Annotated in this window: 52 protein-coding genes and 1 pseudogene (2 of these 53 running past the window's edge); 30 read left to right on the top strand and 23 right to left on the bottom strand. The window is 61.9% G+C overall.

The genetic code is table 11. From position 1 onward, the window contains the following. From Thiowin_RS07250 to Thiowin_RS07235, 4 genes are all read right to left on the bottom strand, one after another. Positions 1-335, bottom strand: the 5' end (the start) of a protein-coding gene (locus tag Thiowin_RS07250) for an N-6 DNA methylase (RefSeq protein ID WP_328987078.1). Its footprint begins 373 nt before the window's first position; the window shows 335 of its 708 coding nt (coding positions 1-335); it begins with the start codon at positions 333-335; its stop codon lies off the left edge, out of view. 9 nt (positions 336-344) lie between these two features. After that, entirely contained in the window at positions 345-1,763 is a 1,419-nt protein-coding gene (locus Thiowin_RS07245) for an HsdM family class I SAM-dependent methyltransferase (protein WP_328987077.1), read from the bottom strand. Positions 1,764-1,797: 34 nt separating this feature from the next. After that, positions 1,798-2,205 (bottom strand): hypothetical protein, encoded by a 408-nt coding sequence (locus Thiowin_RS07240; RefSeq protein WP_328987076.1) that lies wholly within the window; start codon positions 2,203-2,205, stop codon positions 1,798-1,800. 640 nt (positions 2,206-2,845) lie between these two features. Further along, positions 2,846-4,048, bottom strand: coding sequence for a glucose-1-phosphate adenylyltransferase family protein (locus tag Thiowin_RS07235; RefSeq protein ID WP_328987075.1), 1,203 nt, complete (start codon positions 4,046-4,048; stop codon positions 2,846-2,848). 271 nt (positions 4,049-4,319) lie between these two features. On the opposite strand from Thiowin_RS07235, the gene folD reads away from it, so the two are divergent. Together folD and Thiowin_RS07225 are read left to right on the top strand one after the other, a co-directional pair. Then, a complete protein-coding gene (gene folD / locus Thiowin_RS07230; RefSeq protein ID WP_328987074.1) occupies positions 4,320-5,207 on the top strand; it encodes a bifunctional methylenetetrahydrofolate dehydrogenase/methenyltetrahydrofolate cyclohydrolase FolD in 888 nt (295 codons plus the stop codon). Between the two features lie 207 nt (positions 5,208-5,414). After that, entirely contained in the window at positions 5,415-6,293 is an 879-nt protein-coding gene (locus tag Thiowin_RS07225) for a GNAT family N-acetyltransferase (RefSeq protein WP_328987073.1), read from the top strand. A 356-nt stretch (positions 6,294-6,649) separates the two neighbouring features. Here the strand turns inward: Thiowin_RS07225 and Thiowin_RS07220 are convergent, their stop codons facing one another. From Thiowin_RS07220 to leuS, 6 genes are all read right to left on the bottom strand, one after another. After that, complete coding sequence (locus Thiowin_RS07220; RefSeq protein WP_328987072.1) at positions 6,650-7,576, bottom strand: proline iminopeptidase-family hydrolase; 927 nt, start codon at positions 7,574-7,576, stop codon at positions 6,650-6,652. Between the two features lie 257 nt (positions 7,577-7,833). Continuing rightward, positions 7,834-8,496, bottom strand: coding sequence for a nicotinate-nucleotide adenylyltransferase (nadD, locus tag Thiowin_RS07215; RefSeq protein WP_328988023.1), 663 nt, complete (start codon positions 8,494-8,496; stop codon positions 7,834-7,836). Between the two features lie 20 nt (positions 8,497-8,516). After that, positions 8,517-9,791, bottom strand: a complete 1,275-nt coding sequence (locus Thiowin_RS07210; protein ID WP_328987071.1) for a glutamate-5-semialdehyde dehydrogenase — start codon at positions 9,789-9,791, stop codon at positions 8,517-8,519. Between the two features lie 120 nt (positions 9,792-9,911). After that, on the bottom strand, positions 9,912-10,928 hold the full coding sequence (gene holA, locus Thiowin_RS07205; RefSeq protein ID WP_328987070.1) for a DNA polymerase III subunit delta: 1,017 nt from the start codon (positions 10,926-10,928) through the stop codon (positions 9,912-9,914). After that, positions 10,925-11,479 (bottom strand): LPS-assembly lipoprotein LptE, encoded by a 555-nt coding sequence (locus tag Thiowin_RS07200; protein ID WP_328987069.1) that lies wholly within the window; start codon positions 11,477-11,479, stop codon positions 10,925-10,927. The genes holA and Thiowin_RS07200 overlap by 4 nt, the downstream gene beginning before the upstream one ends. A gap of 21 nt (positions 11,480-11,500) precedes the next feature. Continuing rightward, entirely contained in the window at positions 11,501-14,089 is a 2,589-nt protein-coding gene (leuS, locus tag Thiowin_RS07195; protein ID WP_328987068.1) for a leucine--tRNA ligase, read from the bottom strand. A 115-nt stretch (positions 14,090-14,204) separates the two neighbouring features. Here leuS and Thiowin_RS07190 point away from each other — a divergent pair, with 115 nt between their 5' ends. From Thiowin_RS07190 to Thiowin_RS07170, 5 genes are all read left to right on the top strand, one after another. After that, positions 14,205-14,765 carry a zinc ribbon-containing protein gene (locus Thiowin_RS07190; protein ID WP_328987067.1) on the top strand — a complete coding sequence of 187 codons (561 nt, stop codon included), beginning with the start codon at positions 14,205-14,207 and terminating at the stop codon, positions 14,763-14,765. 211 nt (positions 14,766-14,976) lie between these two features. After that, positions 14,977-15,447 carry an STAS domain-containing protein gene (locus tag Thiowin_RS07185; protein ID WP_328987066.1) on the top strand — a complete coding sequence of 157 codons (471 nt, stop codon included), beginning with the start codon at positions 14,977-14,979 and terminating at the stop codon, positions 15,445-15,447. Positions 15,448-15,467: 20 nt separating this feature from the next. Continuing rightward, positions 15,468-16,778 (top strand): ABC transporter substrate-binding protein, encoded by a 1,311-nt coding sequence (locus Thiowin_RS07180; protein WP_328987065.1) that lies wholly within the window; start codon positions 15,468-15,470, stop codon positions 16,776-16,778. A 15-nt stretch (positions 16,779-16,793) separates the two neighbouring features. Then, a complete protein-coding gene (locus Thiowin_RS07175) occupies positions 16,794-19,184 on the top strand; it encodes a SpoIIE family protein phosphatase (protein ID WP_328987063.1) in 2,391 nt (796 codons plus the stop codon). A gap of 222 nt (positions 19,185-19,406) precedes the next feature. After that, positions 19,407-20,984: an ATP-binding protein gene (locus Thiowin_RS07170; RefSeq protein ID WP_328987062.1), complete on the top strand. Its 1,578-nt coding sequence runs from the start codon at positions 19,407-19,409 to the stop codon at positions 20,982-20,984. A gap of 104 nt (positions 20,985-21,088) precedes the next feature. Here the strand turns inward: Thiowin_RS07170 and Thiowin_RS07165 are convergent, their stop codons facing one another. Continuing rightward, positions 21,089-21,361, bottom strand: coding sequence for a DUF3782 domain-containing protein (locus Thiowin_RS07165; RefSeq protein WP_328987061.1), 273 nt, complete (start codon positions 21,359-21,361; stop codon positions 21,089-21,091). Between the two features lie 21 nt (positions 21,362-21,382). Beyond that, positions 21,383-21,664 (bottom strand): hypothetical protein, encoded by a 282-nt coding sequence (locus Thiowin_RS07160; protein WP_328987060.1) that lies wholly within the window; start codon positions 21,662-21,664, stop codon positions 21,383-21,385. Between the two features lie 427 nt (positions 21,665-22,091). On the opposite strand from Thiowin_RS07160, the gene Thiowin_RS07155 reads away from it, so the two are divergent. Further along, positions 22,092-23,117, top strand: a complete 1,026-nt coding sequence (locus Thiowin_RS07155; RefSeq protein ID WP_328987059.1) for a helix-turn-helix domain-containing protein — start codon at positions 22,092-22,094, stop codon at positions 23,115-23,117. A gap of 269 nt (positions 23,118-23,386) precedes the next feature. On the opposite strand, the gene Thiowin_RS07150 is transcribed toward Thiowin_RS07155, so the two are convergent. The 6 genes from Thiowin_RS07150 to Thiowin_RS07125 form a co-directional block, all read right to left on the bottom strand. Beyond that, on the bottom strand, positions 23,387-23,800 hold the full coding sequence (locus Thiowin_RS07150) for an NHLP leader peptide family RiPP precursor (RefSeq protein WP_328987057.1): 414 nt from the start codon (positions 23,798-23,800) through the stop codon (positions 23,387-23,389). A gap of 253 nt (positions 23,801-24,053) precedes the next feature. Continuing rightward, positions 24,054-24,416, bottom strand: coding sequence for an NHLP leader peptide family RiPP precursor (locus Thiowin_RS07145; protein WP_328987055.1), 363 nt, complete (start codon positions 24,414-24,416; stop codon positions 24,054-24,056). A 37-nt stretch (positions 24,417-24,453) separates the two neighbouring features. Further along, a complete protein-coding gene (locus tag Thiowin_RS07140; RefSeq protein ID WP_328987054.1) occupies positions 24,454-24,873 on the bottom strand; it encodes an NHLP leader peptide family RiPP precursor in 420 nt (139 codons plus the stop codon). Between the two features lie 40 nt (positions 24,874-24,913). Next, positions 24,914-25,321 carry an NHLP leader peptide family RiPP precursor gene (locus Thiowin_RS07135; RefSeq protein WP_328987053.1) on the bottom strand — a complete coding sequence of 136 codons (408 nt, stop codon included), beginning with the start codon at positions 25,319-25,321 and terminating at the stop codon, positions 24,914-24,916. Between the two features lie 37 nt (positions 25,322-25,358). Then, a complete protein-coding gene (locus tag Thiowin_RS07130; protein WP_328987052.1) occupies positions 25,359-25,835 on the bottom strand; it encodes an NHLP leader peptide family RiPP precursor in 477 nt (158 codons plus the stop codon). A gap of 93 nt (positions 25,836-25,928) precedes the next feature. After that, positions 25,929-28,967, bottom strand: coding sequence for a DUF4135 domain-containing protein (locus Thiowin_RS07125; protein ID WP_328987051.1), 3,039 nt, complete (start codon positions 28,965-28,967; stop codon positions 25,929-25,931). A gap of 99 nt (positions 28,968-29,066) precedes the next feature. Here Thiowin_RS07125 and Thiowin_RS07120 point away from each other — a divergent pair, with 99 nt between their 5' ends. After that, complete coding sequence (locus Thiowin_RS07120) at positions 29,067-30,185, top strand: quinone oxidoreductase family protein (protein ID WP_328987050.1); 1,119 nt, start codon at positions 29,067-29,069, stop codon at positions 30,183-30,185. Positions 30,186-30,215: 30 nt separating this feature from the next. On the opposite strand, the gene Thiowin_RS07115 is transcribed toward Thiowin_RS07120, so the two are convergent. Genes Thiowin_RS07115 through Thiowin_RS07100 form a run of 4 tightly spaced genes read right to left on the bottom strand, consistent with a single transcriptional unit; the run spans position 30,216 to position 35,228 of the window. Next, on the bottom strand, positions 30,216-31,397 hold the full coding sequence (locus Thiowin_RS07115; protein ID WP_328987049.1) for a YcaO-like family protein: 1,182 nt from the start codon (positions 31,395-31,397) through the stop codon (positions 30,216-30,218). Beyond that, the gene (locus Thiowin_RS07110; protein ID WP_328987048.1) at positions 31,394-32,392 is read right to left on the bottom strand and encodes a TfuA-like protein; all 999 of its coding nucleotides are present in this window, start codon (positions 32,390-32,392) and stop codon (positions 31,394-31,396) included. The genes Thiowin_RS07115 and Thiowin_RS07110 overlap by 4 nt, the downstream gene beginning before the upstream one ends. A gap of 2 nt (positions 32,393-32,394) precedes the next feature. Further along, positions 32,395-33,495, bottom strand: a complete 1,101-nt coding sequence (locus Thiowin_RS07105) for a hypothetical protein (RefSeq protein ID WP_328987047.1) — start codon at positions 33,493-33,495, stop codon at positions 32,395-32,397. Then, complete coding sequence (locus Thiowin_RS07100) at positions 33,492-35,228, bottom strand: hypothetical protein (RefSeq protein ID WP_328987046.1); 1,737 nt, start codon at positions 35,226-35,228, stop codon at positions 33,492-33,494. Before Thiowin_RS07100 ends, Thiowin_RS07105 begins: the two co-directional genes overlap by 4 nt. A 775-nt stretch (positions 35,229-36,003) precedes the next feature. Here Thiowin_RS07100 and Thiowin_RS07095 point away from each other — a divergent pair. From Thiowin_RS07095 to Thiowin_RS07000, 20 genes and pseudogenes are all read left to right on the top strand, one after another. Continuing rightward, on the top strand, positions 36,004-36,156 hold the full coding sequence (locus Thiowin_RS07095) for a type IIL restriction-modification enzyme MmeI (protein ID WP_328988204.1): 153 nt from the start codon (positions 36,004-36,006) through the stop codon (positions 36,154-36,156). Next, a pseudogene (locus Thiowin_RS07090) lies at positions 36,143-36,886 on the top strand (DNA methyltransferase); the annotation flags it as partial. The gene Thiowin_RS07095 and the pseudogene Thiowin_RS07090, both read left to right, overlap by 14 nt. Then, positions 36,875-37,594 (top strand): type IIL restriction-modification enzyme MmeI, encoded by a 720-nt coding sequence (locus Thiowin_RS07085; protein WP_408034203.1) that lies wholly within the window; start codon positions 36,875-36,877, stop codon positions 37,592-37,594. The pseudogene Thiowin_RS07090 and the gene Thiowin_RS07085, both read left to right, overlap by 12 nt. Further along, positions 37,591-37,797, top strand: a complete 207-nt coding sequence (locus tag Thiowin_RS07080) for a hypothetical protein (RefSeq protein ID WP_328987045.1) — start codon at positions 37,591-37,593, stop codon at positions 37,795-37,797. Before Thiowin_RS07085 ends, Thiowin_RS07080 begins: the two co-directional genes overlap by 4 nt. Before the next feature lie 93 nt (positions 37,798-37,890). Further along, complete coding sequence (locus Thiowin_RS07075) at positions 37,891-38,106, top strand: DUF2281 domain-containing protein (RefSeq protein ID WP_328987044.1); 216 nt, start codon at positions 37,891-37,893, stop codon at positions 38,104-38,106. Next, positions 38,096-38,515: a PIN domain-containing protein gene (locus Thiowin_RS07070; RefSeq protein ID WP_328987043.1), complete on the top strand. Its 420-nt coding sequence runs from the start codon at positions 38,096-38,098 to the stop codon at positions 38,513-38,515. Before Thiowin_RS07075 ends, Thiowin_RS07070 begins: the two co-directional genes overlap by 11 nt. A gap of 113 nt (positions 38,516-38,628) precedes the next feature. Beyond that, positions 38,629-39,198 (top strand): Uma2 family endonuclease, encoded by a 570-nt coding sequence (locus tag Thiowin_RS07065; RefSeq protein WP_328987042.1) that lies wholly within the window; start codon positions 38,629-38,631, stop codon positions 39,196-39,198. Between the two features lie 89 nt (positions 39,199-39,287). Then, positions 39,288-41,189, top strand: a complete 1,902-nt coding sequence (locus Thiowin_RS07060) for a DEAD/DEAH box helicase (RefSeq protein WP_328987041.1) — start codon at positions 39,288-39,290, stop codon at positions 41,187-41,189. Continuing rightward, positions 41,077-41,385 carry a GIY-YIG nuclease family protein gene (locus Thiowin_RS07055; protein WP_328987040.1) on the top strand — a complete coding sequence of 103 codons (309 nt, stop codon included), beginning with the start codon at positions 41,077-41,079 and terminating at the stop codon, positions 41,383-41,385. Before Thiowin_RS07060 ends, Thiowin_RS07055 begins: the two co-directional genes overlap by 113 nt. Positions 41,386-41,664: 279 nt before the next feature. After that, the gene (locus tag Thiowin_RS07050) at positions 41,665-42,024 is read left to right on the top strand and encodes a Nif11-like leader peptide family RiPP precursor (protein WP_328987039.1); all 360 of its coding nucleotides are present in this window, start codon (positions 41,665-41,667) and stop codon (positions 42,022-42,024) included. A 111-nt stretch (positions 42,025-42,135) separates the two neighbouring features. After that, entirely contained in the window at positions 42,136-42,498 is a 363-nt protein-coding gene (locus tag Thiowin_RS07045; RefSeq protein ID WP_328987038.1) for a hypothetical protein, read from the top strand. Between the two features lie 38 nt (positions 42,499-42,536). After that, a complete protein-coding gene (locus tag Thiowin_RS07040) occupies positions 42,537-43,991 on the top strand; it encodes a radical SAM/SPASM domain-containing protein (RefSeq protein ID WP_328987037.1) in 1,455 nt (484 codons plus the stop codon). A 45-nt stretch (positions 43,992-44,036) separates the two neighbouring features. Beyond that, a complete protein-coding gene (locus tag Thiowin_RS07035) occupies positions 44,037-45,293 on the top strand; it encodes an NHLP bacteriocin system secretion protein (RefSeq protein WP_328987036.1) in 1,257 nt (418 codons plus the stop codon). A 12-nt stretch (positions 45,294-45,305) separates the two neighbouring features. After that, positions 45,306-47,531: an NHLP family bacteriocin export ABC transporter peptidase/permease/ATPase subunit gene (locus Thiowin_RS07030; RefSeq protein ID WP_328987035.1), complete on the top strand. Its 2,226-nt coding sequence runs from the start codon at positions 45,306-45,308 to the stop codon at positions 47,529-47,531. Next, positions 47,531-50,581 carry an NHLP bacteriocin export ABC transporter permease/ATPase subunit gene (locus tag Thiowin_RS07025; protein WP_328987034.1) on the top strand — a complete coding sequence of 1,017 codons (3,051 nt, stop codon included), beginning with the start codon at positions 47,531-47,533 and terminating at the stop codon, positions 50,579-50,581. The genes Thiowin_RS07030 and Thiowin_RS07025 overlap by 1 nt, the downstream gene beginning before the upstream one ends. Further along, entirely contained in the window at positions 50,578-51,099 is a 522-nt protein-coding gene (locus Thiowin_RS07020; protein ID WP_328987033.1) for a hypothetical protein, read from the top strand. The genes Thiowin_RS07025 and Thiowin_RS07020 overlap by 4 nt, the downstream gene beginning before the upstream one ends. Positions 51,100-51,250: 151 nt before the next feature. Then, the gene (locus Thiowin_RS07015; RefSeq protein WP_328987032.1) at positions 51,251-52,843 is read left to right on the top strand and encodes a radical SAM/SPASM domain-containing protein; all 1,593 of its coding nucleotides are present in this window, start codon (positions 51,251-51,253) and stop codon (positions 52,841-52,843) included. Then, positions 52,840-53,790 (top strand): DUF7005 family protein, encoded by a 951-nt coding sequence (locus tag Thiowin_RS07010; protein WP_408034175.1) that lies wholly within the window; start codon positions 52,840-52,842, stop codon positions 53,788-53,790. Before Thiowin_RS07015 ends, Thiowin_RS07010 begins: the two co-directional genes overlap by 4 nt. A 452-nt stretch (positions 53,791-54,242) precedes the next feature. Further along, a complete protein-coding gene (locus Thiowin_RS07005) occupies positions 54,243-54,479 on the top strand; it encodes a hypothetical protein (RefSeq protein WP_328987030.1) in 237 nt (78 codons plus the stop codon). An 11-nt stretch (positions 54,480-54,490) separates the two neighbouring features. Then, complete coding sequence (locus Thiowin_RS07000; protein ID WP_328987029.1) at positions 54,491-55,816, top strand: MgtC/SapB family protein; 1,326 nt, start codon at positions 54,491-54,493, stop codon at positions 55,814-55,816. 347 nt (positions 55,817-56,163) lie between these two features. Here Thiowin_RS07000 and Thiowin_RS06995 read toward each other — a convergent pair whose 3' ends face one another. After that, positions 56,164-56,490 carry a host attachment protein gene (locus tag Thiowin_RS06995; RefSeq protein WP_408034174.1) on the bottom strand — a complete coding sequence of 109 codons (327 nt, stop codon included), beginning with the start codon at positions 56,488-56,490 and terminating at the stop codon, positions 56,164-56,166. A gap of 289 nt (positions 56,491-56,779) precedes the next feature. Between Thiowin_RS06995 and Thiowin_RS06990 the strand changes: the two genes are divergently transcribed. Further along, on the top strand, positions 56,780-57,671 hold the 5' portion of the coding sequence (locus Thiowin_RS06990) for a metallophosphoesterase (RefSeq protein WP_328987028.1). 53 nt of this gene lie beyond the right edge of the window; 892 of the gene's 945 nt are visible here — the first part of the coding sequence; its start codon is at positions 56,780-56,782; the stop codon falls past the right edge of the window.

Below are 57,671 nucleotides of genomic sequence, written 5' to 3'. Positions count from 1 at the left end.
AAGCGACCGCCGGGTTTCAGCAACTGCAGGCAGCGGTCGATGAACAACACGGCCGGGTCGATGGAGCCGCCCTTTACCTGCTTCCAGTTGCCCTTGTTGCCTGGCTTGCTGCCCATGGCCAAGCCGCTGGTCGTGGGAAACAGCTCATATCTTGGCTTCTTGCCGGTGGAGACATTACGCAGGTCGGTGCGGAAGCCGGCCCAGATGGGATTACCGTCCTCGTCCAATTCCAGATCGCCGGTATCCACCCAGGTCATGCGCACATGATCATAGTAGGCATTGTAGGACTCCATCACCTGCTTGGCGGGACGAAAGCCGCCCAAGACCTGCTCCATGTTGGCCTCCTAATGCTTCTTGGACTCCGAGCCTTTCTTGTCTGATTTGAATTTCGGGGTTCCGAAGGGCGGATTGGTGCAGATCAGGCTGAAGCTGTTGGGCTTGAGGGCGCGCGTGGTCAGGGAGTTGTCGGTGTAAAAGATCTTGGCCTTGTTGGCGCCCTGCAAGGCCATGTTGACCCGTGCGAGGGTGACCATGCGCGGCGCGGAGTCAGCGCCGACGAAACTGTGCTCCAACAGCTGCTCTTTTAGCTTTTCTCTCTCCGAATCAGGCATGTTGCCCAAGTTGTCCAACATCGAATTCAGCCGACTAAGCGCAACCGATCCGAAGCCGTAGGTTCCGCAGGCAGGATCACAAAAGCGGAATTGCCCGGCGGCCAACTCTTCCACGGCCTTGAAATCCTTGGCTATGTCATAGCATGCGATTTCCAGCATCGCCTGCTTGACGGGGTTGGGCGTCAGGTAAACCCCAAGTCCGCCCTTGCTCTCGAAGTTGGCGCGGAGGAAGACATCAAACACGCGCCCCAGCAGATCGGCCTGCACGTCGGACAGCTTGCCCTGATCCTTGACGCGCTTGCCTTCGTTGGTGGTGACCGGCCCCAGGTCCTGAATCGCCTCCAGCAAGGTTGCATAGTTCTTCGGCTGCATCAGCCGCAGGTGGGTCTTGTCGTCAAAGATGGCGTTCCTGCTGCCATCGTCGGTGATGACCACATAGTCTTGGTGCGCCTTGAGCTGATCGAAGGCGGTCTGAATCTGCTTGACCGCGAGATCGCCGTGTTGGCGCACGTAGCGGTAGTCGAAGACTTCCGGGAAGTTGAGCTGCTTGCCTTCGTACTCGAAGGTCAGATCCTCATCCTGATGGCAGCGGAAGGACTCCAGGAACAGGATTTTGGCGACCTCTTCGATGATGTCGTTCTTGTCCGACACCCGGTCCTTGACCGTCTGGTACACCTGCTCGTGAAACGCATCGAGCTGGTGCATCAAGCGGGTGTAGATCTGCATCGACCACTTCAAGGTGGTGTATTTGTTGAGCCGCTCGTATTCGCGGATCAGCTCGATGCCCGGGATCTCATCGACCGAGTGGGTACCTTCGGTGCCGTCCAGACCGAACAGCGCATAGCAGCGGCTGTTGGTATCGTCTTTCAGATGCGCAAAGACCGGCCAGTCGTCTTCCAGCGAAGCCAGCAACTCGTACGCCAACTCATCGAGCTTGGCCTCCTGCGAGTATTCCCAGTGGCCAGGGTCGAGCGCGATCAGCAGGATGCGGGGCGTTTCGTTACCCTGGACTTCGCCCCAGACGACTCCGGCATGGACGAAGTCGTGGGCCTTCTCCAACGGCAATTCCGCGCCAAAGGCGGCATAGTGATGTCGCAATGCCTGGTAGCGCTCAGCCAATGTTCGATCACGCATGTCTTGTTGTCCTGCCACGGGTTACTCCGTCTTGTCGCGTCTTGATCTGTGCCTAAGCGTTGGCTAACCGAACCATCGGCCCGGTGATCATCAATACCGGATGGCTTTCAATCGCCGCCCGCAACATGGGGTCCGTTACCACCGTTCCCGGCGGCAACTTGGAGCGGAGCTGCGCGATCGGCACCGGACGCCCCAGTTCCGCCACCACTTTGGCAATGGCGTCGCCAAGATCCACTGGCGCATTTGCCTTGGTGCCGAGACAATAGCTGGGGTTGTCCGGCTCTTGTTCTTGCTCTTGAATCTGCATATCCGGCAGGTTGCGTAGCCACAGACGCGTCTGGGCTGGAGTCCAGGCCAGTTCCTGCCACAACAACGGGTTTCCCTGGCGCATCTGTTCCAGCGACTGCGGCGCGCTTGCGAGCGCCTTCTCAAGCGCCCGAAGCTCATTCAAAACATCCATCACCACCCCCCTTCCGGTTCTGCTTCGCGGCCCTTATCGTCAAATCTCGGATGAATGCTTCGGTAGCAGTCGAACATTGTCTCATTGGCGGTTAGTGTGCGTGAGCATCCAGATCACAGATCCTGAGCACCCTGCAACCCCATTCCTGTTCGACGGTCGGGTGACGCGAATTCACAGTCGCCAGCTTTGTCAACGGCACAGCCGTCCCCTCCTGTTGCAGGCGGCGCGCCAGATGCCGTTGCTCCATCACCGAGATCCGCAGCCTCACCGAGAGGTTTTCGGGCTCGAAAAGACGCCAACGGCACGCATCCAAAGCGAGCGATATGAAGTCCTGGTAGCGTCAAACTTCAAGCGAGCATCAAGATTTTCACGCGGGCGATCAGCCAAACTAGCGCTGAAAGATTTCTCGAGGTGTGCTGGAAAAGAAAATATGCGGGATCGCGGCGGCACATGGCTTGTTGAGGCCGATTTAGGTTGGAAAACAGACAGGCGGGCGGGGTAAGGTACTGAACGATTGAACTCCCTGATCCTTTCATCGGACTTTTAATCCGTGGGTCGCTAGTTCGAGCCTTGCTCGGGGAGAAAATAATAAAAGTGTTAACGTGAAAGCGTAATCCCTTCAGAGCACGACTCAAGAGCATCACACGCGCGCGCCCTTGGGCACCACCACCACCCCCTGGGGTGAGACTGAAAAGCGCGCGCGATCCTCCTTGCGATCAACGCCAATGCGCGCGCCCGGTGAGACCACCACGTCTTTATCGAGAATGCAGCGGTTGAGTTCGGCGCCAGCTCCAACCTGGACTCGATCAAACAGAATGGAGCCATCCACTATGGCGCCGTCATCGATAGTGACACAGGGGAAAAACACCGAACGGTTCACCGCACCGCCACGAATCAGGGTTCCAGCAGCCAGCATGGAATTCACGAAAACCCCCTCGTTTCCCGAGCCTGGTCCCGGCACGGTGCGCGCCGGTGGATGCTGCCCCTGATAAGTCAGTATGTTCCAGCACGGCTGATACAGATCGATCGCCGGGCGCGATTCAAGCAGTGACATATGCGCTTGGTAATAGGCGTCGATCGAGCCGAGGTCGCTCCAGTAGCGATCCTGCGACACCCGCCCGCGTTCGCCCCCAAATCGATATGCGCTCACGCGCGCCCCGGCCGATGATGTGAGCAATGACGCCACAAAATCGGTATCACAGTGACCATTACTGGCCCGCACCAGTTGGTCGAGTTGCTCGAGCAGGTAGTCTTTGTCAATGACCACGACACCCATGGGGGCGAGCCCTGTTGGCGGATGGTCGGTTGCGGGGCCATGGACAGCAAGGACTTGGTCATCCTCGCTGCATTCAACTCGGTAAAGGCTAGGGGCAGACTCGTCGGTCACCGGTCGCAGCGCGGCGGTGATCTGGGCCTGCTGCTCATCGTGCCAGCGCAGCATGGCCGCGTAATCCATCCGATAGACAGCCCCCCCGTCGAGCAACAGCAGACGCCGCGCGGGATTGCGCTCAATCAGATAGCGGTTTTGGCGCAAGGCATCCACAAGGCCAAGATACCAACCTCCATCGACGCGCATTTGCGGCGGCAGGGGCGTGATGAACTCGCCAAGCTCCGGGTTGAATAGTGACCAGCCGTCACGCAGATGCTTGTGCAACGAGTGGGACTTGTACTGCGTCAGCACCAAAATCTGCCGCAGCCCGGAGTGCAGGCAGTTGGCGAGACTGAAATCAATCACCCGGTATTTCCCGCCAAAGGGCACGGCGGCTTTGGTACGTTCTTCGGTCAGTTCCGCCGGCGTGCCACGCTCGGTGGCGATGAGGAAGGTCAGTGTCTGGGTTGGCATGGCAATCTCTCCTTGGGATGGTCTCCCTTGAGGACCTTGCGCGCACCCTATCATGGGGACACGCGCCGGCCGGACTCTCGCGACCCGGCATTCAAGGCGCGCAAGGATAGCATGCCCGCCTTGCCCCGGAGGGTGCCGCCAAAACAGGCGAAGCGCTATCATGCCGGGATGCCCTCGGCACAGCACGCACTTTCGACTCAGGATGCGCGTCCATCACCGAACTTATCGCAGACTTTTTCGCAGACCGCATTATCAACAGGAAATTTTCCGCATGAGCGCACAGCTTCTCGATGGCAAGCGAATCGCCGCAAAGATTCGCTCCCAGCTTCAGTCCAAGGTTGAGGAATTGCTTCAGCACGGCAGCCCACGGCCGGGCCTGGCCGTGGTGCTGGTCGGCAACAATGCCGCCTCCCAGGTCTATGTGCGCAACAAACGCAAGGCCTGCACCGAGGTCGGATTTTACTCCGAACTGCATGAGCTACCAGAACACAGCAGCCAGTCCGAGCTCCTGGCGCTCATTGACCGGCTTAACCATGATGAGCGCATTCACGGGATTCTGGTGCAATTGCCGCTACCAGAGCAGATCGATGACGAAGCGGTGATCGAGCGGATCGACCCAATCAAGGATGTCGATGGCTTCCATCCCTACAATGTTGGGCGCTTGTCACTGCGGATGCCGCTGCTGCGTCCCTGCACCCCCAAGGGTGTGATGACCCTGTTGTACCAAACCGACCAACCACTTGAGGGGCTGGACGCGGTTGTGATTGGCCAGTCCAATATCGTCGGGAGACCGATGGCGTTGGAGTTGCTTGCCGCGCGTTGCACCATCAGCGTCTGCCACAGCCGCACCCGCGATCTGGCCGCGAAGGCCCGCGCCGCCGATGTGCTGGTGGTTGCCATTGGCCACCCGCGCTTCGTTGCCGGGGATTGGATCAAGCCAGGTGCAATGGTCATTGACGTGGGCATGAACCGCGACCAGGACGGACGACTATGCGGCGATGTCGACTTCGACAGCGCTCGCGAGCGCGCCGGCTGGATCACCCCTGTACCCGGCGGGGTGGGCCCCATGACCATCGCCAGCCTGCTCGAAAACACACTCCAGGCCGCGCAACTGGCCTCCAAGGACCCATTGTCCAGTCCCATGAGAAAACTGCTCTAATACCCCCTTCAAGCGGACGCTCCGCGCCTTGTCGCAAATGTTGCCATGGTCGCGAATGGAGCCAGCGCGAATAGAATCCCCGCCCGCCTGCTCGCGCTCAACCTGGGGCGAGCGGCACCCATGACCAGCAAGTCCGTTGTCTTGCATATCCGAGCGCGACATTGCTCGTTCTTGGCACCGCTTACATTGATAGTCTGACTTTTCACCATGTCTGAAACTCCCATCATCCGCGCCATGACTCGCACCGAAGTCGATCAACTGGTCGACTGGGCGGCACTTGAGGGCTGGAATCCCGGCCTGCGGGATGCCGACATCTTCTGGCTGACCGACCCGGACGCCTTCATCGCCGCCGAGTTTGAGGGTGAACTCATCGGTGGTGGCGCCATCGCGGCCTATGGCGATGGCTTTGGCTTCCTTGGCTTTTTCATCGTCCGGCCGGAATATCGAGGTCGCGGCTTCGGGCGAAAGCTATGGCGGGAGCTGCGCGAGCGTCTCGCGGCGCGCCTGCGACCGGACGCGACCAGCGGACTTGATGGCGTCTTTGCCATGCAGCCGCATTACGCCCGCGACGGCTTCGTCTTCTCGCATCGCGATATCCGCTTTCGCGTCGAGCTTTCGCGGGCTCCCGAACAGCAGGACGAAGACGCCCAGCCGGACTTGCTGGTCCCGCTTGAGCAAATCCCTGTCGATGAGATTCTGGACTATGACCGCCGCTGTTTCCCGGCTCCGCGTGAACGCTTTCTGCGTGCCTGGATTCGGCAGCCCGGGGGATATGCCTTCGGGTATCACCAGAACGGAGACCTGCGCGGCTTTGGCGTCGCGCGCCGCTGTCGCGAGGGGTATAAGATTGGGCCCTTGTTCGCCGACAATGGCAAGATCGCCGACGCCCTGTTGCGGAAGTTGATCCAGTCCGTTGCGGTGGGGCCTATTTTTCTCGATGTTCCGGAGAACAATCCGGCTGCCGTGGAACTCGCCCATGCGCACCAAATGGTCGAAGTTTTCGGCTGCGCACGCATGCATGAAGGTCCCACGCCGCAAGTGGATCATTCGCGCATCTTCGGCGTCACCACCTTCGAGTTCGGCTGATATCGGCATCCACTACCAACTGCCCACCATCGACCGCCCACTGTCCACTGGCACAAGATAAACCACAGAATCAATCTCAACAGCACGGATACTGAGCCATGGCCGCACCTTCCCCCAAGATCGAAATCTAGCGTATCGCGTCTTGGCTCCATCGTGCTGGCGCTAGCCCCATTGGCAGCCACAATGCCGGCATGCACCGGACCGGCGGCCAATCAGGCAGCGAAGCAGGCTCCCGCCACCGAGCAGGTTAAGGCTGGTCTCGCGGAGCTTGACCTTATCAAGCACAAGCCCGACGATGATCTTGCCATCAGGATCTGGGGCATCCAATCCAAGCCGGTTGTGCTCTCGTCTTGGCCTCAGGCGAGCTGATCGAGAAAGGTAATGACTGCCTGTTGAAAGGCAGTGGGCGCCTCGATGTGCGCGAGGTGGGAACAGCCCTTGAGCAATTGCCACTCGGCATGGGGTAATTTATCGAGCATGGCCTGGTTGATGCGCGGTGTCGACTCGTCGAATTCCCCGGAGATGAGCAAGGTAGGGCACTGAATCTCCTGGAGCATCGGCGTGCGATCCCAGTCCTTGAGATTGCCGGTGATGTAAAATTCGTTGGCGCCCCACATGACCGTATAGGGTTGACCGATTTCCATGAGTGCGCGCTGGATCACCGCGGGCCAGGGCTCCAGTCGCAGCAAATGGCGGCGGTAGAAGGCCAACACGGCCTTTTGGTAGTCAGGGTGATGGGTACTGCCCGCGGCCTCGTGCTGATCGAGCACGGCGCACACATCGGCATCGAGCTGCGTACGCAGACGATGCGTCTCCTCGCCCCACAATGGCGCGCTCGCCGTGCTGTTGGCCAGTACCAGCCCATCCAGCCCCGCCGGGCGCGTCAATGCATATTCAATTGCCAGCATGCCGCCCCAGGATTGGCCAAGGATCACGACCCGCTCCAGCCCCAGGGCGGCACGCACCAGGTCGATCTCGGCGACAAAGCGCGGGAGTTGCCAGCGCTCGGGCTCATCAGGCTGGTCGGAGCGACCACAGCCGAGTTGATCATAAAAAATGACCCGTTGCCGTTCGGATGCCAGGGCATCCAGATTCCGCAGGTAGTCGTGGGGCAATCCCGGGCCACCGTGAAGAATCAGCAGCGGGGTGCGCTCGCGCTCCGCGCCGCCGCCAATGCAACAGGTCCAAACATGATTCCCGTGCTCGACAGCGACCCGACGCTCCTCAAGCAGTCGCTCAGTGATCGCTCTAGCTGTCTGGCCAGTGGTTGCGTTTGTGGTCATTCTCTTGACTTCCTCATGACGGTGATTTTGCACCTGGCCTTCGCCTTAGATCATCAACCGAGCCACTGGCGACCGCACCAAAGGTAGTCAGGTCTGCCATCCCTGATGTTGAAGACCAGGATGACCTGTCCACGCAAGCGGTGATTCCAGGAGGGTGGCTCGGATTATGGTCAAAACCAATCTAGCTGGTGGCGACATTGCGCACGCCCCCCCCCGCACGGTCAGTCCACGGCCGAGTGGTGCGATATTTCAGTTGGTTAGCCAATTTTGGCAGGCGAGCGTCTGCTCTTTCCAGGGTAAACGCCTGATGCGTGTATCATGGCCAGCACCGAATCCGGCAGCAGGTAACGCGGACTTCTTCCCTGCGACAGGGCGGCGCGGATGGCGCTGGCGGAAATGGCCATCTGGGTCACCTCTTGAAACCAAATAGCGCCGGCCGGAGCTTGGCGCAGGCACTCCGGATCACTGCCGCGATGCCTTGCAAGCAGGTCGCGCAAGCGCGGATCGGTGGATGTGCGCGCTTGCGGACGCCGCATCACAATCAAATGCGCGAGTTGCAAAATTTCCTCCGGCCGATACCAATCGGCAAAGCTCTCGAAGGCATCACCGCCAACCAGCAGGCACAGGGACAAATCCGACCCAAGCTCGCCGCGCAAGGAGATGAGTGTATCCAAGGTCCGCGATAGCCCCGCGCGGTCGAGTTCTCGCCGGTCGGCAATCAACCCCGGCTGGCCAGCGATGGCGGCCTCGAGCATGCGCAGCCGCTGCTCGCCGGAGGCCACCGGCTGGGGACGATGCACGGCCTGATTCAGTGGAATCAGCCGTAACTGCTCAAGCCCCAGACGCTGATAGACCTCGAACGCCGGTCGCAGATGACCGAAGTGAATCGGATCGAAGGTCCCGCCAAATACGCCGATCATGCCGGTGCCCGCGCGCAGTCTCACCCCCGTACCTGGCCATCCCCAAGCACGATGAATTTCTGGCTGGTCAAACCTTCGAGCCCGACCGGACCGCGGGCGTGGAATTTGTCGGTACTAATGCCAATCTCCGCACCCAATCCGTACTCAAAGCCATCGGCGAAACGCGTGGAAGCATTGACCATCACCGAACTGGAATCCACCTCGCGCAGAAAACGCCGGGCGCGACTGTAGTCCTCGGTCACAATGCTGTCGGTATGGCGCGAACTGTGGCGCTCGATGTGGTCGATGGCCGCGTCCAGGCCGGAGACCACGCGGATGGACAGGATGGGCGCCAGGTATTCGGTATCCCAGTCGTCCTCCGTGGCGGGTGTTGCCTTTGGTACCAGCCGGCAGGTCTCGGCACAACCCCGCAACTCGACGCCCTTTTCCGTCAGTGCCGTGGCGAGTCGCGGCAAGACGTTTGCGGCGACCCCTTCAGCGACCAGCAGAGTCTCCAGGGTGTTGCAGGTCCCAAAGCGCTGGGTCTTGGCATTCATGGCAATGGCAAAGGCCTTGTCCAGATCGGCCTGGTCGTCGATGTAGACATGGCAGATGCCATCGAGATGCTTGATCACCGGCATGCGCGCCTCGCGGCTGATACGCTCGATCAGCCCCTTGCCGCCACGTGGGATGATGACATCGACGTATTCGGGGCAACTCAGCATGGCGCCCACGGCGGCACGGTCGGTGGTGGCGATCACCTGCACCGCCTCCAGCGGCAAGCCGGCCTGCTCCAGCCCCAAGCGAATACACTCGGCAATGGCCTGGTTGGAGTGAAAAGCCTCGGAGCCGCCGCGCAGCAGACTGGCATTGCCGGACTTAAGACACAAGGCGGCGGCATCGGCGGTCACATTGGGGCGCGATTCATAAATGATTCCGACCACGCCGAGCGGCACCCGCATGCGCCCGACCTGAATGCCAGAGGGTCGATAATTGAGATCGGTGATGGCGCCAATTGGATCGGGCAGCGCGGCGATTTGGGTCAAGCCCTCGATCATGGCATCGATGCGCGCCGGGGTGAGTTCCAGGCGATCAAGCAGCGCGGCGTCCAGACCCTTGGCCTCGCCGGCCTCGAGATCGGCACGGTTGGCCGCCGCGAGTTGGACGCGCGCCTGATCGAGCGCGCCAGCCATGGCGAGCAGCGCCTGGTTCTTTTGCGCCGCGCTCGCGCGCGCCAGCGCCCGCGCGGCGGTGCGCGCGGCGGCCCCGGTTTGATCCATGTAGTCTTGAATGTCGGTGATGGTTGATTGCTGCATTGGCTTCAGACTGGCTCCCGTCAATTGATAGAGGATTCACGACCCGAGGGCTGTTGATTCCCTGCTTGCGTAATCACTGATCTCGTCGTCCCCTGATCTCGTCATTCGGGCTCGCGTGATTCAGGGCTGGCGTTTCACACCCCGCGCCAACCCGTCGGCGATGCGCGCGAGCATGGTCCAGGGATCGCCCTCGCCGCGACCTTTGATGGCGAGATCCACCGCCGCGCATTCCAGCAACAAACGCCACAGATAGGGCAGCGAATAGCGCTCCAGCGCCTGTATCACCCCCGCGCGGCGGGACTCCCATACCTGATGGGTTTGAAAGACGGCGTTTAGGTCAGCCCGCGCGCGGCGCGCAAAAGCAACCGCGGCCAGCATGCGCACTTCGCGCGCCAATACCCAGAGCACCAAGGGCTCGGCCGTGCCCTCCCCCGCCAAGCCATGGATGATGCGCTGCGTGCGCGCGCGATCCCCGGCCAGGGCGGCACCACTTAGGTCGAAGAGATCATAGCGCGCACTGTCGGCCACGGCGGCGCGCAGGGCCTCGGGATCAATGGGACCGGGCTCCAGCAACAACGCCAGCTTGCTGACTTCCTGATCAGCGGCGAGCAGATTGCCCTCCACCCGTTCGGCCAACAGCGCGGCGACCTCGGGCGTTGGCGTGAAGCCCTTGGCGCGCAAGCGCTGATCCAGCCATTGCACCAGCGCACCACCTTGCAGGCGACGAACTTCGAGAATCACGCCCACCCGGTCAAGCGTCCGCGCCCACTTGGTTTTCAGCTCCTTCCAGCCCAATGCGGGGGCCTGGATCAGCAGCAGCACGTCTTGCGCGGGCTTCTCGCAATAGGCGCGGATGGCGTCGGCGCCCTCGCGGCCGAGCTTGTCGCCGAGGCGCAACTCGATCAGGCGCCGGTCGGCAAACAGGGACAGATTGCCAGCCTCGGCGGCCAGCGAGGACCAATTGAAATCTTTGGTGTGCTCCAACACTTGTCGTTCGCTAAAGCCCTGTTCGCGCGCACGTGCGCGGATAGCATCCACGGCTTCCTTGAATTGCAGCGGCTCCTCGCCGCACACCAGGTAAACCGGCGCCAGCGCTTTGCGCAGTTGACCCTGCAACTGTTCCGGGCGCAGCTTCATGGGACCTGTGGAGTTAAAGCGGCCCGCAGGCTGAGCAGAATACGGTCGGCGACATCAGCAACCAGATCCTGGTAAATGATATTGGATTCGAGTTGCTTGCCGAGCACCGCCACATCAGGGTTGTCGTCGAAGGTGCGCACCGCGCTTAGAGTTTGCGGCGGCTGCACAACCTGGCCCCGAGCATCCAGGGCATCGAAGGTGACGGTGTAGGTCAACCCATAGGCCAACGCCAAACCGCTGCGATCCACCGCGACAACACGCGAGCTGCGCTGCTGTCCGAGCACACGCAGGATCAAGCCGGCCTCGGACGCGACCTGGGTGATACTGAGACCACCGCTCTGGAGCCGTTCTTCCATCGCCACACCAACTGCACCGCCGGACTGGATAAAGATCGGGCTATACTCGCTGGGAATATCCAGGGCGCCGCGCAATTGAAAACCGCAGCTGCTCGCGAGCAACGCCAGCGCCATGATCAGCCCCCAGGTAGAGAAACCGCGCCGGACCCATTTCCTAGCGGTCGCTCTGGGTCGCGGACCTTTGATGCGCATCATCCGCCACCCCTCCAGATCGCTTTAACCCACCACCAGATTGACCAGCTTGCCCGGCACCAGTATGACCTTGCGCGGAGTCTTACCCTCCAGGTGGCGGCTGACGTTCTCGTTGCGCAGTGCGCTGGCCTCGATCTCCTCGCGCCTGGCCGCCGCCGGCACCTGAATCTTGCCGCGCACCTTGCCGTTGACCTGCACCACGTATTCGATGCTGTCCTGCTCCAGCGCCGCCTCATCCACCTCGGGCCAGCCGGCGCCAAGCACATCCTCGCCAAAGTCCAGTTCCCGCCACAAATAATGGCTGACATGGGGAGCAATGGGCGCGAGCAGCCGCAGCACCAGGGTGAGTCCCTCACGGAAGACCGCTCGTGCCCGCGATCCGTCCAGCGACAGCTTGTGCAGCACATTGACCATGGTCATGCAGCCGGAGACCACGGTATTGAACTGCTGGCGTTCGTAGTCGAAGAGCGCCTTTTTCAGCGCCAGGTGCAATTCGCGCCGGGCGTCGGCGAGTGGCTTATCAAGATCGGCCAGGATGATTGCATCGGGCGACTGCGCGCGGACCATCTCGGCCTGGGTCGCGGCGAGATGCCAGAGTCGCTTGAGAAAACGCGCGGCACCCTCCACGCCCTCGTCGTTCCACTCCAGCGACTGATCCGGCGGTGCGGTGAACATGGTGTAAAGCCGCACGGTATCGGCGCCATAGCGGGCGATGAGCTGCTCGGGATCGACGCCGTTGTTCTTGGATTTGGACATCTTTTCGATGCCACCGAAGAACACGGGCTCGCCATCAGCCTCCAGCACCGCACCCACCACCTGGCCCTTATCATCGCGACTGACCTTGATCTCGGTGGGATTGAACCACTGCTTGCGCCCCTCGGCATCTTCCCGATACCAGGTCTCGGCCACCACCATGCCCTGGGTGAGCAAGCGCGCGAAGGGCTCGTCGCAGTCAACCAGGCCCTCGTCGCGCATCAGCTTATGAAAAAAGCGCGCGTAGAGCAGATGCAGCACCGCGTGCTCAATGCCGCCGACGTACTGATCGACCGGCAGCCAGTAATTGGCCCGCTGATCCAGCATGGCGCTGTCGCAATCGGCCGAGCAGTAGCGGGCGTAGTACCAGCTCGACTCGACAAAGGTGTCGAAGGTGTCGGTCTCGCGGCTCTCGCCATTGGGCAGCTGATAAAACTCGGGCATTTTTTTCAGCGGCGAGCCCGAGCCATCCACCACCACGTCCTCGGGCAGGCGCACCGGCAGCTCGGTCTCGACGCGAATGCCGCCGTCGGCCGCGCGCACGATGGGTAGCGGACAGCCCCAGTAGCGCTGGCGTGACACGCCCCAGTCGCGCAGACGATAATTCACCCGCTTCTCGCCGCGTCCGCGCTCGGCGAGCCAGTCGGCGATGGCCTCGATGGCATCGTCCGAGGCCAGGCCATCGAAGGGGCCGGAGTCGGTCAGGATGCCTTTCTCGACATAAGCGCCCTGTTCAATGCCCGCGTTCTCTCCATTGGAGGGCGCGCCATCGGCCGGGATAATGACCTGTTTCTTGGGGATGCCATGGCGCTCGGCGAATTCCCAGTCGCGCTGATCATGCCCCGGCACCGCCATGACCGCGCCGGTGCCATAGCCCATGAGGACGAAGTTGGCGGCGTAGATGGGCACGGCTTCTCCGCTGACCGGATGCAGGGCATTCAACCCCAGCGGATGCCCCTTCTTCTCCATGGTCTCGATCTCGGCCTCGGAAATACCGCCCTGGCGACAGTCCTCGATAAAGGCCGCCAGCCCAGCATCTTGAGCGGCCATGCGCCGCGCCAGCGGATGCTCGGCGGCCACGGCGACATAGGTCACGCCCATCAGGGTATCGGCGCGAGTGGTGTAAATACCCAAAGTCTCTTCGGAGCCCTCGATGCCAAAGGTCATGGCAACGCCCTCGGAGCGCCCGATCCAGTTGCGCTGCATGGTGCGCACCTGCTCCGGCCAGCCGTCCAGGCCATCCAGGGCATCGAGCAGTTCCTGGGCATAATCGGTGATGCGCACCGACCATTGCTCGATCTCGCGCTTCTCCACCGGAGCGCCCGAGCGCCAGCCGCGCCCGTCGATGACCTGCTCGTTGGCCAGCACGGTTTGATCAACGGGATCCCAGTTGACCATGGCGGTGGCGCGATAGGCCAGGCCCTTCTCGACCAGTCGGGTGAACAGCCACTGCTCCCAGCGGTAGTAATCAGGATCGCAGGTCGCCAACTCGCGCGTCCAGTCGTAGCCAAAGCCGAGCTGCTTGAGCTGGGCTTTCATATACTCAAGATTCGAGCGCGTCCATTGCGATGGCGGTATGCCATGTTTGATGGCGGCGTTTTCAGCCGGCAGACCGAAGGCATCCCACCCCATGGGTTGGAGCACATTCTTGCCCAGCATGCGCTGATAGCGCGAAATCACATCGCCAATGGTGTAATTTCGCACATGGCCCATGTGCAGCCGTCCGCTTGGGTAAGGGAACATGGACAGGCAGTAGAACTTCTCGCGCGCCGGGTCCTCAATCGCGCGAAACGACTGGTTGGCATCCCAAAACGCCTGGGCCTCGGCCTCGATGGCCTGGGGATCATAATCGCTGTGCATAAATTGGCCGATGCTGGAACATCGCGAGCAAAACTCGCCTAAGATTGAAGTGACCGCAAAGGATAACGCAAAACCTTCACCAACCGCGCGAGCGCGCGCTTTGAGGAGACCTCTTATGTCCGATCATCCCTCTGATCACTCCACGAGCCACTCCGATCAGTCCAAGCCAGAAAGCGTCGATCGCCTGGTCGATGCCTATGAGCGCATGCTCGAGCGCACCCGCGAGCGCCTTGATGCCGCCGAGGATGCGACGCCCAAGCTGCGCGACTGGCTGGAAAAAGCCCGTGACCACATGGTTGAACTTGGCGAACTCACGCGCGAGGAGGCCAATCGCGTCGCCGAGTACATCGAGCGCGACATCGAGGATGCCGCCCACTATTTGGTCGACACCGGCGAGGAGCTGAAAACCTGGTGGCGTTTCGATTTGGAACTGATCGAGGAACGGCTGCTCGAGGTCTTTACCAGCGTGGCGGATCAAACCAGCCTGCAACTGCAAGCCTGGGCCGAACGCGCCGAGCAGGCCCGAACCCAGCGACGCTACCACAGCGGCGAGATCACCGGCCCCGGCACACTGGTTTGCAACCACTGCGGCGCTCGGGTGCATTTTCAGCGTGCGACGCGCATATCCGACTGTGCGGAATGTCAGGGCAAGGAATTTCGCCGCGAGCCATCTTGAACATCCGCTCGGCGCTGTCACCCGCAGCCTAGCGCCAGCGCCATCCTTGACGCCAACTCTGACATCCACTCTGACAAAATGACGCACCCGTGCCGCGCCAGCCATCCGAACTCGCGGACCAACGCCGGCGGGCCATCATCCAGGACCAGTTTCCCTGGCCCGTTGGGGAAACAGGCTTCAGCGAAGCGGCCTTCCAGCAAGAAAAACCCTGGTGCGCCAGGGCACGCGGTGCCAAAATACCGGCAGTTCCAAAATACCGGCCACCCCGAAGGATGAGCCCCATGCAAGAATCCCCGTGATGCCGAGTAACCGTCATCACCTCGACCGGAACACGAATTCGATGGATATTTTAATTGAAAAACAGTCTGATGCACTTGTCTTTGTCATCAAGGGGCGGCTCGATGGCAGCACCGCTCCAACGTTGCAAGAGCAGCTGATCAGCGAGCTTGCCGCCGCGCCCCTGGTTCTCCTGGATTGTGCCGCGCTCGATTACATCTCCAGTGCCGGACTGCGGGTGCTGTTGCTGGCCACCAAAGAGTGCAAAAAAGCCAAACGGCCATTCGGCATCTGCAACCTTCAAAACGAGGTACGGGAAGTCTTCAAGATGAGTGGCTTCAGTTCGATCATCGACATCTTTGACTCGCGCGAACAGGCACTCGAAAAACTCGCCTCGCCTGCCTGAGCCGAGCCGTCAAACCCGTGATGCTGGATCCGCGATCTTTTGTCCTATGCGCGGCACTGCTCGCCTCCTCAACGGGGCTCGCCGAGGCGCCCGTGCCCTTGCCGATACCAGAGTCGATACCAGAGTCGATACCAGAGTCGATACCAGAGTCGATAACAGAGTCGATAACAGAGTCGATACCAGAGTCGATACCAGAGTCGATACCAGAGTCGATACCAAGAGCGGAGGACGGGGCCAATCCACTGACGCCAGTGCGCATCGCCTTGCAATGGAGTCCGCAGAGCCAGTTCGCTGGTTTTTATCTGGCCCGAGAGCAGGGCCTTTACGCGGCGGCCGGGGCGGATGTGCGCTTCGTGCATGCCAATGCCAACCGCTCATCGCTTGATTGGCTGCAAAAGGGCGATGCCGAGCTTGCCACCGCCTTTCTCGCCGATGCCATGGTGGCTGCCGCCAACGCCGATGCCGCTAGCAACAGCGCTGGCGAAGCCACTAGCGATGCAAGTGGCGACGCAAGTGACGATGACGGGAGCGATAACAGGACAGGGGCCAGGCGCCCGGTGCTGATCGGCCAATTGGTTCAACGCTCCAACCTGATGCTATTGGCATGGAAGGATCGCGGCATTGAGCATCTTGAGGATCTGAATGGCCAGCGCGTCAGCCTATGGCCTGGACCTTTCACGGCGTCCGTTCACGCATTGCTTTCGGCCCGCCGGATCGCACCAGAGCTCATCCCACAATACGGCACGGTGAACTTGTTTCTGCACGGCGGTGTCTCCGCCTGCGCCGCCATGGAATACAACGAATACCATCGCATTTGGCAGGCGGGCGTCGATGCGGACCGCCTGACGGCCTTTCTGCTGCGCGATTTTGGATTCGATTTCCCCGAGGATGGGCTTTACGCCCGCGCCGACTGGCTTGAACAGCACGGCGCCCTGGCGCGGCGCCTGTGGCAAGCGACCCTTAAGGGCTGGGAATACGCGCGCGCCCATCCGCCGCAGGCCATCGACCTGGTGATGGCCGAAGCCGAACGCGCCCAAGTCCCAACCAACCGCCCGCATGAACACTGGATGCTCAAGCATCTGCTCGCATCCATCTTCCTTGATGACATCGAGGAACCGCGCACCTCGGCACGCCTTTCGGCCGCTGCCCATGCCGCCACTGCCAAGGCATTGGTCGCGGCTGAGCGAATCGACAAAGCACTGCCCCTCGCGGTCTTTTGTCCTGGATGTGGCGAGAAGGATCAACAGGGCCCCAACAGCACCCATGCCCGAGCGCGGCCGAGCGGGGTACCGAACGACAACACCGATGCCAAGCTCGATGAAAACCCCTAGGTCCGCGCCTGGAACATGAACCAGGCCAATCTCGACATAGGCCCCGTGCCGCCACTGGCGCGGTTGCGCAACCGCCTGCTGTTGTCGACCGTGGGCGTCGCGGGCCTGATTCTGTGCGGCCTGTTACTGTGGAATTACCTGAGCTTCCGCGACCGCCTGACCGAAGACGCGCAAGTCCGCGCGCGCTTTCTGGCCAATGGCGCCGCTGATCGCATCGACACCACCCTGGGCCGCCTGCAAAGCCTGGTCGACGGCATGGCGATCAGCCTGAATGCCGCCGGGCTCGATCTGACGCTAAAGCAAGTGCGTGCGCTGCAGGAACAGGCATTGCGCAACCAGCCAGCGCTATACGGCATATCGTTGTCCTGGTTACCGGAGCACAAACCATCAAAGTGGGCCGCCTGGGCGCCTTTCAGCTATCGCGTGAACGGCAACCTGGCCTACAAGGACCTGGGCGCGGAGAACCAGGATTACATCGCACAGGACTGGTTCGCCCTGCCACGTTTTCTTGACCGCCCGGTGTGGACAGAACCCTATATCGCCACCACCGGTGTGCGCATGGTGACCTACTCAGCGCCTCTGCGCCTGCCCTCCCCAGAGGGGCCGGTTTTCGTCGGCGTGGTGACCTGCGATATCGAGCTGGCCTGGCTCGACCGGCTTCTGGCCAATCTCCCGTTGGATGACAATGGCTACGGCTTTTTGCTCAGTCGCAATGGCGTGCACATCAGTCACCCTGTCGCCGATTTCACCATGGACGAGTCGGTTTTCAGCGTCGCCGAGGCCCGCGAGGATCCCGAGCTGCGCCAGGCCGGCCAGACGATGCTCTTCGGCAAGCCTGGCATGCGACCCTGGATCGGCTGGGCCACGGAGGAGAAAAGCTGGCTGGCCTGGGATCGGCTGTCGACCACCGGCTGGATATCCGGCGTGATGATTTCCCAAACCCAGCTCAATCGCGAGATTGCCCAGCTCACCCAATTTCAGGCGCTCGCCGGCGGCGGCGGATTGTTGGTGCTGGTGCTGGCGGTCGGCTGGATTGCCCGCTCCATTACCCGCCCCATCACCGCACTCAGCGAGGCCGCGCCCAGTATCGCCGCTGGTCGCCTTGATGATCCACTCCCACTGCCGAGGGGCCGCGACGAAATCGCGCGCCTCACGGCCATCTTCCGCACCATGCGTGATCATCTCAAAGGCTACCTGGCCGACCTGGAAGCCACGACCGCGGCGCGCGAGCGCATCCAAGGCGAACTGCGCATCGCTCGCGACATTCAGATGGACCTGGTGCCCAAAACCTTCCCCGCCTTTCCCGAGCGCGAGGACATGGATCTCTTCGCCATCATCGAGCCGGCGCGCGAGGTGGGCGGTGATTTCTATGATTTTCTGCTGCTTGACGAAGATCAGGTCTTTCTCGCCATTGCCGATGTCTCCGGCAAGGGCGTGCCGGCGGCCCTGTTCATGGCCGTCACCCGCAGTCTGTTGCGCGCCGAGGTCAAGGCCAACCCGGACCCAGGGCAGATGCTCGCGCGCCTGAACGACGCCCTGGCCGAGCACAATGACTCCTGCATGTTCGTCACGCTGTTCTGCGCCCTGGTCTCCTTGTCTGACGGCAGCATGCGCTACGCCAATGCCGGACATAATCCGCCACTGTGGCTACGCGCGGATGGCCGCATCGACTGGCTCGACTCCCCGGCCGGCATCGCCGCTGGCCCCGTCGCCGATCTCGACTACACCACCGGCCACATCCAGCTGGCCCCCGGCGAGAGCCTGCTGCTCTACACCGATGGCGTCAACGAGGCCATCGACATTAACAACCAAGCCTTTGGCAACCAACGCATGCTTGAGCGCCTGCATGCCAGCCGGTCGTTGAATTGCCGCGAGACGCTCACCGCCCTGCTGGCGGACATTCGCGAGCACACCGGCGAAGCCGAGCAATTCGATGACATCACCATGATGCTGTTTCGCCGCGAGGGGACAAGGATGAGCCAAGCAAGCACACTCACCCTCACCAATGACCTGTCCGAGCTGACCCGGCTGGCATCCTGGCTGGAGCGCTTTGGTAACGAGCAAGGCATTGATGAAAAAACACTTTACCAGCTGAACCTGGCCCTCGACGAGTTGGTCACCAACATCATCCACCATGCCTATCCCGACGGCCAGGCGCACAGCTTCAACCTGCTGCTGCAACGGCTAGAGGATCGAATCGAGGCGGAACTCAGCGACGATGGCATCCCCTTCAATCCGCTGGAGATGCCGGAACCTGACACCCAAGCCGCGATTGACTCACGCCAAATCGGCGGACTGGGAATCCATTTTGTGCGTCAAACCATGGACGAAGTCCATTACCGCTTTGAACAAGGCCATAACCATCTGCGCTTGATCAAATACCTGACCACTTTGCAAACCAGCTAAACCGGGACCCTTGTCCACGGCCCGGACAGGCTCATTCAAGGCGACAGGGATGGGAAAAAAGATGTCTAATCTCATTCTGGGATGATCGATACCATGGGCTATCGGGTACCCATGATTGCCTTCGCGTCAGACCCTGCGGTGTTTACCGATGCTGGACGAAAGTGAGCGCCAAGGGCTGCCATGCTTGGCCACTGACTCTTGTTTCGCCGGAGCACTGTCAAGATGCGCTATTACAATACCGAAGGGCCAGTCCACTGCACCCAGCATTACTGCCTGCCGCCACTCACGCGCTGGGATCTGGACGAGATTCTCGGGCTGATCGGGCGCCAGAAGTATTTCCTGCTCCACGCCCCGCGCCAGACCGGCAAGACCAGTTGCATGATCGCGCTGATGGAGCATCTCAATCGTGTCGGGCCGTATCAGGCGCTCTATGTCAACATCGAAACGGCGCAGACCGCGCGTGAGGATGTGCCCCGCGCCATGCGTGCCATTTGTGGCGCCATCGGAGCCTCGGCACGGGGCATTCTCGGCGAGGAGCGCCTGTTTACCTGGATTAACGAGGCCCTGGCTGAACAGGGCGCCGACGGTGCGCTGAGCGGCATGCTCACCCGCTGGAGCGCGGTGGCCGAGCGCCCCATCGTGCTGCTGCTCGACGAGGTCGATGCCCTGATCGGCGATACCCTGGTGTCCCTGCTGCGGCAACTGCGCACCGGCTACACCCAGCGCCCGGGGCTGCCCTTTCCCCAAAGCGTGATGCTGTGCGGTGTGCGCGATCTGCGCGACTACCGCATCCACGCGCGCTCCGAGCCGGCGCCCATCACTGGCGGCAGTGCTTTCAACATCAAGGCCAAATCGCTGCGGCTGGGCGACTTCTCGGCGTGGGAAACCCATCGGCTGCTGCAAGAGCACACCCAGGAGACCGGTCAGGCCTTCACCCCCGAGGCGCTCGCGCGCGTGTGGGAGCTGACCCAAGGCCAGCCCTGGCTGGTCAATGCGCTCGCCGATCACACCTGTTTTGAACAACCCGAGGGGCGGGATCGCCGCCGAGCCATCAGTGTCGCGATGATCGATGCGGCCAAGGAATCCATGATTGTCGAGCGTGTCACCCATCTTGATCAGCTTGCCGACAAGCTGTGCGAGGAGCGGGTGCGGCGCGTCATCGAGCCGATGCTGGCCGGTGAGACGCTGGACAGCGTGCCGCTGGATGATCGCGACTACCTGGTCGACCTTGGTCTGCTGCGCCGTGCCCAGGGTGGCGGGCTGGAGGTGGCCAATCCCATCTATCGCGAAGTGCTGCCGCGCATGCTGGCATCGGGGCCGCAAGATTCGCTGCCGCGGAGTGCTCCCATCTGGCTCGATGCCCAAGGCCGGCTCGACCCCGAGCGGTTGCTGAAGGCCTTTCTCGACTTTTGGCGCCAGCACGGGGAGCCACTGCTGCGCAGCGCACCCTATGCTGAAATCGCCCCGCACCTGGTGCTCATGGCCTTTTTGCATCGGGTCGTGAATGGCGGCGGCAGCCTTGAGCGCGAGTATGCCATCGGCGCCGGGCGAATGGATTTGTGCCTGCGCCATGGCGAGACGACCCTCGGCCTGGAGCTGAAAGTCTGGCGCGACGGTCGTCCCGATCCACTCACGCAGGGCTTAATCCAGCTTGACGGCTATCTGGCCGGCCTGGGACTGGACAACGGTTGGCTGGTGCTGTTCGACCGCCGCGCCGGACAGCCGCCCATCGCCGAGCGCACCAGCGTCGAGCAGGTGCGCAGCCCGGGCGGGCGCTGTGTGCAAGTGATTCGGGCTTGATGCAAGAAGATTCCGGCGGACTTCGCGCCGCACCGCGCGGACGACCGATTAGCGGCGGCAAGCGTGGTTACAACCGGCACTCTTTTCCGGGTTTTCCCGTCCCATCAGGTCGTGGGGTGCTGTGCGTGGCAGATGACCCTCCCGGTGGGTGACTCGAAAATTAATTCGAGCAGCCCGTTCTTGATGATGACATCCAGTTCGATCTGTTCAGGCTTGCCGAAGACCTCGCCGGAATCGTCATAGCCGTTGTAGTTGATCACCTCAACGCCGAAATTCTCTTCGAGAATTCCGGCCAGGGCATCGCGAAAGGCTTTCTCCGATTGTAAACCCCAGCGTGCACCCAAGGCGCCAATACTGCGGTCATGCTTTTTCGCCATGGCCGTCAATGCTTCATTGAGCTAGCGAATTTCAGACTGGTTCTCGTCCCACTTGCGGTTTTGCTCGTCCCACTTGCGGCTCTGCTCCTCGCGGTCGCGGAGATAGGCTTCCCAGCGCTCATCGCCTCGTGCACGGCCCTCGCGTAATTCGGCCATGGCCTGCTGGAACCAGTCGGTGGTCTGGGCGCGATCCGCATAGGCCTCGCGCGTCAATTCCAGCACAAAGGCACGAAAAGTCGGATCCTCGCGCAGATAGCCGGGCAGTTCCCGTTTGATGGTGTCTTTCAGTTCGCTCTCGGTCATTGTGATGGACTCGTCACGGGACGGTGTGGCATGGGTGGTTCGGGGTGAGTATGGCCGATGCAAGCCAAGCGAGCGTGGCGATTGTGCGCGCAATCGGCCACGGTAGCACGCTTATTACACTGCGCTACTTAACTGTCGGACACTCTTTAACCGACCCTCCGCCATCAACCTTTTGAAGAAGACCTCTGGCTCCAGCCGTTCGCCGAGCGGGCGCGCATCGCGGAGTTACCCGGGCTAACGCCATCAACTAACTGGCGGCGTAAAGTTTTCGTTGCTGGACAACCGCGGCAAAGTATTAAGTGGCCTCGTTCTCTCCGCATTGTCGCCACAAACTTCTTGCTTGATGGGTTAATCCATGTGACGGGTTACAATGTCGTGCGAAAGCGACGGAAGTCGGCGTTCGCGACATGAGGAGACTGACAAAAGGATGGCGAATCAGTGCCTTCGATTCGGCCCCGAGAAGGGTTGTGATCCCAGCCCGCAGAGTCTGGAGACGCGAGATCTGGTGTTTCTGGATGCATCCCAAGCCGCCGAGGCTCAGTTCTGGGTACCCATCAACTACCGCCAGCTCAGTGCCGGAGAACTCAACGGCCGCATGGAGGTGGTTGATTTACCCGATATGACGGTGTTTCATGAGTGTCACGACCAGAGCCTGAACAAGTCCGGCGTCCTCCCGCCGGGGCAATGCACGCTGTCATTCATTGATCGCGGGCATCGGGACGCGCGTTTCTGTCAATTTTATGGCGCGGATGGGGTGTTCTTTCAGCCCGAGCAGCATGAATTCGACATTCTGATGCCAGGCGGTCAGGCCAATACCTATGCGCGCATCGATCAGCAGCAACTCATCCGCGCGCTGCAAATCCTGGATGTCGCGCTGGCCGAACAGCTTGCGCGGTCGCGCTCCCTGCAATACCTGGGGTTTAACGCCAAGGCGCGCCTGTCAAGGGCCATGCACCAAGTCCTCGCCTTGGGTCAGGCGCCGGGTACTGGCCGCGGCGGGGCCGATCCTGACGGGCTGCGCGCCACCCTGATGGAGCAAATTCTGCTGGCCATCACTGCCTCGGACGGTCCCTTATCCGGGGATGCGCCCCAGCTGCATGGGCGTCGACGCACCTGGCGCATGGCGCGCGCGGCACGGGAGTTTTTGGAGGATTGCTTGCACCGGGGCATCACCCCGGGCATGGTTGATTTATGTGCGCATCTGCGCGTTTCAGAGCGCACTTTGCGTTATGTTTTTCGCGAGTGGATGGGCTGTCCACCCGGCGCCTACCTGCGTCGCCTGCGCCTGAACGGGGTGCGCGCCGAGCTTCTGGCTCCTGGGCCGGCGACCACCTCGGTCACGGCCGTGGCGACGCGCTGGGGTTTTTTGGAGATGGGGCATTTTTCCCGCGATTACCGCACGCTGTTTCACGAGAAGCCATCGGTGACTCTGACACGTGCGCTGACGGCCTGACCCGCCGCCTGCGCCAGTCCGACCGTCCCCTACCACCGGGTTAGGATCACAGCGACCAGACGGAGCAGCGATCAGCCACCAGGGCGCTTGGTCGACGCCCTGGTGAGCCTTTACCCCGTTTCAGCCAACCATGCGACTGCTCTTTCTTTGTCGTTGTCGTTGTCGAAGGGCAACAGGCTCGATCCGAGGCTCTTTCGATTGCGATTACGACAACGATTCGAGATTCGCAGCTTCGACTGTAATAGGGTACTAGCCTCTGTTGTGGTGCGTCAGCCTTCCTTGCCCCACGCTTCAGACGCGACGGCCGAGGCGGCGTACGTGGCGGCAGCCGTGGCGGCAGCGCTTATTCCCATCACGGCAGAAGCGCTGACTGTGACGACAAGCGTGGTGACGGGCTCAATCCCCCCCGCGATTCTCTCTAAATCCTCGTCCGACAATTCATCAAGATCGACGGCGGGTTTGGCGGGAATGACAAAGTGCAGGTGATCGGCATCTTCCTGATGCGCTGTCATCACCAGGCTTTCGGGCAGCTTGGTCCCCATGTAGTCCTCGAACATCGCCTTGGGATCAGCCAGGAATTTCTGATGGAACTCCTCGTCCTCCCAGGCTCGGGCGACGATCTTCGCCTCCAGTTCGGCCCGGCTCATGGGCGCTGCCTGGGCTTCGGTTGCTTCGGTTGTCATCACTTACCTCCGGTTGCACTGTGTTTTCATGAAAAGCACGACTTGCAACAACCCGCTGCTGTCGCTGTCGGTCGCCAAGTTTGCACAAACGATCATAGGCACCAGGCCGCGGGTCCACTATGCAATTTCGGCAAGAACCGCAAGAGAATCGTCGAATGTGCGAGATCTGTCTCATGCGCCAGGTTGGACGCCGATGGCGCTGGACATTCTGGGAAACCGCGCAGTCTCTGTCGTCAGCTCTTTGTCAGCGCGGCTAGCCCTTGCCCCAGCCGCCGATGCCATCATCGACAATCTTAAAGACCTTATCCACGATTTTATTCAACACATCCCATTCGTTGGTCCCTCCGGCCCCGCCAGCGATGCGCTCCAACTCCTCGTCGGTCAAGGCGTCGAGGTCCCGCTTGGGCCGGGGCGGGATGACAAAATGCAGGTGATCCTGGTCTTCCTCGTGGACCCGCACCTTGAAGCCAGGGGGCAATTCAACGCCGATCTCGGCGAAGCAGGCTTCTGGTGTGGCGACGAATTGACGGCGGAAATCCTCATCCTCCCAAGCTCGCTTGGTAATTAACGCCTGTAATTTCCGCCGCGGATTCTCAATTTGTGCTGTATCACTCATCACACTTGCCTCTGTTGCAGTCCTCTGTTGCAGTGCATCAGGTTTTCTTGCCCCACACATAAGCGCCGGCGGCCGTGGCGGCGGCCGAGCCGGCCACCGTGACGGAAACACTCAATGCGCTCACGACAGAGGCGCTGACTGTGACGACAACCGTGGTGACGGGCTCAATTCCCCCCGCGATTCTCTCTAAATCCTCGTCCGACAATTCGTCGAGATCGACGGCGGGTTTGGCGGGAATGACAAAGTGCAGGTGATCGGCATCTTCCTGATGCGTCGTCATCACCAGGCTCGCGGGCAACTTGGAGCCCAAGTAGTCCTCGAACATGGCCTTGGGATCGGCCAGGAATTTCTGATGGAACTCCTCGTCCTCCCAGGCGCGGGCGACGATCTTCGCCTCCAGTTCGGCCCGGCTCATGGGCGCTGCCTGGCCTTCGGTTGCTTCCTTTGCTTCGGTCATTATTTTTCAACCCCAAGTGTTGGTGACAGTCAATAAGCTCTTATTTCCACGCATCTTTTGCCGCTACACTGGCGGCATAGGTGACGACTGCGGACGCCACAACAGTGACGCTCACCGCGGCTGTGCCAACGGTGACAAGACTCGTCACTAGCTCAACCCCTCCGGCGATTTTCTCCAAATCCTCGTCCGACAATTCGTCGAGATCGACGGCGGGTTTGGCGGGAATGACAAAGTGCAGGTGATCGGCATCTTCCTGATGCGCCGTCATCACCAGGCTCGCGGGCAACTTTGAGCCCAAGTAGTCCTCGAACATCGCCTTGGGATCGGCCAGGAATTTTTGGTGGAACTCCTCGTCCTCCCAGGCGCGGGCAACGATCTTCGCCTCCAATTCGGCCCTGCTCATGGGCGCTGCCTGGCCTTCGGTTGCTTGGTTGGCCTCGTCCGTCATTTTTCAACTCCTATTGTTGGGCACAGTCAATAAGCTATTATTTCCACTGATTATTTGCCTCTTCCTCTACAGCTAGGACCAAGGATAAGCTTGCGGTGGTGAATGCTTGCAACGTAAGGGTAACGCCCACCACAACACTCGTCACTGGATCAACTCCTCCCGCGATCTTCTCCAAATCCTCGTCCGACAATTCGTCGAGATCGACGGCGGGTTTTGCGGGAATGACAAAGTGCAGGTGATCGGCATCTTCCTGATGCGCCGTCATCACCAGGCTCGCGGGCAACTTGGCGCCCATGTAGTCCTCGAACATGGCCTTGGGATCGGCCAGGAATTTTTGGTGGAACTCCTCGTCCTCCCAGGCGCGGGCGACGATCTTTGCCTCCAGTTCGGCCCGGCTCATGGGCGCTGCCTGGCCTTCGGTTGCTTCGGTTGTCATCACTAACCTCTGGTTGCACAATGTTTTCATGAAAAGCACGAGCTGCAACAATCCGCTGCTGTCGCTGTCAGTCGCCAAGTTTGCTCGTGCGATCATAGTCGCCAAGCGGCGGGTCCGCTATGCGATTTCGGCAAGAACCGCCGGGGAACGATCGAATGTGCGATACCTGTCTCAGGCACCGGACCGGACGCCAACGGCGCTGGGCATTCTGGGAAACAGCAGACTTTGCGGGCCATCGGCCAGTCCGCGCAAAAGCGCAAGCGCGATGCCCGTGCTGCCGTGGCACAGGGTCGCGGGACAATCGCCTGGGATGTCGTGACGGAAATAGCGCAAGCACCCATCCCGCACGCCTTGCACCAGGTCCGCGCGCACCTCCTCCGCCAGTTGCCGCGGATCCGGTCGGTCAAGGTCATCCGAAACCAGGTCGAGCACCTCAACCGCGCCCGCCCGCCCGTGCAATGCCGAGTCGGACAGGGTTGCGAGATCCGATCGCGCCGCCGCTGGCAAGGCGCTTGAACCGGGCGGCAACACACCCAGGACTTGCGCAAAGGCGCGGACAGCCAGGTCCCCACCGCCGCCGGCCAGCCGCCAGTCGGGCGCGTCAGTGGATTTGGGGGACGCGGGGGCTGAGGCCATGGCACGACGCGCGAGATCCCCCCAAGCGCCGTCGCCATTGCGCGCGAGCAGGCCGAGGGCGGCCAGGGCTACCCCCGTCGGCCCGTGAATGGGCCCAAGCGCACAGCGACCGTTCGCCAGGCCGCCCAGCGCCGCCGGCGTTGCACCGGTCGCAAGCCGACTGCCCGCCACGACCGCCCGCTCCAGCCACCCGCGACCGGGCGACATCTCATCCATCGCCAGGAGCGCGACGACGGCGCCCGCGAGCCCGCCGTGCACCGACAACTCCTCGGCGTCCCGGAGCGACTCCTCGACCAGATGGCGATCAGCGAGGCGCGCGGCCGCCTCGCTTGCCTCCTCCCAACCGATGCGCACAGCGGCCAGCAGCAACGCCAGCGTGATACCAGACACACCCGTGTATAACCCCAGATCCGGGCGCACCCGTCGATAGTGCTCGGCCGGCGCGGTCGCGTCCAATCCGGCGAGCAGGGGTCGCAAGGCCGCTCGGCAACGCGCGTCCCAGCCGTCACCTGGCGCGACGCCATGCAGGGTCGCGAACAGCAGGCCCTGCCCCGCGTTGCCATACCCCAAAGAGACATCGCCACCGGCAAGCTGAAAGGCGTCTTCTTGGGGGAGATGACGCAGGCTGATCCAGGCCAGCTCATCCCCATCGTCAAAGATGGCCTGACTGACGAGCTGTTCGGCCAGTCGGGTCGCGGCGGCAATCCGCTCGCGCGCGCTGGGTGGCGGCGCCTCGGCGAGCGGTCGCGGCGGCAACAGATCACGGGTGGCGGCCAACCGCGCCCGCAAGGCCCCGCGCAGCACGCGCTCCTGGCGTTCGAGGTCTGTCGGCGATAAAGATCGCAACCGCGCCTGGGCGCCTTCGTGAGCGGTTGCCGCGATGGGCACTTCCCCCAGGGGCGCGCGCTGATCGAACAGCCGCCGCCCATCGGCGGGAATTTGAAAGCGCGGGATGTCGAGCGCGGTCAGCGCCCGGATCTCGGCATCCACCAGACTGGCATGGGGCGGGCGCTCCTGATAGAGGCACAGCACGCGCGCGAGTTGCTCCAGCGCAAGCGCGCGCTCAGCAGCGTCACCGGTCAGATCGGCGGCCAGCGACCGGTGCAGCAACCGGGTATAGATCGCGGTATCGCGAAAGATGAAGCGCAGCGGCGCGCCACGCAGCCCAGCCAGGGGGCCCGCCTCGGCCAGGAGGGCGTCGCGATGGGCGAGGATCAGGCGATAACTTGCGACGAAACCGGCGCTGATCAACGGCGCATGGCGCGCGAGTATGGGTTCAATCGGACCATTGCTTGGGCGGTGTTTGGGCACCTCGCTAGGCGTGGTCTGATCGCCAAGTCCGCCAAAATCCACCAGGGTCTTGGCCGAGCGATTCCACACCGGCAGCAGACAGGTGTGGAGCACGCCGAAGGCCATGAGATACTGGGCGCGCGCCACCGCGCTCGGCGCTGGACCTGTAATCGCGGGGCCATCCAGCCTCGGCACCAGCGCGGTTTCAAGATCAATGGGCACCGGCCAGGGGCCATCCGCGATCAGGTTCTCATAGTGCAAATCCGAGGCATCCAGGGCATGGGCGAGCGCGATGAGTTGCCCGGCGTGGCGGTAAAAAGCCTGTTCTTCGGCGTCGTCGGTCGCGCAACGATGCTCGATGAAGGCGCACCAGCCGTATTCATCGCGGTCGATCACCCCGGGGGTCTTGATGTTAAAATCCGGCTCGCGCCGCGCAAGCCAGGCGACAAGGCGCGCGAAAGCAAGATCCACCGCCAAGGAACGCGGTTTGTAGACAATCCGCTGACCATGTTCAAACCTGAGCAGCAGGACGCGGCGGCCGCCTTCATGGGGATCGGCGTTTTCGTCGCTGATGTCGGTGACAGCGCCGGGGTCAAGCCCGCCGAGCAGCTCGCGCAGGATGTCGCGGCGGTCGGCGGCCAGCCGTTCCATCATCTCGGTCGTGGCATTCGTCCAATCATCTAAAGCTTTCACCAACAGCCGCGCGAGCACCGGACAGCGGCGGAAGAAGGCCGCGACACCCTCCGCGCCTGGCCTTGGCTGAATGCTCTGGGCCGCCGGACCAAGCAACCCCGCGACCAGCTCAGCGCAGCGGCCTTGCAGCCCGGCCAGCGCTTCGGCGCTGAAACCCGCCGCCGCCGGTGCTTCCAGCTTGCGCATGGCATGCGCGGCGAGTGTCTCTGCCGTCGCCGTCGGCGTCCCTGCCCAAGCGGCACCCGAGGTTTCCACCAGATCGAGGAAGCGATGAATCCACTCGGGCAAGGGAGCATCGGGGGCCAACCGCACGGGTGCGAGCCTGGCCGCGCGCGCTTGCCAATCAATGCCGCGCCAATCCAGCACCCGGCGAAAAACGGCATCATTACCCTTGGCGACGGCTTGGCGCCAGCGCCCGAGGCGAGAATCCGCGTCCCCGTCCGGACCCGCGTCCGGATCGGCAATCCAGCAGGCAGCGGCGCGCTCCTCGGGCAGGCTCGCACGCCCCGCGATCAGGCGTAACTCCGCATCCGTGAACAAGACAGACCGGGCGGGCGAGCGCGGATGGTTATCGGGTTTGACCTGGGTCATGGAACAATTCCAGCGGTGCTATGCGATCATGATGGGGAACCAGGCGGGAAACATGGTGTTTTCCCGCCGCCAAGGCGCTTTTTTTTTTGCGGAGGTGACATGCGCAACTTTGCCATTTGTGGAACAGAAGCCGTCCAAGCCCAAGCGACCAACGCCAGCCTGGGGTCGGTGACCATGGAAGGAGTCGAGGTGTTGTGCGGGATTCTTGAAACACCCGAGCCGAGCTTCGATCCAACCGGCGAGCACCGCGCGCATGTGCTGGTGCGGACGCTGGCCTTCTCCTGCAACTACCGCGACAAAGCGTTGATTCTGCGCATGGCCACCAGCGGGCAGACACGCGGCTTCTACACCATCGGCTCGGAATTCGTCGGCGTGGTGGAGGCGGTGGGCGCGGAGGTGACCGACCTCGCGCCTGGTGAGCGGGTGATGGGCGACAATGCTTATCCTGATTCTGGCGTACCGGGTCTCGCCCCCGGTATTCCGACCAACCACGGCTCGCGTGAGCGGCAAGTCTTGCATCGGCGCAAGCTGGCGCGGGTGCCGCCTGAGATGAGCGACGAGGTCGCGGCGGCCTTTAGCATCGGCGGCCAGACCACCTACAGCATGATCCGCAAGCTTGAGCTGCCCGCGGGCGCGCGGGTGCTGGTCACCGCGGCCAAGTCCAATACCTCGCTGTTCGCCCTGGCCGCGCTCGCCGGACGCGGCTATGAGGTCTACGCGCAGAGCACCTCTGATCGTTTTGCCTCCGAGCTGGAACAATTCGATATCGCCGAGCTGATTGTCGCCGACCCCCGCCAGGCGCCGCTCGGCGAGCACCCCCGCATCCGCGCGGTGCAGGAGGCGGGCGGCTTTCACGGGGTGATTGATCCCTTTTTCGATCTTTACCTGCCGCACATGCCGCCGGTGATGGCCCCTGGCGGTCGCTATGTGACCTGCGGCATGTACGACCAATATCTGGCCATGGTGGGACGCGAACCGCCCGCCATGCCAGCCGCGGCAAGCACGGTGATGACCCTGACCATGCTCAAGAACCTCTCGCTGATCGGCAACTGCATTGGGCTGACTTCCGACCTGGAACGGGCGCTCGCCGATCAGGCCGCCGGGCGCTTGCCGGTGCTGGTGGACAGGGTGCTCCGCGGAAACGACACCGCCGCCTTTCTGGAGCGAACCTATCTTTCGCCAGATCGGCTGGGCAAGGTGGTTTATCGCTACGACTGACAACCGGATGGCTCTCCTCGCTCGCCCATCTCAACCACCGATGCCAGCGGGGGGGATCCCCGAGCCGGCCAGCCCCGGCACGATCATCTTCACCACCGGAATACCAAGTTCGGGGCGGGTCAGATCGACCCGCAGCACCCGATCATAACCGGCCGCCGCCAGTCCCCGGCACACCAATGCCAGGTCAAGGCCCAGGTCATCAGTGGCGTGATCGGCCAAATCATCCCAGGGCAGATCGCCCTGACGCTGGGTGAAGAATGCCACCAAGCGCTCGTGCGCCGGGGTCAGCCGGTAGGACTGGGCATCGAGATCCTCGCGCGCGGCATGGATGAAGGTCAGACGCGATTGCGCCGCCTCGGTGATGGCGCGGGTGGCGGCGACCGTCGGGCTGAGATGGGCGCCATGGCCCATGTTGATGCGCGAACAGGCGTGGGGCGCGGCCGGATCGAGAATCACCGCCCACATGGTGGTTGTCGGCGGTGGCGAGGCAACCCGGATCAATGCCAACTCCACCCCGGCGGCGGCAAGCAGGTCACGCAGCGCCGCGACCGGAGCGGGCAGTGGCCGTGACAGATCGACCAGCCGGGACTCATTATCCGGCAGGCGCAGCCCGCCCCGTGCCAGGCGCATGATGGCATCCCGCTCAATGACCTCGAACAGCGCGTGCAAGCTGGCCTCGACCAGGTGATTGCCCGAGGCCATGCCATTGGTTGACAGCGGCGCCAGCATCGGCTCGGTGAGATAGACCGCACAGGCCGGCAGCAGGATGCGCTCGCCCACGCTGGCATCGGCGAGAAGGAACCGCGAGTCAATCCACGCCAGCCGCCGGTGGTCGCTCAGGTGCCGTCCGGGGACATAAATCGGCAAGGCCTGAACGGGGAGAAAGGGCACGCCTTGCGCGGTCAATTCGGCCATGGAGGCGAAGCACGCGCACGGAGGCCTCTGCTCGACATGGGCGTGCTCGACGGCTTCCATGATCGCCGAAACCCGCGCGGCGATGTCACTTAGGCCTTTGCCGTTGGTGACCTGGATCAGGCGTCCGTAGGGTCGCACGGCGCAGAAGGTGGGAATGCCGAGACGATCAAGACCGGTGATCTCCGCCACCCGCGTGACCCCAATCCGCTTAAGGTGCGGCGCGACCCGGGCGAGCGTCACCTCTGGCGGAACCAGTCGATGCGTGCCATCCGCATAGCCCAGGGCCAGCGCGATCATGGCGAAATTCCGCGTAGATGCAAATCCAGAGCCGTCTCGAAATGCCAACTGGCATAGCCGAAATGCGGCGGTCCGGCGGCGATCACCCAGTCGCGCAACGCACGCTCGTCAAGACCGGCGCGGCGGATGCCCTGGCGGCGAATCCAGGCCGCGAGGTCGGCATCGCCCTCGGCGGCGGCGCGCTGCTCGAAAAAACGGGCGGACAGAATGCGAAAAAATTCTGGCAAGCGCGACGGATCAAGCCCGTGCGCGCGCGCGACCTGCTCGGCGCTCAGCGCGCTGGACGAGTCCAGACCCAACTCGAACGCCAGCCGCGCCCGCGCCCAGTCGGGATGAGGCTTGCGCGCCAGGCCGGGCGGGTCGGCAACGCCCGCTGCCACAGTCAGCAGCGCCTGCTCGGCGTCCAGGCGTTTCTGGTCGACCCAGTGTTCATTGAGGCGCGCGCCGAGCGTGGCATCCGCCCCTGTCGCCATCAGCGACGCCAGCAGCGCCGCGCGGGTGCGCTCGGGGAAGTAAAGGCCGCGCGCCGTCGCCAACACGCGCTCGGTCTCGGCCGGGGTGAAGACCGGGCCGGCGTCTTCCAGGGTGGCGCGCACATTGACCAGCGGCTCGGACAAAGCCGGCCAGCCCAATTCGGCCGGGCCGTGGATGAGCGCGACCTCGTCGTCGGCCTCGATGATCCCCTCGCGGTACCAGTGGAAAATCCGGCCCACACCCAGCATGCCGAAGGGATGCAGTTCCGCCGCGCGCAAGGCACCCATGCTGGAAGCACCATACACGGGGACACCAGCATCGAGCGCATCCAGGATTTCGCGCGGCCAGACCGAGGGGCTGCCGTGGAACTCGCCATCAATCAACACAATGCACCGCGTCCCGGCGCGCACCGCGCGGTAGATGTCACCACGCCGCGCCGGGGGCTGATAATCCGCTGCCAGAATGGCCTCGGCGCTGGCGCGTGCCAGGCTCGGCCCAAGAAACACCACCGTCCGATCCACCCTCACGCGCTCCCCCCGGCCAGTTGCGCTTTCAGCGCTTTGTCGTCAACCCAGGCGAAGCGGCAGGCCAAATAGGCCTTGGCCGACATGGGCGCGGGTGGATCCAGGGTGAGTTTGATGTGGTGGATGGTGCGCAGAAAGACGCCACTGTGCCTGGGGCTGGGGCGTTCACGGCGCGCCAGGTCCGCCGGCCAAAGCGCCGGTCGCCATTTCTCGTGGGTGATGCCATACCAGGCTGGCAGCGCGTTTCGCTTGGATGCAACCACCAGGCCGTCCTCATCCAGTCTCTGCAACAAGGCTTGCAGCCGCGCCGGTTGCTCGGGTCCGGTATCGAGGTAGCACTCCAGCCCCAGCTTGGCATGAATCCCGCTGCCGGCGTCCAGATCAAGGAAGATATCGTCCACCAAAGGCCCATAGCGATCGAGTAGCCGCGCAAGCTCTTGCGGGTCGCCGGGCCAATCGATGGCATTGAGAAAGGGCATCAGACCTGCGCGGGGGATTCCGCGCAAACACAAACGCAGAATGGGCCTGGGACGCGACAACATCATGCCGAACTGAAACAGATCGGCGCCCTCCGGCAGGGCGGCAAGCACAGGCGCCAGGGTCGCGCGCCGCGCGGGCGTCATGGGCGACCCGGTCAGCGCCTCGGCGGCCTCAATCAGCCAGGCGTGGTCAGCGGGGGCGGCCTGGCCTCGGGCGAGTGCATCGGAGCCGAGGAACAGACTGGGAATGGCCGGCGTCGCTGGCGGACGGTCGAGGTCGAATTCCAGCCAGATGTTGTTGACCGCCGTGTTGATGGACTCGCTCGGATCCGCCCACCGGCGACTGAAAACAGCCAGCCGTTCCCAAACCGGATCGCCACCTTCTGGCGCGCCTGCCGCGGCCCAATGTGATCGGTTTGGGTCGGCACCGGCGATGCAGGCAAGGAAATCGGCCTCGTCCGCCGCCTCGCCCAAGCGGCATTCAAAGCCGAAGAAACTGCACGCGGCGGCGGGAATGAGGCGCGCGACCACCGCGGCCCGGTCGCGCGCCTCGGCGCCGATCAAACCTTGCACCCGCAGCGGTCCGAGCGCGGCGGCGACATGATCATCAAGGCTGGTCATGGCAGGTCGCCGAGATAGGGCGGGAGCGCGTGGCGGGCGACATAGTCCGCCACGCCCTGGGCTCGATACCGCGGATGCGGGCGCTCGTCCGGGTCTGGCATATCCCCGATCCTGGGATCGCAGGGCGCGCCCAGCGCCAGTGCCGCCAGCGCGGTGCCGATCAAGGCATGGCTGTCCTCGTAGAGCGTCAGTGCGTGCCAGTCGCGACCAGCGCGAATCAGACCCGGCACCCGCAGCGCCTCGCCCCCAAGGGCCAGGGTGGAAAAGAAAGGCGTCGCGGCCGGTCGCTGTCCGCTGTCATCCACCAGCTCAAGCAAGCGCACCTGGGCGCAACGCACCAGCCGTCCCCGCCGACCGGTCGCCGCCAGGGTGAGGATCGCCAGCGCGGTGGACAGAGCACGGTCATAGCCGCCGAAGCTGTGATCGGCGTTCATGGACGCGGCGACCTCCGCACCGAGGCGGTCGCGCAGACGGCTCGCCTCCTCTCCCGACTCGCCCTCCAATGCCAGCGCCGTCGCCCAGTCGGTGAGATAGGGATTGGCGAAGTACAGCCCCGCGCGCTGCTCAAAGCGCGTGGCGATCCAGGACAGCGGCGTGCGCGCCTCCAATCCCTGCGCGCGGCGCAACGCGCGCACCAGGCAGGTGGTGGCATACTCGGCCTGACACCAGTGGCGGGTGGCGGGTGAGCGGCGCATGTGGTCCGGTCGCTGGGTGTCGCTGGCAAGCTGCGGCAGATAACCGCCCGCACCGTCGGCGAAGCGCTCCAGCGCCCGCACCGCCGCGCGGTCATTTAGGCCAAGCAGCACCAGCGCCGAGTCGGTGGCCGTGACCAGCAGGTCGGTGTGAAAGGCCCACAGCCCGTCGCGCGCCCGACCGCGCAGATGGCGCCGCAACAGTTCGGCGGCCGCGCGCGCTTCCCGGCGTGGCACCGCGGCCAGGGCGCGCGCGAGAAATCCCAGCGGCACCAGATCGCCGTAGGGATGCGGCGCCTCGGGCGGTGGCGGGCGGCAGGTCATCGCCAGCGTCTCAGTGCGCGCTAGCTTGGCCATCTTCATCAGGATGGCGACCGTCAAACGCCGACCCGCCTCGACCCGCGCCCGACCGGCTTCGATCAGACCACGCTCCAGGGTTGCGTCGATGTCGCCATGGCGGAGAAAAAACAAATTGCAATGCGCGGTGCGGGAGAAACCCGCCAGCAGGCCGTTGATCAGATGCTCCGGCAGCGCGTTGCCAAAGCGCGCCACCACCTTCTCGCCCACTTGCTCGACCCCCAACGGACGCACACCACAGGCGCCCAGAAGCTCGAAATGCCGCATTGAGGGAAAGGACTCGAACACCGCGGTGCCGATCAAGGCCTCCCCTGTCCCGCTGACCACCAGCGCCACCGGCGGAAACGGCTCCTGACGCCCCAGGCCGATACAAATGGCATGTTGGCAATCAAGCCGGTCAAGCAAGCCGCGATAGCGCTCGGCCAGAGACGCCGCCCCCGGTTCGGGAGCCGATACCTCGCTTCCGTCAACAGCGACCAGCGGGCCATCCCTTTGCGGCGCCGTCAGGCTGCCGGTCGGCGTGAGAATCACCTGGCCAACCCCTTCGAGTGGATACCCCTTGGGTAGGCAAAACATATCCCGAATCACCAGGGGATCGGCCACGGAAAGAACCTGGTGAAGATCAAAAACCACCGCCCAGTCATGTTCGCCCGAAAGGCAGGCTAGAATAGCGTCAATCTTCATCGCGCAGTCTCGCGGCTGGCCGGGCGGCACGCGCATTCCACGCGGACCGAAGTCTGATGGGGGGCTCAGTGATAATCATGGCAGCTCAGTGGCACGGACGAAACGCATGGGGAAAACGCTACCACAATGCCGTCGAAGCCGACTATGCAAATCCGGCAAGCGCAAGTCTTGGCGGATTTGCATGGTCGGCGGCGGTCCGGGCGCCAAAGACTTCTGGAGTTCCAGGACAGGATACTCACTAGCCGCCGAGACTCTGAGGCTCACACCGCGAACCATCAGGCCCTCTGGTACCCGAGAGCGGTCAGTGCCGCGTTAGATCGCGCTGGCCGGAATCCGCGGGCAGGCGGAATCCAAGCCTGCCTATTTCTGAAAAATCCAACCACGGAACCTTAATTAATAACACAAAAAAACCCGCCCCGATGACTCGGGAGCGGGGTTGTCTTGGGCGGTGGAAATCCGGGCCGGAGGGGTCAGCCGCGCCGCGTACACCGCCCACCGCGCCAGCTAGCCCGCGCCACGCCGGCCGGAAAAACAACATTGGCAGTGGTAAAGTCGATGCACTAAGCTTGCGTGACAAGCAACACTCCCGCGCATGCAAGCCAAGGATGCCAGGCCCCGAAACTATCACCATCCGCCTGCGCCCCTAGATCAAAGCCACCCAGTGCCAAGCCGGCGCTGGGAAATCGATGGATTGCGAACCCATGCCAACGGACTGATGCCCGCCGCGAATCGCCGAGGGCGCAAGCTACAAACTGGCTTTTGGAAGGATGACCAAGTGAACGCCGTCGAAATTGAAGAAGCCATCTCCGCCCTGGCCGAGCAGCCGTTCGCGGCCGAGGAATTCCCCTTCGCCTTCCTGGAGGCGTTCGGCAACAAGGCCACCACCTTTCTGCTTTTTCGCCGAGGATACCGACATTTTCTCGTCTGATGCGGGGTTTACCAAGACCATTGAGCAGATGAGTGATCGCGATTCCGCGAACACCCACGAGGTGATCAGCGAACTGTTCCGCGCGATGAACACGCCGACCGACCAGCGCGCGGCGGCCAAGCTGCCGCGCTGGGCCGACCGCTTCCCCTATGTCAACGGCGGTCTGTTTTACGACAGCGTCGAGGTTCCGCGCTTTAGCAAGATCGCGCGTTCTTATCTGATCCACATCGGTCATCTCGACTGGCAGAAGATCAACCCGGATATCTTCGGCTCCATGATCCAGGCAGTGGCCGAGGATGAGGAGCGCGGCGCGCTGGGGCTGCATTACACCAGTGTGCCGAATATCCTCAAGGTGCTCAATCCGCTGTTCCTTGATGGGCTGCGCGAGACGTTGGAGGAGGCGGGGAACAACAGTCGTAAGCTACTGAATTTGCGCCACCGCATCGCCCGCATCCGGGTGTTCGACCCGGCTTGTGGCTCGGGCAATTTCCTGGTCATCGCCTACAAGGAACTGCGCGCGCTTGAGGCGGAGATCAATCGCCGGCGCGGCGAGGCGGATCGGCGCTAGGAGATTCCGCTGACCAATTTTCGCGGCATTGAGATTCGTTCTTTTCCGGCGGAGGTGGCGCGGCTGGCGTTGATTATCGCCGAGTATCAGTGTGATGTGCGCTATCGCGGCAAGCAGTTGGCGCTGGCGGAGTTCTTGCCGCTGGAGAAAATGAATTGGATTGTCTGTGGGAATGCGTTGCGGCTGGATTGGTTGAGTATTTGTCCGCCGGTGGGGACGGGGGTAAAGCTGAAGGCGGATGATTTGTTTGAGACGCCGTTGGATCAGGCGGATGAAGCAGCGCAAAAACTCGCTGAAACGCCTCACCGCTTCCGCGAGCAGATAACGGCCAAAGAACGTGTGTTGGTAATTCCGCGCGTTAGTTCCGAGAATCGGCCATATTTGCCTGTCGGCTTACTTGAACCTGCCAGCGTAATTCAAGAAAAAGCATTCGCCCTCTACGACGCCCCTCTCTGGAATATGGCGCTCATTGCCTCCCGTCTTCACTGGGTCTGGATCGGAACCGTCTGCGTGCGCATGAGAACCGATTTTTCCTACTCCAACACCCTCGGCTGGAACACATTCCCCGTCCCCTTCCTCACCGCAAACAACAAAACCGACCTCACCCGCTGCGCCGAGAACATCCTGCTCGCCCGCGAGGCGCACTTCCCGGCCACCATCGCCGACCTCTATGATCCCAACAAGATGCCCGCCGACCTGCGCGCCGCCCATGACGACAACGACGAAACGCTGGAGCGCATCTACATCGGCCGCCGCTTCAAGAACGACACCGAGCGGTTGGAAAAGCTGTTTCAGATGTACACCGAGATGACCAGTGCCGAAAAGACCAAACCGCCCGCGACCAAGAAGCCAAAAAGAGCCAAGTCATGAATTTCCCTATCCAATACATTGTTGATGAACAATTAAACAAAAAGGCGGTGATCGTGCCTTATGCCGAATGGCAAAATATTCTTGAAGCCATAGAAAAACTGGATGATATTCACGCTTACGAACAGGCAAAAGCCGATCATAACGATGACAACATGCCATTTGAACAGGCTGTTGCGGAGATTAAATCAGGAATGATCGAATGATGTTTACCATTGCGATTCGTCGTTCCGCGCAGAAATCGCTCGCTCAAATATGATGAGAGTCATCGCGCGCTAGCAACACTCTAGGAGAAAGCCATGGAACAAGCTGAATTGCTGGAAACCTTGGAACAACTGCCGGTGGCAAAACAGGCCGAAGTGCTCGATTTCGCAAGGTTTCTTGTCGAACGCGCGCGGAAGGATTCGGTCGCGCCCAAAACCCTGCGGGAGTCTTCCCTGGCGCAATGGATCAATCAGCCGCTGAACGTCAAGGATTTTCAGCCGCTGACACGGGAAGAGGCCAATGCCCGCTAGGCTATTCGTTGACACCAATATCTGGCTCTATGCGTTGGTTGCCGACGATGGAAACCTCAAGCATCGGCTTGCCGCAGAGTTCGTCCTCGGTCTGACGCGGCCATTGGTGAACTCCCAGGTGATTCGCGAAGCGAGCAGCAATCTGCTCAAAAAGGCCGGCATCGAGGAACCGCGACTGCGTGCCATCGTTGGCGACTGGTATCGCGACTGCGAGATTCACCCCTCCAATGCGACGCAACACCTGTTGGCCTCCAAGTTACGGCAAAGCCACAGGTTCAGCTATTGGGACAGTCTGATTGTGGCAGCCGCGCTTGATGCCGGTTGCTCGGCGCTTTACAGCGAAGACATGCAGCACGGGCAAATCATCGACGACCGCTTGACTGTCATCAATCCATTGATCAGCCCTTGAAGCGAACGGCTCGAACAAGCCATGACCCAATCCGTCCCTTCCGTCCCACAAAAGATGGTTGCTTAGAAGGGTAAATCGGTTCATTGGTATCTGAACTGCGAAAGTAAAAAAAGATGATGAATCCTGCACAACAGCAAAAACTTCCAGTCGCCGACTACCTCCGTGGTGAAGACGGCGCCGAATGCCGACACGAATACATCGATGGCGAGGTTTACGTTATGACCGGCGCGAGTCGCGCCCATGGCCTCATTCTCGGCAATCTGCATGCCAGGGTGCATGAGCGCGCACGCGGCAAAAAATGCCAACTCTTCATCAATGACATGAAAGTGCGCCTGCAAATCGCCGGACAGGACATTTTCTACTATCCCGACCTGCTGCTGACCTGCGATCCCAACGACCGCGAAACCTACTATTGCACCGCACCCTGCCTGATCATCGAAGTGCTGTCAGACTCGACCGAGCGCATCGACCGGCGCGAAAAACTGCTGGCTTATCAAACCATCCCCAGCCTGCAAGCCTATTGGCTGGTAGCACAAAACCAGCGGCGCGTGGAAATCTATCGCCGACGCGACCAATGGCGCCCGGACATCTTCACCAGCGGCGAGGTGGCCTTGGATTGTCTTGATGGGACGCTCTCGATGGATGCGATTTATGAGGATGTGATTGATGACCACGGCCATTGACTGAAGGAGATACTCCAACGGAAATTTGTTTAAAGATTGAACCGCGCGGTGTTAATACTGTTCAGCCTTTGCAGCGACCGACATAAGCCATGACCCAATCCGTCCCGTCCGTCTCCGTCACCTATGCTCGCAATGGCCGCTCCACCCGCGCCAATGAACTCGGCATGCGCCCGATGCAGGAGCGCGCCTATGCCAAGCGCGGCGAGCAATATCTGCTGATCAAATCCCCGCCGGCTTCGGGCAAGAGTCGGGCGCTGATGTTTATCGCCCTCGATAAGCTCCACCACCAGGGGCTGAAGCAGGCCATCATCGTGGTGCCGGAGCGCTCTATCGGCGCCAGTTTCAACGACGAACCGCTGTCGCAATTCGGCTTCTTCGCCGACTGGCAGGTGCCGCCGAGGTGGAATCTCTGCAATGCCCCCGGCGAGGACGGCGGCAAGGTCAAATCGGTGCAGGCGTTCCTGGCCAGCAGCGACCGGATTTTGGTCTGCACCCACGCCACCTTTCGCTTCGCGGTCGATCAGGTCGGGGTCGACACCTTCGATGACCGGCTGATCGCGGTCGATGAGTTCCACCACGTCTCGGCCAACCCGGACAACAAACTCGGCGCCCATCTCGGCCAGTTCATCGCCCGCGACCGGGTGCATCTCGTCGCCATGACCGGCTCTTACTTTCGCGGCGACGCCGAGGCGGTGCTCGCCCCCCAAGACGAGGCCAAGTTCGACACCGTCACCTTTACCTACTACGAGCAGCTCAACGGCTACCAGTATCTGAAGCAGCTCGACATCGGCTATTACTTCTACACCGGTTCCTATGCCGAGAGCATCCTCAAGGTGCTGAATCCGCACGAGAAGACCATCATCCATATCCCCAGCGTCAACTCCCGCGAGAGCACCAAGGACAAGATTCGCGAAGTCGAACACATCATCGAGGAACTCGGCGACTGGCAGGGCCGGGACCCCAAGACCGGCTTTCAGCTGGTCTTGCGCCCCGACGGCCGGTTGCTGCGCATCGCCGATCTGGTCGAGGATGACCCGCGCAAGCGCGAGCCGGTGTCCGCCGCGCTGAAAGACCCGAGCCAGAAGAACAACCGCGACCATGTCGATATCATCATCGCGCTGGGCATGGCCAAGGAGGGCTTCGACTGGATCTGGTGCGAGCACGCGCTCACCGTCGGCTATCGCGCCAGTCTGACCGAAGTGGTGCAGATCATCGGCCGCGCCACCCGCGACGCACCGTGCAAAACCCGCGCGCGCTTCACCAACCTGATCGCCGAGCCCGATGCCGCCGAGCAGGCCGTGATCGAGGCGGTCAACGACACCCTGAAAGCCATCGCCGCCAGCCTGCTGATGGAGCAAGTGCTGGCGCCGCGCTTCAACTTCACGCCCAAGACACCAACCAGCGGCCCGCAAGCCGGCTTCGACTATGGCGCGGGCGGCTATGATCCAAACAAAGAAAACATCGGCGTCAACGAGGACAGCGGTGAATTCCATGTCGAGATCAAAGGGCTGGCTGAACCTAAGACAAAAGAAGCCGAGCGCGTCTGCCGCGAAGACTTAAACGAGCTGGTCGCTGCCTTTGTTCAGGACCGGCCCAGCATTGAACGCGGCCTGTTCGACGAGGAACTGGTCCCCGAGGAACTGACCCAGGTGCGCATGGGCAAGATCATTCAGGAGAAATACCCGGAGCTGGCAGCCGGGGACCGCGAGGCCGTGCGCCAACACGCCATCGCCGCGCTCAATCTGACCCAAAAGGCCAAGGAAAGGGTGGCGGGAACAGCACTCACCGACGAGCCAGCGCCGAGCGAACGTCCCAACACCGCCTTCATCCAGGGTGTGCGCCAGTTCGTCACCGATTCACAAAATCGGCGTCACCGGCATGGACGTCGAGCGGCGCATCGCCGGCGCGAAGTTGGACCCGACCTTCCTCATGGCCGATGTCGAGATCATCGCCACCTACGAGCTTTACAACATCAACCGCGCCAAGCTTGAGCACTTGATTCACCGAATTTTCGCCCCCGCGCGCCTGGAAATCGAGATCAAGGATCGCTTCGGAAATCCGGTGGTACCACGCGAGTGGTTCCTTGTGCCGCTCCATGCGATCCAGGACGCAGTCACGAAGATTCAGGACGGGAGCATTGTCAAGTATCGCTTCGATCCGAAAAGCGCGAAGCTTCTCGAACAGTGAAGGCGTTATGAAATTCAGTTCAACACACGAAAAACCTCAAAGAAAAGGCGAAGAGACGGACGGAGATTCAGGCTCTTAGCTGGGAGGAGAAATCTGGGAGGCCTGGCATAAGATGTATGACTCATTTTTGAATTGTTACCAAGTCTTGCCGGATTTGCATAGTCGGCGGCGGCCCGGGCGCCTAGACTTGCCGCTGACCGGATTGGCGCAGCCGCGCGGAAACCGCGACTCTCTCCACGAGCAGCTCGACACCGAACTCAGCAACAGGAGCCAAACACCATGTCAAACGCCGCAGCTAAAGAGTTCTTCGACTATATTGGCGCTGATCAAGCCCGCATGCGCGAAATTTCCACCAAGAGTCCCGAGCAGTTAGTTTCCTACGCCAAGGATAACGGCTTTGATGTCACCCTGGAGAGCCTGAAATCCAGTGTTCAGGAAATCCAATCCGCATCACCATCAACGCAGGCACTTGAGGATACCGAATTGGAAAAGGTCGCCGGAGGTGTTGGTGAGAATGCCGTCGTTGGGATTATTGGCGCGGTAGGAATCGTTGGCCAAATCCTCTTCCCAGGCACCCCCCCGGCCTGGCGAGACCCCTTGTACGAGCCTTTGCCGGGAGACATCATCCGAACACTCTAGTCCAGTTTCACCTGGAATCCACTTTGACCTGAATAAGGCAATTCCCGCTTCCCGGTCAATGCCCGGCCTTTAGTTCTGGCATTGACCCATCGCGCCTGACTGCGAGCCGTCATGTCGACTGAAAACGTCAAGCTGTTTTTCGCTGCCCTCGCGGCTGATCCGGAGCATCGCCTCCAACTCCAGCAGTTGAACAACACTTACCGAGGCCGGGCGCTCGACGAGCAGCGCCGATTGGCGCTGGTGCGGGAGCATGTTCTTCCGGTCGCCGAAGCAATGGGGTTCCCGTTTACGGCCGATGATCTCAAGGACTACGAAGCCCAGACGCTCGCGGATATACACCAATCCGGGCAGCTGTCGAGCGAAGAGTTGGATGTCATTACTGGCGGTAGTGGCGGGGACGGACTCTGCCACCTGCTCGGGGTGGCCCCCAATATCTCGCCCTACTGGCTAAACGGCTGTCCTCTTGGCATTTAGCACAGGCACGGGACAAGACCCTGGGTGCTCACGCAATAATGTATGCGATCATCTCTCCCCGCTTTGCGCTAAGAGGCTGGCACGGGCTACCTTTTGGGCTCGAGGATCGCGCGAACGGAATCAATTCGCCCCTTGATGCCGCGAGCTTTCAGGCGCTGTCCCTGTGCGACGGCAAGACACCCATCGCCTTTCCGCTGGTTTCCTCATCCTTGATCGAGCGGGTTCATCGGCTGATTGACGCGGGCGTTGCCCAAGCCTGCGATCCTGGCGCCAAGCTGGCCGGGGAACAAGCGTATCGCCAGACGCAAGCGCGCTTTATCGATTTGGTGCACTGGTCCATCACCGGCAAATGCAACCTACGCTGCCGCCACTGTTATATGGAAGCGCCGCGGGCCAAATACGGCGAGCTGTCCACCGAGCAATGCCTGCATATTGTCGATCAGCTCCATCAGGCCAATGTCAGCCGGGTGGCCATCACCGGCGGCGAGCCGCTCATCAGAGCGGACTTCTGGCGGATTGTTGATGCACTGCGGGAAAAAGGGATCATACTGGCAGAACTTTTTACCAATGGTGTTCTGCTGACTGACAGCACCCTCGCCGCGTTGCGCAAGCGCGCGCTGAGCCCGACCCTGGTTCTCAGCTTCGACGGCCTGGGCACCCATGATTGGGTCAGGGGGGTCGCGGCGGTCGAGGAGAAAGTCATCGAAGCCATTCCCCGCGCGGTCAAGGCTGGTTTTCGCGTGAGCATTGAGACGGCGGTCTACAAAGGGAACCTCAACCGGCTAATGCCCACATACGCGCTTCTCAAGGGGCTCGGTATCAGCGCCTGGAAGGTCGCGGGGATGATGAATACCGGTGGCTGGAGACGCGAGGGGCGCCATCTGACTGCCCCCCGCACCGCGCTCTACGCTGCCTACCTGGACTTGGCCGCCCGTCATCGGCGCGACGGGGCGCCCTTCACGCTGGCGCTTGGCGGGCTCTATTATGGCGCCAAGGGCGGCTCGCTGTGGATGAGTCCGTTCAACAAGCTCTCGGGGCAGCCGGACGCTGTCAGCCAGGCAGTTTGTCTCAGTTGCCGCATCCGTCCCGCTATCATGGCCGATGGCAGACTCTTGCCCTGCATTCCGATGACGGACACGGGGGTCGAACGCGAGATGCCGAGGCTGAGCGAGACGACTTTGTCACAGGCCTTGCGCGACTCGGCCTATTTCGACCGCATCGACACCCGGGTGGAGCAACTGTTTTCCAGGAATCGCCAGTGTCGCGCCTGCGCGCACCGGCTAAAATGCGGCGGTGGTTGCCGCGCCTCCGCGCTCGCCGCCGGTCATGGCGATTACTTCGGGGCTGATCCGGATGCCTGCTTCTTCTTTAAAAACGGCTATGACGAAAAGCTCGCACGCAAGCTAAACGCCAAGCCGGCTTCCGCGCTGGAGATTACCCAGGCGCGGACACGGGCAGATCGGACGCAAGCGGCGCGGATGGCGGTGGGATGACGACAGAGCAGGCTTGACTGGCAAAACGAGGGAGCCGAGACATTCATGGGACAAGAGATTTTCCGCAAATCGGCGCTTGAGCGCCTGTCTTCTCCTGAACAGCTCGATCGCTTGGTCACTGTGGTCAGCCCGAAAAACTGGCTGGCACTGCTGACCATCACCCTGCTGCTGGCGGCGGTGGTGGCCTGGGGCATCCTCGGGGCCCTGCCCACGCTGGTGAAGGGCAACGGCATTCTGATCAGCAGCGGCGGGCAGATCACCACCATTCAAGCCCCGGCGGCGGGCACCCTGACCGAGATCCTGGTCGACTTGGGCCAGGAGATCGAGGCGGGGCAAGTTCTGGCGCGCCTGTCGCAAACCGATGCCATGCAACGCCTGCGCAGCGCCCAGGGGTTGCTGGAGGAACGTGAGCGCGCCCTCGCGCAATTGCAGGCGCAGTTCGAGGACGAACTCAGGCTCAAGCGCGCCAACATGATGCTGCGCCGCGCGGCCTTGCAGGATCAGATCGACGCCGGGGCCAAGCGCGGCGACTTCCTGCGCGAGCGCCTCGCCAACCAAGAATCCATGCAAAAGCGCGGGCTGGCTTCGCGCGATGAGATAGAAACCACGCGCGATGAGCTCAATCAGGTGGACGAAAAGGTCGCCCAGGTGCGCACCCAGATGGCCACCATTGAGGCCGAGGAACTCGATTTGCTCGCGACCCAGGCCAATGAGCGCCGCCGCGCCGAGGAGGCCATCCATGACGCCGAACGCCAGATTCGGGAACTGGAGGCCAGTCTGGCCGAGGCCACGGTGGTGACCGCGTCCGCGCGCGGCATCCTGGCGGAGATCAAGGTCAATCCGGGCGCCCGGGTCGCGGAAGGCCAGTCGTTGTTCGCCCTGCAATCCGGTGGTCAGTCGCTCGAACTCATCCTCTATATCCCTCCGCAAGATGGCAAAAGGGTCAAGCCCGGCATGTCGGCGCAAATCTCCCCCGCCACGGTGAAACAGGAGGAATTCGGCACCATCAAGGGCGCGGTCGACTGGGTCTCGGACTTTCCCGCCTCCATGGACGGCATGCGCGCCGTGCTTGGCAGCAATGAACTCGCCCAGACCTTCGCGCCAGCCGGGCCGCCCTATGTGGCGCGGGTGGCGCTTGAGCAAGACCCCGTGAGCGTCAGCGGTTATCGCTGGACCTCGCGCAAGGGCGCCAATCTGCCGCTGTCGGCGGGCACCCTGTGCAGCGCCGAGATCACCATCGAGAGACGCGCGCCCATCACCCTGGTGATTCCGCTGCTGCGCGAACTCAGTGGCATTTACTGAGCAGGTTCGATCATGTCCGCGACTGCCACGACTGAAAGCCTGAAGCCGAACGCGCCCAAGGGCGGCAAGCGTTTTAAAACCCCCACCCTGCTGCAAATGGAGGCGACGGAATGCGGGGCCGCCGCGCTGGGAATGATCCTCGCCCGACACGGCTGCTGGGTTCCGCTTGAGCAATTGCGCGTGGCCTGCGATGTCTCGCGCGATGGGTCCAAGGCCTCCAACATGCTGCGCGCCGCGCGCCAGCATGGCCTGGTCGCCAAGGGCTTTCGCAGCGAGCCCGAGGGCCTAACCAATTATCCCTTCCCCATGATCGTGCACTGGAATTTCAACCATTTTCTGGTGCTGGAGGGGATGGATCGCAAACGCGGGCGGGTGTGGATCAATGACCCGGGGACCGGGCCGCGCACCATCGGCATTCGGGAGTTTGACGAGTGCTTCACCGGGATCTGCCTGGTGTTCGAGCCGGGCTCCGAGTTCCAGCGTCGCGGCGGGCGGCCCAACCTGCTCGCGCCACTGCGCAAACGCCTGGCCGGTTCCAGCAATGCCCTGTCCTATGTGCTGCTCGCCACCCTGCTGTTGGTCCTGCCCGGGCTGGTGATTCCTGTCTTCAACAAGGTTTTTATCGACGAAATCCTGGTCGGCGGCAGTGATCGCTGGCTGATGCCGCTGCTGATCGGCATGGGACTGACGGCGGTGCTCAATGCCGTCATCGTCTGGCTGCAACAGATCAACCTCTCGCGCCTGGAGATCAAGCTCGCGCTCAATTCCTCGGCGGTGTTCTTCTGGCATGTGCTGCGCCTGCCGGTGCAGTTCTTTGGTCAGCGCTATCCTGGCGACATTTGCAATCGGGTCTCCTCGAATGATCATGTCGCGAGCCTCCTCTCCGGTCAGTTGGCCACCAACATCATCGGCCTGGTCACCATTGTGTTTTATGCCGTGGTGATGGCCTTCTACAGCTTGCCGCTGACGCTGATCACGGTCGCCTTGGCGCTGTTGAATTTTCTGGCGCTGGCCGCCGTCGCCCGCCAACGCGAGGACAGCTCGCGGCAATTGGTCAATGATCAAGGCAAGCTCGGCGCGGCGTCCATCAGCGGTTTGCAATTGATCGAGACCCTGAAGTCGAGCGGCTCGGAAAGCGATTTCTTCACCAAATGGTCGGGCTTGCAGGCCAAGTATCTCAACGCCCAGCAGAGCCTGACGAGCGCCACCACTGTCATCTCATCGGTGCCGACGCTGCTGGCCGCGCTCACCACCGCCAGCATCCTCGGCGTGGGCGGGCTGCTGGTGCTTGATGGCTCCCTGACCATCGGCGGCCTGGTGGCTTTCCAAGGCCTGGCGAGCAGCTTCGCCGGACCCATCGGCGGCCTGGTGGATTTGGGCGGTGAGGTGCAAACCATCAAGGGCGAACTCGCGCGCATTGAGGACGTCCTGCACTACGACATGGATGAGCGCATGCAGGACAACGCGCGGGTCTTTGCCGTCACCAGCCCGGCCCGTCCCTTGCCGCCGAAATTACGCGGTCAGCTCGAAATCCGCGATCTGGTGTTCGGCTACAACCGTTCCGATCCGCCAGTGATTCAGGGGCTCAACCTGCTGGTGGAGCCGGGTCAGCGCATCGCGCTGATCGGCGGCTCGGGCAGCGGCAAGTCGACGGTGGCCCGGATTGTCAGCGGATTGCATCGCCCCTGGTCGGGACAGGTGCTCTACGACGGCATGCCGCTCGCGGAGCTGCCGCACGCATGGTTCGCCAACTCAGTGGCGACGGTTGATCAGGAAATATTTCTGTTCTCCGGCACGGTGCGCGAGAACATCGCGCTTTGGGATCCGACCATCACCGAGGAGGCCATCACCCAGGCGCTGCGCGATGCCTGTGTGCTGGATCTGATCGAAAACCGTCCCGGTCGCTATGAAGCCCAGGTGGCCGAGAACGGCGCCAATTTCAGCGGCGGTCAACGCCAGCGCCTGGAAATCGCCCGCGCACTCGCGGCCAATCCCAGTGTGCTGATCCTCGATGAGGCCACCTCGGCGCTCGACCCGACGGTGGAGAAGCAGATCGATGAAAATCTACGCCGCCGGGGTTGCACCTGCCTGATCGTCGCCCATCGCTTGAGCACCATTCGCGACGCCGACCAAATCCTGGTGCTGGAGCGCGGCCAGGTGGTTGAACAAGGCCGTCACGAAGAATTGGTCGAGAACGACGGCCCCTATCGGCGACTCATTCAGTCCGGCGAGGCCTGATGATGCAGCAGTCCATGCAGGCGACCACAGCACCCATCCACGACAGTTTCGACGCCGAGTTGCTCGCCAAGATTGACGGCACCCGGCTGTCGGTTGGCTATCACAACCCCTTCCTGATTCAGGAACCCGATCTGATCTGGCTGGTGCTCAAGGGCAGCGTCGATATTTTTGCCGTGCCGGTGGTCGCGGGCAAAATCGTCGGCACCGGCCAACATCTGCTGCGCGTGGAGGCCGGAGAACTCATTTTCGGCATGTCCCCGGCCCCCGGCATGATGCCAGTCGATACGCCGACCCCGGACCCGGAAGCAGAGATCGAACATGGCCCGATGGAGATCGCGCTGCGTGCCGTGGCCACCATGGGCACGGAACTTTATCGTGCCCGACGGCGCGACATCGAGGATGAGGATTTTGACATCATCGTGGTGGACTGGATCGACACCTGGATCACCCAGCTCGCCAATGTCCTGATCCCAGTGGGCGGCCCCCGCGCTGACGGTTTTCTGGAGGCCGAGCCGGGGCTGGAATACCCGGCCAAGCGGGTGTTGCTGCCCCAGTCCCGCGATACCATCTGGGTTCAGACTGATCAGGGCGAGGCCAAGGCCGCCGGAACCTGGCCGCTTCCCACCGCGAGCGATGGACGCTGGTTCCCACTCGCGGGCAATCTGTGGCTAACCTGCGAGAACGCCTGCACGCTGAGCGGCATTTACACGCCAACGGCTCTGTTTCGCGGCACTCTATGGCAGAGCCTGGATGCTTTTCACATCGTCTTCATGAGCGCGCTGGCCGCGCGGCTTGCCGAGACCCGCCAACGTGACGCAGGTCGGCTTGAGCGGCGAGCAGCAGGTGATCGACTGGTCTTTGGCGGCGCGCTGCGGCGCATTGCCGGGATTTTGCTGCCCAAAAGGCGCGATCAGGGCTTGGCCGACAGCCCTATCGCCACGGATGACCCGCTGCATGAAGCCATGCGTCTGGTCGCCGCCGCCTCCGGCATGACCATTGCCCCGCCGGCGGAGCGCATCAACCCGCTGGCGCATCCGCTCGATGAGATCGCGCGCCGTTCGCATCTGCGTACCCGGCGGGTGTTGCTGCGCGATGATTGGCATCGGCGCGACAATGATCCCCTGCTCGGCTATCTCGGCGAGGACCAGCGCCCGGTCGCGCTGATTCCGGACGGACCCAAGCGCTATCGGCTGATAGACCCCGGCGCCAAACCCGGTACCAATCAGGAACAGCCGCTCACGGAAGCGCTGGCCGAACAACTCGCTGGCGAGGCCCAGGTGCTCTACCGCCCCTTCCCGGCACATCCGCTGAAGGTGCGCGAGGTGCTGCGTTTCGGGCTGGCTGGTCTGCGTCTCGACCCTGCCACTGTGCTGGCCATGGGGCTGCTGACCGGTCTGCTCGCCCTGGCCACCCCCATCGCGACCAGTCAGATTCTCTCCGACATCATTCCCCGCGCCGACATCTCCATGCACCTGATGCTGGTCGCGGGCCTGGTGCTGGCGGCCCTTGGCTCGGCCGCCTTCGCGGTGACCCGCGGCTTTGCCATGCTGCGCTTGCAAACCCGCATGGACGCGCGCATTCAGACCGCCGTGTGGGATCGGCTGCTGAGCCTGCCGGTGAGTTTCTTTCGCGACTACATCGCCGGCGATCTCGCCGATCGCGCCAACGGTATCAATGCCATCCGCGAAGTCTTGAGTTCCACGGTGCTCCAGGCCGCGCTCAATCTGGTGTTCTCCCTCTTCAGTCTCATCCTGCTGTTCTGGTATAGCTGGAAACTGGCCTTTGTCGCCCTTGGCGTGGTACTGGTCATCCTCGGGCTGTCTTTTCTGGTCACCCTGATGCAATTGCCGCTGCAACGGGAAATGATCGGTCGCGGCGGCAAGATCGAGGGATTGGTGTTTCAACTCCTGGTGGGCCTGTCCAAGCTGCGCAACTCCGCGAGCGAGGCGCGCGCCTTCGCCCGCTGGGCTGAGCAATTCAGCATCACCAAGGATCTCACCTATCGTATCCGCCGCCTCGGGGCCATGCAGCAAGTGCTCAATACACTCTTTCCGCTGATTGCCTCCATTGCCTTTTTCGCCGTCATCAGCTTTGTGCTCAATCAAGCATCAGAAGCCGACAGCGCGCCCCTTGCTTTGGCGCAAAGCGGATTCGGCATCAAGGAGTTTCTCGGCTTTTTGCCTGCCTTCGGGCAATTCAGCGGCGCCATGATCGGACTCCTTGGAACCCTCACCACCCTGATCACCATTGTCCCGCTCTATGAGCGCGTGCGTCCCATTCTCGAGGCCATCCCCGAACGCTCCGAACTCAAGGCCGACCCGGGCGCGCTCGACGGTCGCATCGAGTTCTCGTCGGTGGTCTTCCGCTACGATCCGCAAGTGCCACCGGCGGTCAATCAGGTCTCACTGCGCATCGCCAGCGGCAGCTATGTGGCCTTTGTTGGCGCTTCAGGCTCGGGCAAGTCGACCCTGGTGCGTCTACTGCTTGGCTTCGAGCAACCGGAATCCGGCGGCGTCTATCTCGACGGGCGCGACATCTCGGGACTCGATATGCAGGCCGTGCGCCGGCAAATCGGCGTGGTGCTGCAAAACGGCCGCATCATGTCCGGCTCCATTTTTGAGAATATCGTCGGCAGCCTGCCGCTCGCCATCGAGGACGCCTGGCAAGCCGCCGAGATGGCCGGTTTTGCCGAGGACATTAAACAAATGCCCATGGGCATGCACACCGTGCTGCCCGATGGCGCGGCATCCCTGTCCGGCGGCCAGCGTCAACGCCTGATGATCGCCCGCGCCCTGGTGCACAAGCCCCGCATTCTCATCCTCGACGAGGCGACCTCCGCACTCGACAACCGCACCCAGGATGTCGTCAACCGCAGCCTGACGAAATTGAACATGACGCGCATCGTCGTGGCCCATCGCCTGAGCACCATTGAGCGCGTTGATCGCATCTTCGTCATGCAACAGGGCCGCATCGTCGAATCCGGTACTTTCCACGAACTAATGAACCTAAATGGCGAGTTCGCGGAATTGGCGCGGCGACAGATGGTTTGACCGATGCCCACCAAGAAAGCAGTGGGGTTTTACTCATTGGACGACAATCCGCGCAGGGAGGTGTGATCGAACTCAATAGGCGTTTTCCCTCAATCAACAATGGCAATCAACAATGGAGACTCATCATGTCAGCCAATGAAAACAGCTGCTCCGCGGACATTCACAAGAAGGTCGCCGAAACCTTGGACAAGATTCTCACCAAGGCAAACGAAGACGAAGCCTTCGGCGCGCTTTGCGTAAAGGACTTTGGCGCCGCTTTCGCGCAATTGATTGGCAAGCCAATGCCAGAAGGGGCAGGGTTTTCCTGCGAGAAGAAAGGCGGGCGCGTCTTGCTCAAGGTTCCAGCAAATCAAGACAACCAAAGTGACGAGCTAACGGATAGCGATCTTGAGAAGGTAGCTGGCGGCTTTACCAATCCTTTTACCCTGTTGCAGAAATTTCTGGCTCCTGGAGAACAATTTCCAGTCGCTCCTGCCTATGCCGCACCAAGTTGGTTTGGCAACCCAAATTCTTGGTGAGCTTCAGTGAAGCGCCATTGACAACTTGACAACTTGATACCTTGCAGCCGAGCCGCCTTGGTCGCAATAGGCAGAACATTGTCCCCGCTCATTAATGACCAAGGTGGCAAGCGCGTGCCTCGCAATCCCTCCACCACGAAAGGTCAGGCTATTGATCCACCAATCAAGCGGTCCCCCCCTGAAGATTCATGGCGAGTTTCAAGACATGAAGGTTTCAGCGACTCACGGACCTCCGCGTACTGCGGTATGGGAATTGACACTGGCATGCAACATGCGGTGTCGACACTGCGGCTCCGCATGTACCTACAAAGCATCCGACGAACTGGATACGCAAGAAGCCCTTGATCTGTGCGATCAGCTCGCGGGCCTTGGAATCGAGTTGGTGACCCTGTCCGGTGGGGAGCCTCTTTTGCGGGACGACTGGCATCTGATCGGTGCTCGCCTGGTTGAACAGGGTGTTAAGGTCAACATGATTTCCAATGGTTGGCTGTTTGACGCCGACGCTGTAAATCGCGCACTCGAGGCTGGTTTCAGCAACTGCGCGGTCAGTCTCGATGGCACCGAGGAAGTGCATGACGCTCTGCGCCGCACAGGCGCCTTTAAACATGCATGCAGTGCCTTGCGGGCGATGCAGCAAGCTGGGATGGGCTCCGCGGTCATCACCACCCTGATGCAAGACAATCTTGACCTGCTGCCGCGAATGCACCCCCTGCTTGAGGATTTGGGAGTACAGCATTGGCAATTACAGCTTGGCATGCCCATGGGCAGCATGACCATGGATCGAGTCATCGCCCCCAGCCAGGTCGAGACGATTGTGAGCTTTGCTCACTCACTCCTCAATCGCGGTCCGATTCAGCCGGTTCTGGCCGATTGTGTTGGATATTACTCCCATCACTATCAAGAGATACGTGCTTCCTACTTTGTCTCCGACCTTCCGTGGAATGGATGCAATGCCGGAAAATCCAATATCGGCATCCTACATAATGGCGATATCCTTGGGTGCACTTCAATTCGCGCGCCTGAATTCGTGGAGGGCAACATTCGGCAGACCCCGCTGCGTGTCATCTGGAATAGACCCGGCGCTTTCGCTTGGAATCGTGATTTCTCTGTCGAGGATCTCGGCGGCTTTTGCGAGAAGTGCCGTTATGGTGAGATTTGCCGAGGGGGATGTCACAACGTCAAACTCACCATGACCCGATCACTTCGGGACAACCCTTACTGCACCTACAGAGCGCAAGTCGAAGCACTGGTGCCAAAAATTCACCAGATGCGCGACATTGACAAACTCTTGGACAGGGCACGCAAGGCACTTGCATTGGATATGTACGAAATCGCGGAAACCTGTCTGGAACGAGCCAATACCCTGTCTTCCGACAACCTCGACATTTTGCAAATGTTGGGTTATGCCCACTATCAATGCCGCCAGTACCAAAAGAGCCGCGACATCACCGAGCAGGCTCTAATGATCGCCCCGAATGATGCCTATTCCTGGCATGGCTTGGGCAATGCGCTCGCCAAGCTCGGCCACATAATAGAAGCCGAGCAGGCCATGCTGCGCGCGCGGGACCGAGCCACCAATGACGAACGCCTCATGTGCGACCTTGAAAATGACCTTCGCATCCTCAAGAGCGGTGACCGCGGAATCGGCGGCATGCGGCCCAGTCGACCACTTACAGATAATCCCCGATCGAACAACCACTCATCCGCTTTTCGCCACATCGGACTGTCCCCTGACAACCCGTGAACCAATCCTTACGCGACTATTGTCAAGGTTTTGCCAATACGCATGCCCCTTGGCCAGGGTTACCGCTTCCCGAGCCGCCAACCTTGGCCTGGTGGCGCGCCCTTCTGGCAGACCGGGATGCAAACAGCCTTGTCGATACACTGCGCGAGTCTCTGCCGCAGTTGTGCCTGCCACAGTACCCTGGCATCTCCCAGTCCGATGAATATCGACGATCTGTGCTTCTCGGGCTACCTATACATACAAGCTTTGACACCGAGATGCCCGGTCTGCTGGCCCCCGAGGAACTGCGCATTGAGATTGCCGAGCATTTCGCCGTCACCCTGCCTGTGCTTTGTACGGCGAATCGTGAGGATTTTCTGTTTCTGGTGCGCGCACTCGCTCACCGCTGTGAGCCGGCACCCGTCGCCGCCGGCGTGCATGCCCAGGCCATTGGCGGTCTGATTCACTGGGGCTTGATTCGTGCCCACGGACGCGAGACTCGGGCGCGGCTCATCCTGCTGCATGATGCGCCCTATGGCTCTGTCCCAGCAGATCAGGTGCCAGGCCACCCGAGTACCGCGGACTGGCTCGCGCGCTCCGGCGTGCTGAGGCTCGAGCATGAGCTGACCCATCTTGCCACCAAGGCGCTGTGCGGGGAAATGCGCCTGAATCTGCTCGATGAGCTTATTGCCGACGCCATGGGAATGCTCCGCGCCCTTGGAACCTTCTCGGCGGACCTATATCGGCGTTGCCTTGGCATTGAGGGCGATGGCAGCGCGCAGCCAGATGCACGGGTCTGGACCTATCTCGCCGAATTGGAGCAAAGCGATGCCCTTGCGGCGATCCAGCTTGTGCTGGAGCGGGCGCGGGAACTCGAGCACTTGGTGCAAGCCGAGCGGCTACCGGGCGATTCGATTCAACGCCTAAAATGGCTCTGTCAACAGCGACTCGATCAGCCTTGGGGATGAGTTTGATGTCTCACCACACCGAGGATGCGGGTCTGGTATCCCTAGACATCGCTGGCATTGCACATCAGCAAGCGGCTACTTTTGACCCCGCTGATCTAACGGGCCGACTCAAAGACCAGTCGGGCCAGGCCGTAGACGCCCTCAGCTGGGCGGGATAGCACAGGCACCGTCTGCAGGACTGGTGCATAGGCCCCCAGGCGAGCGGCATTTGAACCGCTGTTGCCAACGCATCGACGCGGCATCGGCTCGATCGCCATATCCGGCGGCCAGCCGGACCACGGCTTAGAGGATCGCGAATGCCCGCTTCATCAGTCCGGCAAGGCCCTGGCCTGATCGCCCCGGCATAGCCTTTGCTGCGATCAAGATAACGTTGAAGTCGAGGAGGCCAATCGCTAGACGACTGTCAGCGTTCACAGCATCCCACATCCTTGACTAGAAGCGGAGGAGCCATCATGAACACCTATGACTTCAACCCCAGCCAGATTCCGCAGCGCCGCTTTACGATCCCGCGCTTGCCTAGCACTCAACCCGCGATCCTGATCGCCTTGTTGGTGACCGTCGGCATACTGACCTACTTCGTCGGCCTGATGATGGTCACGCCCATCCTTGGCTATGCCAGCTGGCACGCCTATCGCGAGACCTTGATCCCGGAATCTAGCGCAGAGCAAGGCGTTGAGACGGGCATCTAAGAGTCCGCGGCATGACCAGCTTGATCTCAGGCGACGAGTATCAGATCCTCCTCCAGCTCGGCATCGCGCTCGCGATTGGTCTGCTGTTCGGTCTTGAGCGCGGCTGGCACGGGAAGCAGGACGGCGATCACAAAAAGGCTGCTGGCGTTCGGACCTTTGGCCTGATCGGTCTGCTCGGCGGTGTTGGCGGCGTCATGGCCCAAGTGCTCACCCCCATCGTCCTCGGCCTGCTGTTCCTGGCGCTGGCCGCGGTCGCGCTCGGCAGCTACCTGTTTCATGCCCACGAGACGGACGCAACCGGCAGCACCACCCTGATCGCCGAGCTGCTCGCATTTGCTCTAGCCGCCCTCTCAACCCTGGGGCATCAAGTCGAAGCCGCATCGGCCGCAGTCATCTCCACCCTCCTACTCGGTTTCAAGCCGCAACTGCACCACTGGCTGGCGCGGCTTGAGCAAGCCGAGCTACAGGCGACCCTCAAGCTGTTGCTGATCACGGTGGTGCTGCTGCCGATCTTGCCAGATCGCGGCCATGGTCCGGCCGAGGCACTCAACCCTTACGAGATCTGGTGGTTGGTGGTCTTGATCGCCGCGATCTCATACCTTGGTTATTTCGCGGTCAGGATATTGGGGGCCAATGCCGGCGTTGTGCTAACCGGCCTGCTCGCCGGACTCGCCTCCTCGACCGCGCTGACGCTGCAAATGGCACGCCTCGGGCGTGATCAGCGCGAGCGCGCCAACCTGATCGCGACCGCGATTCTGATCGCCAATATCACCCTGTTTCCGCGCATCCTGGTCATTGTCGCGCTGCTCAAGCCCGGGCTGGCGCTGACCTTGGCCCCACCGCTGACTGGCATGATGCTGCTGACGCTCGTGCCGACCTTGTTGTTCTGGCTGCGCCGCGGGACTCCGCTCGATCAAGGCGCGCTGCAGGTCAGCAATCCGCTATCCTTGGGCCAAGCGATGCGTTTCGGGCTGCTCTTGGCGGGGGTCATGTTGGTCGCGCGCGTCAGTGCCGATGCCTTCGGCGGCGCCGGCCTGCTCGGCGTCGCGGCAGTCTCTGGCCTCGCCGACCTGAATGCGATTACCCTCTCCATCGCGCGCATGGAGCTGAACACGATCGGGGAGCGCACGGCAGTCATCGCCATCTTGGTGGCGCTGACCTCCAACGCCCTCTTCAAGACCCTGCTCTGCGCAACCATCGGTGGTCCACGGCTGGCCTGGCGCATCGGACTGCCGCTCAGCGTCGCACTGCTAGCGGGCTTTGCGATGGTGCTGTCCGATTATAACGTCCAGCAGTGGATCGCCGGCCTGCCGCTAAAACGGGTTGAATGGCGTTGACGGGATGAGATCGACATCTGTTGATGGCGACCCGGCAGCTTTGCATCGGGTACGTGTTTAAAGTACTTGGAGGCCAGCCTGTAAAGCAAGAGGGATTCCCCTTCTGTGCTCTGTGCATGAAACCTAACAATGACATAATCAAGGAGGTGAATTCGATGAACTGGGACACAATCCAAGGCAAGTGGAATCAACTGCAAGGCGAGCGAAGAACCGTTGGACGAAGCTAACCGACGATAATCTACTGGCCGTGGAAGGCAGTCGTAACTGAATACGGCTGAGAATACGCACAGCATCAGCCCGAGCCTGCTGATTTGCCGGCGCGAGCCGGGTTTCAGTGCGTCCAGTGCTCAACGGAGGGGCGTTTCAAACAGCCGCTCCGGCAGATGAGCCCGCACGCCTGTTGCATCGTCGCGCGTCAAGTTCTTGTCGATCTCGAGCACGGCCTGACGCGCCGTCTCATCCGGCAGACTCTTACGCAGCAAGCCAAGAAAGGCCGGCGGCGCGACTAATCCGAGCATCTCCAAGCGCCGTTCGATTCTGGCTTGATCCAGGATCTCGGCGAGCGATTTCGCGAAACGCTGGGCCTCGAGCTCACCCGGTTGCGTCCTCGGTTCGAGTGCGTGCCGTCCTTCTCCACCCGAATCAAAGGCACGACGCGGCTTGTCGGTGACCAAGTCTTGGTCTAGCAGCCGGTTCTTGTCACCGATGAAGTGATTCGTTCGAGCAGGAGCAGCGAAACCTCTTCCTCTTGAACCCGATGGCCTTTGACCTGAAGATCTTCCTCGTGTTGGTCCGGCCCTATCCGCCGGCCAGCTTGGCTTTTGGCCGTCCTCTGCAACCGCCGCGAATCGCCCGGAGTAGAGGCCGAACCCCAGGAACAGATGTCACGTCCCGAGATGGCCACTGCCTGATCATCCAGCCCAGCCCCTACCCAGTCCCCATCCATTAACGGAAGCCCGCCTCATGGACGCCTACAGCCCCGACGCCTACGACCTCATCGGCGATCTCCACGGTCACGCCCAGCGCCTGCGCAAACTGCTTGAGCAGCTCGGCTACCGCGAGACCGACGGCGCCTATCGTCACCCCCAGCGCCAAGCCCTCTTCGTCGGCGACTTCATCGACCGCGGCCCCGCCCAGCGCGAGACCGTCGCCATTGCCCGCGCCATGGTCGAGGCCGGTAGCGCCCGAGCCGTGCTCGGCAACCATGAATTCAACGCCATCGCCTACGCCACCGAAGACCCCGAGGCGCCCGGCACCCATCTGCGACCGCGCAGCGAGAAGAACCGCCGCCAGCACCAAGACTTCCTCAACGAGGTCGAACATCAGCCCGAGATCCATGCCGACATCATCGACTGGTTCCGCTGCCTGCCGCTCTATCTCGAGCTGCCTGGCCTGCGCCTCATCCACGCCTGTTGGGAAGAGCAACAGCTTGCCGCGATCCGCCCCTTCCTCGATCACAACAACCGACTCACCGAGGCCGGCCTCATTGCCGCCAGCCGTCGTGGCCATTCCGCCAATGCGGCACTCGAGAGCCTGATCAAAGGCCTTGAGGTCGCGCTGCCAGACGGCTATCGCTATCTGGACAAGACCGGCCACTGGCGCACGGAAGTGCGTGTGCGCTGGTGGGATGAGACCGCCACCGACATACGCGATGCCGCCTTGCTCGACGCCGAGCAACGGGAGCAGTTGCCGAGCGTCTCTGTCCCTTCCGCTGCTCGGCCTGGCTACAGAAATACACGACCACTTTTCATCGGCCACTACTGGCTCGAGGGTATACCGGCACCCTTAACCCCAAAGGTCGCCTGTCTGGACTACAGCGGGGCAGAGCCCGGCGTGCTTTGTGCGTATCGCTGGC

Source organism: Thiorhodovibrio winogradskyi (assembly GCF_036208045.1).
In the GTDB taxonomy this organism is placed as follows: Bacteria; Pseudomonadota; Gammaproteobacteria; order Chromatiales; family Chromatiaceae; genus Thiorhodovibrio; species Thiorhodovibrio winogradskyi.
This window is presented reverse-complemented; position numbering and strand designations above follow the sequence as displayed.

Coding starts and splice junctions, on each gene's coding strand:
- Thiowin_RS07085 (WP_408034203.1), top strand. CDS start 36,875: ATGAATTGGATTGTCTGTGGGAATGCGTTGCGGCTGGATTGGTTGAGT.
- Thiowin_RS07045 (WP_328987038.1), top strand. CDS start 42,136: ATGTCGACTGAAAACGTCAAGCTGTTTTTCGCTGCCCTCGCGGCTGAT.
- Thiowin_RS07065 (WP_328987042.1), top strand. CDS start 38,629: ATGATGAATCCTGCACAACAGCAAAAACTTCCAGTCGCCGACTACCTC.
- Thiowin_RS07035 (WP_328987036.1), top strand. CDS start 44,037: ATGGGACAAGAGATTTTCCGCAAATCGGCGCTTGAGCGCCTGTCTTCT.
- Thiowin_RS07140 (WP_328987054.1), bottom strand. CDS start 24,873: ATGACCGAAGCAAAGGAAGCAACCGAAGGCCAGGCAGCGCCCATGAGC.
- Thiowin_RS07040 (WP_328987037.1), top strand. CDS start 42,537: ATGTATGCGATCATCTCTCCCCGCTTTGCGCTAAGAGGCTGGCACGGG.
- Thiowin_RS07000 (WP_328987029.1), top strand. CDS start 54,491: ATGACCAGCTTGATCTCAGGCGACGAGTATCAGATCCTCCTCCAGCTC.
- leuS (WP_328987068.1), bottom strand. CDS start 14,089: ATGCACAGCGATTATGATCCCCAGGCCATCGAGGCCGAGGCCCAGGCG.
- Thiowin_RS07050 (WP_328987039.1), top strand. CDS start 41,665: ATGTCAAACGCCGCAGCTAAAGAGTTCTTCGACTATATTGGCGCTGAT.
- Thiowin_RS07105 (WP_328987047.1), bottom strand. CDS start 33,495: ATGACCAGCCTTGATGATCATGTCGCCGCCGCGCTCGGACCGCTGCGG.
- Thiowin_RS07070 (WP_328987043.1), top strand. CDS start 38,096: ATGCCCGCTAGGCTATTCGTTGACACCAATATCTGGCTCTATGCGTTG.
- Thiowin_RS07025 (WP_328987034.1), top strand. CDS start 47,531: ATGATGCAGCAGTCCATGCAGGCGACCACAGCACCCATCCACGACAGT.
- holA (WP_328987070.1), bottom strand. CDS start 10,928: ATGAAGCTGCGCCCGGAACAGTTGCAGGGTCAACTGCGCAAAGCGCTG.
- nadD (WP_328988023.1), bottom strand. CDS start 8,496: ATGATCGGCGTATTTGGCGGGACCTTCGATCCGATTCACTTCGGTCAT.
- Thiowin_RS07235 (WP_328987075.1), bottom strand. CDS start 4,048: ATGCCAACCCAGACACTGACCTTCCTCATCGCCACCGAGCGTGGCACG.
- Thiowin_RS07055 (WP_328987040.1), top strand. CDS start 41,077: ATGGACGTCGAGCGGCGCATCGCCGGCGCGAAGTTGGACCCGACCTTC.
- Thiowin_RS07115 (WP_328987049.1), bottom strand. CDS start 31,397: ATGATCGCGCTGGCCCTGGGCTATGCGGATGGCACGCATCGACTGGTT.
- Thiowin_RS07210 (WP_328987071.1), bottom strand. CDS start 9,791: ATGCAGCAATCAACCATCACCGACATTCAAGACTACATGGATCAAACC.
- Thiowin_RS07075 (WP_328987044.1), top strand. CDS start 37,891: ATGGAACAAGCTGAATTGCTGGAAACCTTGGAACAACTGCCGGTGGCA.
- Thiowin_RS07080 (WP_328987045.1), top strand. CDS start 37,591: ATGAATTTCCCTATCCAATACATTGTTGATGAACAATTAAACAAAAAG.
- Thiowin_RS07190 (WP_328987067.1), top strand. CDS start 14,205: ATGTCCGATCATCCCTCTGATCACTCCACGAGCCACTCCGATCAGTCC.
- Thiowin_RS07060 (WP_328987041.1), top strand. CDS start 39,288: ATGACCCAATCCGTCCCGTCCGTCTCCGTCACCTATGCTCGCAATGGC.
- Thiowin_RS07170 (WP_328987062.1), top strand. CDS start 19,407: ATGCGCTATTACAATACCGAAGGGCCAGTCCACTGCACCCAGCATTAC.
- Thiowin_RS07175 (WP_328987063.1), top strand. CDS start 16,794: ATGAACCAGGCCAATCTCGACATAGGCCCCGTGCCGCCACTGGCGCGG.
- folD (WP_328987074.1), top strand. CDS start 4,320: ATGAGCGCACAGCTTCTCGATGGCAAGCGAATCGCCGCAAAGATTCGC.
- Thiowin_RS07030 (WP_328987035.1), top strand. CDS start 45,306: ATGTCCGCGACTGCCACGACTGAAAGCCTGAAGCCGAACGCGCCCAAG.
- Thiowin_RS07240 (WP_328987076.1), bottom strand. CDS start 2,205: ATGGATGTTTTGAATGAGCTTCGGGCGCTTGAGAAGGCGCTCGCAAGC.
- Thiowin_RS07160 (WP_328987060.1), bottom strand. CDS start 21,664: ATGACCGAGAGCGAACTGAAAGACACCATCAAACGGGAACTGCCCGGC.
- Thiowin_RS07165 (WP_328987061.1), bottom strand. CDS start 21,361: ATGGCGAAAAAGCATGACCGCAGTATTGGCGCCTTGGGTGCACGCTGG.
- Thiowin_RS07155 (WP_328987059.1), top strand. CDS start 22,092: ATGGCGAATCAGTGCCTTCGATTCGGCCCCGAGAAGGGTTGTGATCCC.
- Thiowin_RS07145 (WP_328987055.1), bottom strand. CDS start 24,416: ATGAGTGATACAGCACAAATTGAGAATCCGCGGCGGAAATTACAGGCG.
- Thiowin_RS07180 (WP_328987065.1), top strand. CDS start 15,468: ATGCTGGATCCGCGATCTTTTGTCCTATGCGCGGCACTGCTCGCCTCC.
- Thiowin_RS07200 (WP_328987069.1), bottom strand. CDS start 11,479: ATGATGCGCATCAAAGGTCCGCGACCCAGAGCGACCGCTAGGAAATGG.
- Thiowin_RS07100 (WP_328987046.1), bottom strand. CDS start 35,228: ATGAAGATTGACGCTATTCTAGCCTGCCTTTCGGGCGAACATGACTGG.
- Thiowin_RS07220 (WP_328987072.1), bottom strand. CDS start 7,576: ATGACCACAAACGCAACCACTGGCCAGACAGCTAGAGCGATCACTGAG.
- Thiowin_RS07225 (WP_328987073.1), top strand. CDS start 5,415: ATGTCTGAAACTCCCATCATCCGCGCCATGACTCGCACCGAAGTCGAT.
- Thiowin_RS07125 (WP_328987051.1), bottom strand. CDS start 28,967: ATGACCCAGGTCAAACCCGATAACCATCCGCGCTCGCCCGCCCGGTCT.
- Thiowin_RS07120 (WP_328987050.1), top strand. CDS start 29,067: ATGCGCAACTTTGCCATTTGTGGAACAGAAGCCGTCCAAGCCCAAGCG.
- Thiowin_RS07150 (WP_328987057.1), bottom strand. CDS start 23,800: ATGACAACCGAAGCAACCGAAGCCCAGGCAGCGCCCATGAGCCGGGCC.
- Thiowin_RS07135 (WP_328987053.1), bottom strand. CDS start 25,321: ATGACGGACGAGGCCAACCAAGCAACCGAAGGCCAGGCAGCGCCCATG.
- Thiowin_RS07005 (WP_328987030.1), top strand. CDS start 54,243: ATGAACACCTATGACTTCAACCCCAGCCAGATTCCGCAGCGCCGCTTT.